Source organism: Halomonas sp. V046 (genome assembly GCF_052645355.1).
In genome coordinates this window covers 171,101-228,132 of sequence record NZ_JBQXYF010000004.1, presented here as the reverse complement: position 1 = coordinate 228,132, position 57,032 = coordinate 171,101, and the positions used below count along the sequence as shown (strand labels likewise).

At 65.7% G+C, this 57,032-nt stretch carries 48 protein-coding genes (2 of these 48 running past the window's edge); 27 read left to right on the top strand and 21 right to left on the bottom strand.

What is annotated here, in order from left to right:
* The 6 genes from ACUN9Y_RS07060 to ACUN9Y_RS07035 form a co-directional block, all read left to right on the top strand.
* Window positions 1-1,054, top strand: partial view of an aminotransferase-like domain-containing protein gene (locus ACUN9Y_RS07060; protein WP_445459977.1) — the 3' portion only. The gene continues 347 nt to the left of window position 1, outside the view; the window shows 1,054 of its 1,401 coding nt (coding positions 348-1,401); its start codon lies beyond the left edge, outside the window; it ends in the stop codon at window positions 1,052-1,054.
* 418 nt (window positions 1,055-1,472) lie between these two features.
* Entirely contained in the window at window positions 1,473-3,038 is a 1,566-nt protein-coding gene (gene hutH / locus ACUN9Y_RS07055; RefSeq protein ID WP_445459976.1) for a histidine ammonia-lyase, read from the top strand.
* A gap of 116 nt (window positions 3,039-3,154) precedes the next feature.
* Window positions 3,155-4,579, top strand: a complete 1,425-nt coding sequence (locus ACUN9Y_RS07050) for a YfcC family protein (protein ID WP_445459975.1) — start codon at window positions 3,155-3,157, stop codon at window positions 4,577-4,579.
* Window positions 4,580-4,718: 139 nt separating this feature from the next.
* Entirely contained in the window at window positions 4,719-5,906 is a 1,188-nt protein-coding gene (gene argE / locus ACUN9Y_RS07045) for an acetylornithine deacetylase (protein ID WP_445459974.1), read from the top strand.
* Between the two features lie 41 nt (window positions 5,907-5,947).
* The gene (locus ACUN9Y_RS07040) at window positions 5,948-6,793 is read left to right on the top strand and encodes a phytanoyl-CoA dioxygenase family protein (protein ID WP_445459973.1); all 846 of its coding nucleotides are present in this window, start codon (window positions 5,948-5,950) and stop codon (window positions 6,791-6,793) included.
* A gap of 595 nt (window positions 6,794-7,388) precedes the next feature.
* The gene (locus tag ACUN9Y_RS07035) at window positions 7,389-7,859 is read left to right on the top strand and encodes a secondary thiamine-phosphate synthase enzyme YjbQ (RefSeq protein WP_445459972.1); all 471 of its coding nucleotides are present in this window, start codon (window positions 7,389-7,391) and stop codon (window positions 7,857-7,859) included.
* 72 nt (window positions 7,860-7,931) lie between these two features.
* On the opposite strand, the gene ACUN9Y_RS07030 is transcribed toward ACUN9Y_RS07035, so the two are convergent.
* Entirely contained in the window at window positions 7,932-8,594 is a 663-nt protein-coding gene (locus ACUN9Y_RS07030; RefSeq protein ID WP_445459971.1) for a DNA-3-methyladenine glycosylase family protein, read from the bottom strand.
* Window positions 8,595-9,127: 533 nt separating this feature from the next.
* Between ACUN9Y_RS07030 and ACUN9Y_RS07025 the strand changes: the two genes are divergently transcribed.
* Window positions 9,128-10,423 (top strand): cation:proton antiporter, encoded by a 1,296-nt coding sequence (locus ACUN9Y_RS07025; protein ID WP_445459970.1) that lies wholly within the window; start codon window positions 9,128-9,130, stop codon window positions 10,421-10,423.
* Between the two features lie 141 nt (window positions 10,424-10,564).
* Here the strand turns inward: ACUN9Y_RS07025 and ACUN9Y_RS07020 are convergent, their stop codons facing one another.
* Entirely contained in the window at window positions 10,565-11,842 is a 1,278-nt protein-coding gene (locus ACUN9Y_RS07020; RefSeq protein ID WP_445459969.1) for a methyltransferase, read from the bottom strand.
* Window positions 11,843-12,061: 219 nt separating this feature from the next.
* On the opposite strand from ACUN9Y_RS07020, the gene ACUN9Y_RS07015 reads away from it, so the two are divergent.
* Window positions 12,062-13,267 (top strand): ChaN family lipoprotein, encoded by a 1,206-nt coding sequence (locus ACUN9Y_RS07015; protein ID WP_445459968.1) that lies wholly within the window; start codon window positions 12,062-12,064, stop codon window positions 13,265-13,267.
* 46 nt (window positions 13,268-13,313) lie between these two features.
* Here ACUN9Y_RS07015 and ACUN9Y_RS07010 read toward each other — a convergent pair whose 3' ends face one another.
* Entirely contained in the window at window positions 13,314-13,892 is a 579-nt protein-coding gene (locus tag ACUN9Y_RS07010; RefSeq protein ID WP_445459967.1) for a DUF523 domain-containing protein, read from the bottom strand.
* Between the two features lie 20 nt (window positions 13,893-13,912).
* Window positions 13,913-14,491 (bottom strand): HdeD family acid-resistance protein, encoded by a 579-nt coding sequence (locus ACUN9Y_RS07005; RefSeq protein WP_445459966.1) that lies wholly within the window; start codon window positions 14,489-14,491, stop codon window positions 13,913-13,915.
* Between the two features lie 747 nt (window positions 14,492-15,238).
* Between ACUN9Y_RS07005 and ACUN9Y_RS07000 the strand changes: the two genes are divergently transcribed.
* Both ACUN9Y_RS07000 and ACUN9Y_RS06995 read left to right on the top strand, forming a co-directional pair.
* Entirely contained in the window at window positions 15,239-15,517 is a 279-nt protein-coding gene (locus ACUN9Y_RS07000) for a peptidylprolyl isomerase (RefSeq protein ID WP_445459965.1), read from the top strand.
* 119 nt (window positions 15,518-15,636) lie between these two features.
* Window positions 15,637-15,987 carry a putative quinol monooxygenase gene (locus ACUN9Y_RS06995; RefSeq protein WP_445459964.1) on the top strand — a complete coding sequence of 117 codons (351 nt, stop codon included), beginning with the start codon at window positions 15,637-15,639 and terminating at the stop codon, window positions 15,985-15,987.
* A gap of 456 nt (window positions 15,988-16,443) precedes the next feature.
* Here the strand turns inward: ACUN9Y_RS06995 and ACUN9Y_RS06990 are convergent, their stop codons facing one another.
* Window positions 16,444-16,680: a hypothetical protein gene (locus ACUN9Y_RS06990; protein WP_445459963.1), complete on the bottom strand. Its 237-nt coding sequence runs from the start codon at window positions 16,678-16,680 to the stop codon at window positions 16,444-16,446.
* A 131-nt stretch (window positions 16,681-16,811) separates the two neighbouring features.
* Here ACUN9Y_RS06990 and ACUN9Y_RS06985 point away from each other — a divergent pair, with 131 nt between their 5' ends.
* From ACUN9Y_RS06985 to ACUN9Y_RS06970, 4 genes are all read left to right on the top strand, one after another.
* Window positions 16,812-17,267, top strand: a complete 456-nt coding sequence (locus ACUN9Y_RS06985; RefSeq protein ID WP_445459962.1) for a hypothetical protein — start codon at window positions 16,812-16,814, stop codon at window positions 17,265-17,267.
* 192 nt (window positions 17,268-17,459) lie between these two features.
* Window positions 17,460-18,470, top strand: coding sequence for an ABC transporter ATP-binding protein (locus ACUN9Y_RS06980; RefSeq protein ID WP_445459961.1), 1,011 nt, complete (start codon window positions 17,460-17,462; stop codon window positions 18,468-18,470).
* On the top strand, window positions 18,467-19,228 hold the full coding sequence (locus ACUN9Y_RS06975) for an ABC transporter permease (RefSeq protein ID WP_445459960.1): 762 nt from the start codon (window positions 18,467-18,469) through the stop codon (window positions 19,226-19,228). The genes ACUN9Y_RS06980 and ACUN9Y_RS06975 overlap by 4 nt, the downstream gene beginning before the upstream one ends.
* Window positions 19,229-19,503: 275 nt before the next feature.
* Window positions 19,504-20,586, top strand: a complete 1,083-nt coding sequence (locus tag ACUN9Y_RS06970; protein ID WP_445459959.1) for a nucleoid-associated protein — start codon at window positions 19,504-19,506, stop codon at window positions 20,584-20,586.
* A gap of 92 nt (window positions 20,587-20,678) precedes the next feature.
* Here ACUN9Y_RS06970 and ACUN9Y_RS06965 read toward each other — a convergent pair whose 3' ends face one another.
* Together ACUN9Y_RS06965 and ACUN9Y_RS06960 are read right to left on the bottom strand one after the other, a co-directional pair.
* Window positions 20,679-21,452, bottom strand: coding sequence for a metallophosphoesterase (locus ACUN9Y_RS06965; protein ID WP_445459958.1), 774 nt, complete (start codon window positions 21,450-21,452; stop codon window positions 20,679-20,681).
* A gap of 37 nt (window positions 21,453-21,489) precedes the next feature.
* Window positions 21,490-22,134 (bottom strand): LysE family translocator, encoded by a 645-nt coding sequence (locus tag ACUN9Y_RS06960; RefSeq protein WP_445459957.1) that lies wholly within the window; start codon window positions 22,132-22,134, stop codon window positions 21,490-21,492.
* Between the two features lie 708 nt (window positions 22,135-22,842).
* On the opposite strand from ACUN9Y_RS06960, the gene ACUN9Y_RS06955 reads away from it, so the two are divergent.
* The 6 genes from ACUN9Y_RS06955 to ACUN9Y_RS06930 all read left to right on the top strand — a co-directional run bounded on the left by ACUN9Y_RS06955 (window position 22,843) and on the right by ACUN9Y_RS06930 (window position 29,037).
* Window positions 22,843-23,730 (top strand): NAD(P)-dependent oxidoreductase, encoded by an 888-nt coding sequence (locus ACUN9Y_RS06955; RefSeq protein ID WP_445459956.1) that lies wholly within the window; start codon window positions 22,843-22,845, stop codon window positions 23,728-23,730.
* A 279-nt stretch (window positions 23,731-24,009) separates the two neighbouring features.
* Window positions 24,010-24,855, top strand: coding sequence for an AAA family ATPase (locus ACUN9Y_RS06950; protein WP_445459955.1), 846 nt, complete (start codon window positions 24,010-24,012; stop codon window positions 24,853-24,855).
* A gap of 3 nt (window positions 24,856-24,858) precedes the next feature.
* Window positions 24,859-26,037, top strand: a complete 1,179-nt coding sequence (locus ACUN9Y_RS06945) for a vWA domain-containing protein (protein ID WP_445459954.1) — start codon at window positions 24,859-24,861, stop codon at window positions 26,035-26,037.
* Window positions 26,038-26,519: 482 nt separating this feature from the next.
* Window positions 26,520-27,260 carry a hypothetical protein gene (locus tag ACUN9Y_RS06940; protein ID WP_445459953.1) on the top strand — a complete coding sequence of 247 codons (741 nt, stop codon included), beginning with the start codon at window positions 26,520-26,522 and terminating at the stop codon, window positions 27,258-27,260.
* Entirely contained in the window at window positions 27,257-28,042 is a 786-nt protein-coding gene (locus ACUN9Y_RS06935; protein WP_445459952.1) for a DUF3307 domain-containing protein, read from the top strand. The genes ACUN9Y_RS06940 and ACUN9Y_RS06935 overlap by 4 nt, the downstream gene beginning before the upstream one ends.
* Window positions 28,039-29,037, top strand: a complete 999-nt coding sequence (locus ACUN9Y_RS06930; RefSeq protein ID WP_445459951.1) for an N-acetylmuramoyl-L-alanine amidase — start codon at window positions 28,039-28,041, stop codon at window positions 29,035-29,037. The genes ACUN9Y_RS06935 and ACUN9Y_RS06930 overlap by 4 nt, the downstream gene beginning before the upstream one ends.
* A gap of 67 nt (window positions 29,038-29,104) precedes the next feature.
* Here ACUN9Y_RS06930 and ACUN9Y_RS06925 read toward each other — a convergent pair whose 3' ends face one another.
* Window positions 29,105-29,689: a helix-turn-helix domain-containing protein gene (locus tag ACUN9Y_RS06925; protein ID WP_445459950.1), complete on the bottom strand. Its 585-nt coding sequence runs from the start codon at window positions 29,687-29,689 to the stop codon at window positions 29,105-29,107.
* 380 nt (window positions 29,690-30,069) lie between these two features.
* Between ACUN9Y_RS06925 and ACUN9Y_RS06920 the strand changes: the two genes are divergently transcribed.
* Window positions 30,070-31,263, top strand: a complete 1,194-nt coding sequence (locus ACUN9Y_RS06920) for a benzoate/H(+) symporter BenE family transporter (RefSeq protein WP_445459949.1) — start codon at window positions 30,070-30,072, stop codon at window positions 31,261-31,263.
* Between the two features lie 179 nt (window positions 31,264-31,442).
* Here ACUN9Y_RS06920 and ACUN9Y_RS06915 read toward each other — a convergent pair whose 3' ends face one another.
* Window positions 31,443-31,886 carry a hypothetical protein gene (locus ACUN9Y_RS06915; RefSeq protein ID WP_445459948.1) on the bottom strand — a complete coding sequence of 148 codons (444 nt, stop codon included), beginning with the start codon at window positions 31,884-31,886 and terminating at the stop codon, window positions 31,443-31,445.
* Window positions 31,887-32,234: 348 nt separating this feature from the next.
* Here ACUN9Y_RS06915 and ACUN9Y_RS06910 point away from each other — a divergent pair, with 348 nt between their 5' ends.
* Window positions 32,235-33,956 carry a proline--tRNA ligase gene (locus ACUN9Y_RS06910; protein ID WP_445459947.1) on the top strand — a complete coding sequence of 574 codons (1,722 nt, stop codon included), beginning with the start codon at window positions 32,235-32,237 and terminating at the stop codon, window positions 33,954-33,956.
* A 241-nt stretch (window positions 33,957-34,197) separates the two neighbouring features.
* Here ACUN9Y_RS06910 and ccoM read toward each other — a convergent pair whose 3' ends face one another.
* From ccoM to rfaH, 3 genes are all read right to left on the bottom strand, one after another.
* Window positions 34,198-34,311, bottom strand: a complete 114-nt coding sequence (gene ccoM / locus ACUN9Y_RS06905) for a cytochrome c oxidase subunit CcoM (protein ID WP_445459946.1) — start codon at window positions 34,309-34,311, stop codon at window positions 34,198-34,200.
* A 158-nt stretch (window positions 34,312-34,469) separates the two neighbouring features.
* Window positions 34,470-34,976: an FKBP-type peptidyl-prolyl cis-trans isomerase gene (locus ACUN9Y_RS06900; protein ID WP_445459945.1), complete on the bottom strand. Its 507-nt coding sequence runs from the start codon at window positions 34,974-34,976 to the stop codon at window positions 34,470-34,472.
* A gap of 78 nt (window positions 34,977-35,054) precedes the next feature.
* A complete protein-coding gene (gene rfaH / locus ACUN9Y_RS06895; RefSeq protein WP_445459944.1) occupies window positions 35,055-35,594 on the bottom strand; it encodes a transcription/translation regulatory transformer protein RfaH in 540 nt (179 codons plus the stop codon).
* A 220-nt stretch (window positions 35,595-35,814) separates the two neighbouring features.
* On the opposite strand from rfaH, the gene ACUN9Y_RS06890 reads away from it, so the two are divergent.
* Window positions 35,815-37,173, top strand: coding sequence for an AmpG family muropeptide MFS transporter (locus ACUN9Y_RS06890; protein WP_445459943.1), 1,359 nt, complete (start codon window positions 35,815-35,817; stop codon window positions 37,171-37,173).
* A gap of 80 nt (window positions 37,174-37,253) precedes the next feature.
* Here ACUN9Y_RS06890 and ACUN9Y_RS06885 read toward each other — a convergent pair whose 3' ends face one another.
* Window positions 37,254-39,086: an SEC-C metal-binding domain-containing protein gene (locus ACUN9Y_RS06885; RefSeq protein WP_445459942.1), complete on the bottom strand. Its 1,833-nt coding sequence runs from the start codon at window positions 39,084-39,086 to the stop codon at window positions 37,254-37,256.
* 43 nt (window positions 39,087-39,129) lie between these two features.
* Window positions 39,130-40,395 (bottom strand): ABC1 kinase family protein, encoded by a 1,266-nt coding sequence (locus ACUN9Y_RS06880; protein ID WP_445459941.1) that lies wholly within the window; start codon window positions 40,393-40,395, stop codon window positions 39,130-39,132.
* A 342-nt stretch (window positions 40,396-40,737) separates the two neighbouring features.
* Here ACUN9Y_RS06880 and ACUN9Y_RS06875 point away from each other — a divergent pair, with 342 nt between their 5' ends.
* The 3 genes from ACUN9Y_RS06875 (at window position 40,738) to ACUN9Y_RS06865 (ending at window position 44,913) form a co-directional block, all read left to right on the top strand.
* Window positions 40,738-42,741 (top strand): DNA topoisomerase III, encoded by a 2,004-nt coding sequence (locus ACUN9Y_RS06875; protein ID WP_445459940.1) that lies wholly within the window; start codon window positions 40,738-40,740, stop codon window positions 42,739-42,741.
* Window positions 42,738-43,679, top strand: a complete 942-nt coding sequence (locus tag ACUN9Y_RS06870; RefSeq protein WP_445459939.1) for a ketopantoate reductase family protein — start codon at window positions 42,738-42,740, stop codon at window positions 43,677-43,679. The genes ACUN9Y_RS06875 and ACUN9Y_RS06870 overlap by 4 nt, the downstream gene beginning before the upstream one ends.
* Before the next feature lie 532 nt (window positions 43,680-44,211).
* Window positions 44,212-44,913, top strand: a complete 702-nt coding sequence (locus ACUN9Y_RS06865; protein ID WP_445459938.1) for a hypothetical protein — start codon at window positions 44,212-44,214, stop codon at window positions 44,911-44,913.
* A 462-nt stretch (window positions 44,914-45,375) separates the two neighbouring features.
* Here ACUN9Y_RS06865 and ppc read toward each other — a convergent pair whose 3' ends face one another.
* From ppc to cysM, 5 genes are read right to left on the bottom strand one after another with little or no spacing between them, the layout of a single operon-like run.
* Window positions 45,376-48,024 (bottom strand): phosphoenolpyruvate carboxylase, encoded by a 2,649-nt coding sequence (ppc, locus tag ACUN9Y_RS06860; protein WP_445459937.1) that lies wholly within the window; start codon window positions 48,022-48,024, stop codon window positions 45,376-45,378.
* A 41-nt stretch (window positions 48,025-48,065) separates the two neighbouring features.
* Window positions 48,066-48,908, bottom strand: coding sequence for a nucleoside triphosphate pyrophosphohydrolase (gene mazG, locus ACUN9Y_RS06855; protein WP_445459936.1), 843 nt, complete (start codon window positions 48,906-48,908; stop codon window positions 48,066-48,068).
* Window positions 48,908-51,187: a GTP diphosphokinase gene (relA, locus tag ACUN9Y_RS06850; protein WP_445459935.1), complete on the bottom strand. Its 2,280-nt coding sequence runs from the start codon at window positions 51,185-51,187 to the stop codon at window positions 48,908-48,910. The genes mazG and relA overlap by 1 nt, the downstream gene beginning before the upstream one ends.
* Window positions 51,180-52,658, bottom strand: coding sequence for a 23S rRNA (uracil(1939)-C(5))-methyltransferase RlmD (rlmD, locus tag ACUN9Y_RS06845; RefSeq protein WP_445459934.1), 1,479 nt, complete (start codon window positions 52,656-52,658; stop codon window positions 51,180-51,182). Before rlmD ends, relA begins: the two co-directional genes overlap by 8 nt.
* A 1-nt stretch (window position 52,659) precedes the next feature.
* Window positions 52,660-53,556 (bottom strand): cysteine synthase CysM, encoded by an 897-nt coding sequence (gene cysM / locus ACUN9Y_RS06840; protein WP_445459933.1) that lies wholly within the window; start codon window positions 53,554-53,556, stop codon window positions 52,660-52,662.
* Between the two features lie 116 nt (window positions 53,557-53,672).
* Between cysM and ACUN9Y_RS06835 the strand changes: the two genes are divergently transcribed.
* Complete coding sequence (locus ACUN9Y_RS06835; RefSeq protein WP_445459932.1) at window positions 53,673-56,489, top strand: ATP-binding protein; 2,817 nt, start codon at window positions 53,673-53,675, stop codon at window positions 56,487-56,489.
* Between the two features lie 50 nt (window positions 56,490-56,539).
* Here ACUN9Y_RS06835 and acpS read toward each other — a convergent pair whose 3' ends face one another.
* Both acpS and pdxJ read right to left on the bottom strand, forming a co-directional pair.
* Window positions 56,540-56,935: a holo-ACP synthase gene (gene acpS, locus ACUN9Y_RS06830; RefSeq protein WP_445459931.1), complete on the bottom strand. Its 396-nt coding sequence runs from the start codon at window positions 56,933-56,935 to the stop codon at window positions 56,540-56,542.
* Window positions 56,936-57,007: 72 nt separating this feature from the next.
* Window positions 57,008-57,032, bottom strand: partial view of a pyridoxine 5'-phosphate synthase gene (pdxJ, locus tag ACUN9Y_RS06825; protein WP_445459930.1) — the 3' end only. The gene runs 809 nt beyond the window's last position; only the last 25 of its 834 coding nucleotides appear in the window; its start codon lies off the right edge, out of view; the stop codon is at window positions 57,008-57,010.

The window sequence follows — 57,032 nt, the reverse complement described above, 5'->3', positions numbered from 1 at the left end:
GGGATTGCGAGAGGCGCTGCGTGAGATCAGCCAGGACCCGGCCGCGCTGCAGATGGCGGTGGACTACCAGGCCGATATCGGCACCGAGGAGCATCGCCGTCGCCTCGGCCGCTGGCTCGAAACACTCGCCCTTCCCCATCACTGTGGCGTGCTGGCCGTCACCCAGGGCGGCCAGCACGGTATCGACCTGGCCCTGCGGGCGCTCACCCGGCCGGGAGACCTGGTTGCCGCCGATGCGCTGACCTACCCCGGCTTTATCGCCGCCGCCCGCCAATCGCATCTGAAGCCGGTCGGTGTGCCCCTGGATGATCACGGTATGGACGTGACCGCGCTGGCGCGCCAATGCCAACGCCAGGCTCCACGACTCGTCTACGTCACCCCGGACCAGAACAACCCCACCGGCGCGAGTCTGTCGCCTGAGCGCCGAGAGCAGTTGGTCGCACTGGCTCGCGAGCACGATTTCTGGCTGATCGAAGATGCCGTGCAGTACCTTCCGCCTTCGGCACGGGGCCCGTCGCTGTGTGCGCTGGCGCCAGAGCGCACCTTGCATATCTTCAGTACCGCCAAGGTCCTGTCCGGGGGTCTTCGGGTGGGAACGCTGCAGGTCCCGGAACCGCTACGTGAGCGCATCGGCGCCGCCATCCGCGCCCAGAGCTGGATGGTGCCGCCGCTGATGGTCGAGGCCGCGTGTCGCTGGATAGCGCATCCTCAGTCCCAGGCGCTGCTCGACTGGCAGACCGAGGAGCTCGCCGAGCGTCAGCGCATGGCACGGCAACGATTGGCCAGCCACGCGCCCCAGGGCCAGCCACTCGGCTCCAACCTCTGGCTGCCCCTGCCGGAGGGGCGCCGTTCCAGTGAGGTCCACGCGCTGTTGGGCCAGCGAGGGATTCGGGTGGCGACGCCCGAGCCTTTCTGCACCGGCAGCGAACCGGCTCCCCAGGCCATTCGTCTGTGCCTCGGATCCGCCGCTGACCACGCGTCGCTGAACCACGCCCTCGACGTGATCGCCGAGGTCCTGGAACACCCCGGGGCATCGCCCTGGGCGATGCTCTAGGCAAGCGCCTGGCACCTTTCCATACCCCGAAGACAGGGCCAGCAAAGGCACTCGGCCCGCGACCCAGGCCATCGGCATGCGGGCGACTCTTGTATATACACAGAGGCCTTCCTGGCCCTAGCGATACATGACGCACTCATCCGTGAGCCTTCGCCGGCCCGACACCGGTGGCTCATCACCGCTCCAGTCTGGCGCTAGCGGTGCGCTGGCAGAACGCTGAATCCTCGGGACTTTCGCGACACGACGGCATTTTTGTTCATACCCCGAGACCGGCGCCGTTCTTGACACGTCGCCGGCGTCCTACGATCCTCAGTTCAGCACCCATTTGTATATACATCTGGCCGCGACCGGCGAATTTCCACGGACCCGGCACCGTCGTTGGCCAGACCACCCCCTCCCGCTGACAAGGATGCTGCCCATGGCCGACCTGCGACTCGACCCCGGAAAACTGACCCTTGCCGATGCCAGGACAATCCTCACCGGCCCGGTATCTCTCCACCTGGCCGAGCAAGCCGACGCCGGCATTCAAGCGAGCGTCGACACGGTCGCTCGGGTCATCGCCGAGGACCGTGTGGTCTACGGCATCAATACCGGGTTCGGCCTGCTGGCTCAGACCCGCATCGATACCGACCAGCTCGACGATTTGCAGCGTTCCCTGGTGCTGTCCCACGCCACCGGGGTCGGTGAGCCGATGGACGATGATCTGGTCCGCCTGATCATGGTGCTGAAGATCAACGCCCTGGCCCGGGGGTTTTCCGGCATCCGGCGCACGCTGCTCGATGCCCTGATCAAACTGGTCAATGCCGGCGTCTACCCGCGCATCCCGCTCAAGGGGTCGGTCGGCGCCTCGGGGGATCTGGCACCCCTGGCTCACATGAGCCTGGTGTTGCTGGGTGAAGGGCAGGCGCGCCACCGGGGACAATGGCTCCCGGCGCGAGAAGCGTTGGACATCGCGGGGCTCTCGCCGATGCCCCTCGCCCCCAAGGAAGGGCTGGCCCTGCTCAACGGCACCCAGGTCTCCACCGCCTTCGCCCTGAAGGGCCTGTTCGAGGCCGAGGATCTCTACGCGTCCGCGACGGTGTCCGGCGCCCTGACGGTCGAGGCGACCCTGGCATCGCGGGTACCCTTCGATGCCCGCATCCACGCGCTGCGCGGTCAGCCTGGACAGATCGATGCCGCCCGGGGATACCGCCACCTGCTCGGCGCGGGTAGCGCCATCAGCGCCTCACACGAGCACTGCGGCAAGGTTCAGGATCCCTACTCGCTGCGCTGCCAGCCCCAGGTCATGGGAGCCGTGCTGACCCAATTGCGTCAGGCTGCAGAGGTGCTAGGGGTGGAGGCCAATGCGGTGTCGGATAATCCGCTGGTGTTCGCCGACGCCGGGGACGTGCTCTCCGGTGGCAACTTCCACGCAGAACCCGTGGCCCTGGCCGCGGACAACCTGGCGCTGGCCATCGCCGAAATCGGAGCCCTGGCCGAGCGCCGCATCGCACTGATGATGGACACCCAGATGTCGCGCCTGCCGCCGTTTCTGGTCGAGCACGGCGGCGTCAACTCCGGCTTCATGATCGCCCAGGTCACTGCCGCGGCGCTGGCCAGCGAAAACAAGGCGTTGGCTCACCCCCACAGCGTCGACAGCCTGCCGACGTCGGCCAACCAGGAAGATCATGTATCGATGGCTCCGGCGGCGGGACGACGCCTGTGGGCCATGGCCGAGAATGTGCGCGGCATCCTCGCCGTGGAGTGGCTTTCGGCCTGCCAGGGCCTCGACCTGAGGCATGGCCTGACCAGCACGCCGCGCCTTGAGCAGGCCCGCGCGGTGCTGCGCCAACGCGTCGCGCCATATGCCGAGGACCGCTACTTTGCGCCGGACATCGAGGCCGCCATCGAGCTGTTGGCGGCCAATGTCCTCACTACGCTGATTCCGGCGGATCTCTTGCCATCTCGACGATCGGCATCGACAGACTCCACGGCGAGGGACTAAACCCAAAGCATGAGGTATTGCCGGTCAAGGCCCTCAGCATCACCACATGACCCAGTCGATATCGTCGTGCCGGCGCCTCCCCGGAGGAGCCCTTTACCCCGCCACCGGGACCAACAATGACCCATACCACCGCCACCCACGAGAGCGCCTCGCCGGCTCCGTCCGACACGCCCCTACCCCACGCCTTCGTTATCCTCTTCTGCCTGGCGATCCTCGCCGCCGTCGTCACCTGGATCGTGCCCAGCGGCACCTACGACCGCGTGGTCAACGACCAGGGACGCACTTTGATCATCGATGGCACCTATCGGGTCATCGATCATCAGGGTATCGGTCTGCTGGGCTTCTTCAATGCCTTCTTCGAGGGCATGCAAAGCGGCGGTGCCATCATCTTCTTTCTGATCATCGTCGGCGGCACCTTCGGCGTGCTGCGCCAGTCTCGTGCGCTCGAGGGGCTGGTCGAGTTCATCTTGAGAAAGCTCGCCGGCCGAGAAATCCTGATCATTCCGCTGATGATGACGTTCTTCGCCCTGTGCTCCGGCACCTACGGCATGATCGAAGGCAGCATCGTCTACATCTTCATACTGCTGCCACTGGCACTACGCATCGGATACGACGCCGTGGTCGCCGCCGCCATCCCCCTGGTCGGGACGGCCATCGGCTATACCGGCTCCTTTCTCAATCCGTTCAACGTTGGCGTTGCCCAGACCATCGCCGAGCTGCCGTTGTTCTCCGGACTCGGCTATCGCCTGCTGTGCTGGGTCCTGTTCGTCTCGCTCAGCGTGGCGTATGTGATGTTCTACGCCAGACGGGTACAACGCCAGCCGAGCCGCAGCGTCGTCTACGACATCGTACCGCCCATGGCCGCGTCCAGCGGCGACACCTTGCCAACCCTGTCACGCCGCCACCTGCTGATACTTGCCGCCTTTGCATTGTCTCTGGTGGTCGTGATCGTCGGCGTCAGCTCGCTGGGCTGGTACCTCAAGGAGATGGCTGGAACCTTCCTATTGCTCGGCATCGTCACCGGGGTCATCGCGGGCCTGAACGCCAATGCCATTGCCGCGGCGTTTTCCAAGGGCTGCAAGGACATGATGGACGGCGCCCTGGCGGTGGGTCTGGCCTTTACCATCGTGGTGATCATCCAGCAGGGACAGATCATCGATACCCTCATTCACTTTCTTGCCGGGTTCATTGGCCCGGGCTCGTCATCTCAGGCCTCTCTTGGCATGTACGCCATGCAGAGCCTGATGAACTTCATCGTCACCTCCGGCAGCGGCCAGGCCGCCCTGACCATGCCGATCATGACGCCGATTGCAGACCTGGCGGGCGTCGACCGGCAGGTCGCCGTGCTGGCCTTCCAGTTCGGGGACGGCATCTCCAACGCCTTCACCCCCACGGCAGGCTGGCTGATGGCGGGCTTGACCATCGCCGGCATTCCCTGGAGCCGCTGGATCCGTTTCATGCTGCCGTTGATCATCGCCTTGTATGCGCTGGGGGCGGCGCTGCTGATGGTCGCCAACCTGATCATATGGCCCGCCGCATGAGCATCACGACAGTTCAGCGTCGCCTCGACGCGGCGATCCCGGGCACACCCGACGCGCGATACGAGAGGGCTGGCCCGCGACCTCGCCGAGCGACCTGTCGTTGCACGCGGCGCTATCAGGTGGCCCAAGGAGTCGTCCAATGACCGTCCCTGACGCCCCTCGATCGCTGCCGTTGATCGAAGACCTGATCGCGATGGATACGACCAGTCATTCGAGCAACCTCGTCTTGATCGACTACATCGTCGAACGCCTGGCGGCGGCCAACATCGCCGCAACGCTGGTTCACAACGAAGCGGGCGACAAGGCCAATCTGATCGCCGAGATCGGACCGCGCGATGGTCCGGCCTTGCTCGTCTCCGGCCATACCGATGTGGTGCCGGCAGACCCGGCTCAGTGGACCATCACCTCGCCCTTCGAGCCGCGTCGACTCGAGGGACGGCTCTACGGCCGCGGCAGTGCCGATATGAAAGCCTTTATCGGCATCGCCCTGGAGCGGTTGATCGCGCTTCACCCAAGGCTCGACAAGGCCGGGATCGTTCTGGCGCTATCCTTTGATGAGGAGCTGGGGTGCCTTGGTGCGCCGCTGATGCTGCCCCATCTAGGCGCACTCGCCCACCGGCTGCGCGGTGCCATCATCGGCGAGCCGACCGGTATGCGCATCGGCAACGCCCATAAAGGCCATATCGCGATGCGCGCGACCGTGCACGGCAGAGGCGGCCATTCGGGCTACCCCGAGCGCGGCGTAAACGCCATCGACGTCGCCGCCGGGGTGATCTCCCGACTACGCCAACTGGGGAACGAAAAGCGCGGCATCGACGCCCCCGACACACGCTTCGATCCGCCCTACTCCACCGTACACACAGGGCTTGTCGCCGGTGGCGATGCGCTGAACAAGATCCCCGATAGCTGCCGCATCGATTTCGAGATGCGCACCTTGCCAGGCCAGGACCCCGAGGAACTGATCAGGCGCTTGAGCGATGACTTTCCCCAAGCACTAGCCGCCGACCTGGTGCCGCTGGCCCGACAGGCCCGGTTAACACTGGAATGCCTGAGCCAGTATCCGCAGCTTGACGAAAACCGTGACTCCTACCTCGCCTGGATCGCCGAGTTGACCGCAGGCGACGCGACGCCCATGCCTTTGGGCTTCGGCTGCGAGGCGGGCCTGTTCGCCCAACTCGGCGTGCCGACCGTGGTCTGTGGACCAGGCAACATTCACCAGGCCCACCTGCCCGATGAATACATTGACATCGACCAGATCCTGCACTGCGAACGCTTCTTCGACCGGCTCGGCGAGCGCCTCGTCCAGGGCCTGCCCGACTTTACCTGAGCCCTTGCACACCACAACTCGTACGTTACAGGAGAACCTTGATGCCCGATCTCACCTCCCCCCATCAAGCTGCATCACCGGCCTTGGACAAGCTGCTGACCGCCGAGCGGATTGCGGACTTTGCCCGCGATGGTGCGGTCTGCGTACGGGGGCTGTTCGGCGCTTCCGAGATCGACGCCCTGAGCACCGGCATCGAGGAAAACCTGCGCTCCCCAAGCCCCCGTGCCAAGGTCGCAAGCCGCCCCGATGACCCGGGCTGGTTCTTCGAGGATTTCTGCAACTGGCAGGACATTCCCGCCTATCGAGACTTCATCTTCCAATCCTGCCTTGGCGAGACAGCCAGACGCCTGATGGGAAGTCGCCAGGTGCGTCTCTATCACGACCATCTCCTGGTCAAGGAACCCGGCACTCAAGCCCGCACCCCATGGCATCAGGACCAGCCCTATTACAATGTCGAAGGCCAGCAGAACATCAGCATGTGGATGCCGGTCGACCCCGTGGCCCGGGAATCGACGCTAGAATTTATCGCCGGCTCACACCGTGGCCCATGGCTGATGCCACGCACCTTCATGGACGACCAGGCCAAGTGGTTTCCCGAAGGCTCATTGGAAAATCTTCCGGACATCGAAGCGCGCCGCGACGACTACAGGATTCTAGGCTGGGCACTAAAACCGGGGGACGCTGTGTTCTTCAACATGCTTACCCTGCACGCTTCAGGAGGAGTCGGCGCGGGTCGCCGGCGAGCCTTTTCCGTGCGCCTGCTCGGCGACGACATGGTCCATGCCCCACGCAGCTGGACGACCTCTCCGCCCTTCCCCGGCCTCGACAAGGAGCTCGCCGCCGGTGTACCGATGGACCACCCCCTGTTTCCCCTTGTGATCGAATAGACGGTACGACACGAATGCCGGGCCCCGGGTGATGGATCACTCGCCTGTAAAAGGGCTCGGGGCGCGTTGTTCGTAAGCGCCAATAAATCGACCCACTTGCCTTAGCGGTATTGAGCCACCGTTTTTGAAGCCGGTTCCAGATCCACATTCCAGCCAAGGGGTTGCCGGTATCGCCCCACTTCAACGTCATGCGGCCGCTTGGTAGCCGGTTGATTTATATCCGACTCGGCTTTTGGTCGGCTTTTTTATAGCTTTTAGGAATCAACGTCGATCGCCGACACAGCCGTGACCGTCGACCTCCACTGTGGTCGCCTTGCCTGCTGCATGGAACGTGGTGACGCCTATGATCTACTCACCCGAGCTTAGATGAGCTGTCAGGTGGTCCAACGAATGGGTCCACTTCGCAAGGCAATGGCCCCCGGCGTGACTTGTTGCCCACGAAAGGACCGTGGCAGTGAATGTTCGCTCACCGATTGGTCACGGCACGACGGGCCCTCTCGCTCATGCAAAGCTGCCCTTGGTGCGCGTGACGCGGTAGGCTTGCCGCCCGGCGCCTCGCCTTCCAACATCCTTCTATCGTGAGACGTGTTCGTTCATGTGGTTTCAGACTTCCCTTCGCCTCGCCCCGCGCTCCCGCGGCTTCCACCTTATTAGCGACGAGATCGAACGCGCTCTGCCGGCCTTGCCCGACATGCGCATCGGCCTGCTGCACGTGTTCATCCAGCACACCTCGGCATCCCTGACCGTCAACGAAAACGCCGACCCCACGGTGCGTGAGGACTTCGAACGTCACTTCAACGTGATGGTGCCGGAAGATGCCCCCTACTACCGCCATACCGACGAAGGCAGCGATGACATGCCGGCACACCTCAAGGCGAGCCTGCTCGGCCCGAGCCTGACCGTGCCGGTCGGCAACGGTCGCCTGTCACTCGGCACCTGGCAGGGCATCTACCTGTGCGAGCACCGCGATCATGGCGGGTCGCGCAATCTGGTGTTGACGCTCAACGGCGAGCGCTCACGCTGGCAACCCGGTCAAGACGTCCCGGATCCCTATCGACGGCGTTGACGCACAGGCCATGAGGTGAGCCTAGAGATGCGGAGCCTCGCCCCCGGTTCATGACATCACCGCTCCCCTTCATCACTTGGCCCGCTCCAGGCGTCGATAATCCGACAACTCGTTACATCGCCACAGGTACCAGGAGGCCACCGAGCGATAGGGTCGGCAGGGCTCACACAGCCGGCGGGTCTCGGTCGGCGTCGGCATGCGCTGCCATGCGAACAGATAGCGAGCGCCATCGCGCACACCGAAGTCGTCCACCGGCAGGATGTCGGCCCGCCCGAGGGTATGGATCAGCAGCATCTCGACGGTCCAGCGCCCGATGCCCTTGAGGGCGGTAAAGCGCTCGATGAGCGCCTCATCGTCCATCGCCACGGCGGCGTCCCGCGTCGGTATCTGGCCCTTCACGGCGGCGTCGGCGATGGCCTTCAGCGTCGCCGCCTTGCGTGCCGAGAAGCCACAACGGCGAAGCTCCTCGTCGGCCAGGGCGGCCAGCTGCGCCGGCGTGGGGAATGTCTGTCCCGGAAAGCGCTCGACCAGGCGTCCAACGATGGCGCTGGCGGCCTTGCCATGGAGTTGCTGAAAGGCCACCGCCCGCGACAGCGCCTCGAAGGGACTACGGTTCTGCTCGGTGGTCAGGCGGCAATCGCCGACGCGATCGATCAAGCGCTTCCAGCGCGGATCGAGCCCCGCCAGATGGGCCTGAGCGGTGGCAAGCAAGGGGGCAATATCGTGCTGAGACATGGTCATTCCTGTGGCGGCGTGGACGCGATAGGGCCAGGCATCGGCGTCAGCTTCTCACGCTCACACCGGCCCTCGCGATAGCGACTGATACATCCGCCCCGCAGTGTTCAAAAAATGCGACACAGCGGCTGCACCCGGCAAACGAGAGGCGTATACTTTGCTGCGCTGCGAAGTAAGCCGCGACCTGACACCTCTGTTTACCCTGTCCAGCGCCGACAATCGCCGACCCTCTTGCGTCGCTGCGTCTGTCGTTCGCACCGTCGGGCCTTTTTCGCCAGGCCGCTGCGCTCGCACTTCGTCCTCGCCTCTCCGCCGCCAACCTGGCGACGGGAGTCATGCTCAGGAATGCACCGCTGCGATGGATACGCCCAGAGCCCTGCCCGCGTTAACGTCGACCGGCTTCACCGGATCGCGACGGGCCGACTGCGCGCGACGTTCCGAGCCTCTGGCCCTTGCGCCATCCCCGAATATTCGCGCCCGGTGCCCCGCCGGGTGGCAACAGAACAACCCATTAAACTCAGAGGCCTCCCCTCATGTCGGTGTACGCCACCCTATGTCTCCTCGCCGCGATGGCGATGGTGATCTCCCTGGTCAACGGCAAGATTGGCAAGCTGCAATCCACCATCGCCATCACGGCCGGGTCGCTGCTGCTGTCGCTGGCCATCGTGATCGCCGGCCACGCCGGCTGGTTTTCCCTCGATGAGACCGCGGCGACCGCCATCAACCAGTTGAATTTCGAGGATTTCCTGCTGAAGGGCATCCTCGGATTTTTGCTGTTTGCCGGCGCGTTGGGCATCAAGCTGCCGCATCTGCGCGATCAGAAATGGGAGATCGCCATCCTGGCCATGGCCAGCACCTTGTTTTCCACCTTTTTCATCGGCGGAGTGCTGTACCTGCTGTGTGGCTGGCTCGGCATTCAGTTCGACCTGATCTACTGCCTGCTGTTCGGCGCTCTGATCTCACCCACCGACCCCATCGCGGTGTTGGCCATCGTCAAGAAGCTCAACGCCCCACGGCGTATTTCGACCCAGATCGAGGGCGAGTCGCTGTTCAATGATGGCTTTGGCCTGGTGATCTTCGTCACCCTGTTCTCGATCGCCTTCGGCGGCGCCCAGCCCACCGTCTTGAGCGTTGGGCACCTGTTCCTGCAGGAGGCAGTGGGCGGGATTCTCTACGGCTACCTGCTCGGGCAACTGTTCCACTACCTGATTCGCCACACCGACGACCACTCCATGGAGCTGATGCTGACGCTGCTGGTGCCGACCTCGGGCTACGTGTTTGCCGAGTTCATCGAGGTCTCGGGGCCACTTGCCATGGTCATCGCCGGCATCATCATCGGCAACCGTACCCGCCGCAAGGGCTTCTCCGAGGAGAGCCAACAGCACCTGGATCACTTCTGGGAGCTGGTCGATGAGTTCCTCAACGGGGTGCTGTTCCTGCTGATCGGCATGGCGATGCTGTCGTTCTCGTTCCACCCGGAGGACTGGGTGCTGATGCTGGCGGCGGTGCCACTGGTGCTGTTGTCTCGCTACCTGAGCGTGCGCTGCGCCTACCTCGGCTTCAATCGCTTTCGACGCTACAACCCCTACTCGGTGAAGATCCTCACCTGGGGCGGGCTGCGCGGAGGCCTGGCCCTGGCCATGGCGATGTCGATCCCCAGCGGCATCATGGTCATTCCCGACAAGAACATCGACGTGCGCGAGATCATCCTGGTGATGACCTATTCGGTGGTGGTGTTCTCGATCCTGGTGCAGGGCTCGAGCATCGTTCCGCTGATTCGTCGCTCCAAGGTGTGGGAGGCCGACCAGCTCAAGCGCGGCAAGCGCTAAACGGCGCCCACTGCAGCAAGCAACGCCCGCGTGCCTCCTGTCTCGCGGTGCAGGCAGCGGATGCCCCCTGGGCGCCCGCGCGGCGGCCCCGGCCTCGATGGCTCGGGGCCGTTGTCGTTGTTGCGCTCGGCCCGGATCGCATCAGGTGGGCGGCGTCGCCTTCAGCACCAGGTTGCGCGGCGTCAGGCGGCGCTCACAGAACTGGACCAGCTCGACCGTAAAGCCGGCTTCCTCGAGCCACAGGGCACGGTCGAGCACCAGCCACAGCTCCAACGGCCGACGAAACAGATGGCGCACCAGCTCCAGCCGGTTGACCCGAGCCAGACGCGACCAACCGGCGGCCTCGTAGGCGTCCCAGTCGTGGGGGGCCTCCGGGCCGTTCGGCGCGCCGAGTGAGAGCGTCAGGCCCTTGCGCTCGGCGGCCCAGCGACAGAACTCGGCGAAACTCGCCGGCATCTTGCCATAGGCAAGGCTCGGCACCGGCAGGTAGTCGTCGATGCCGCGCACGTCACGCTGCAGGTCATCGAAACCGAGCCGCCAGGCGTTGGCGAGCTCACGCTGGCGCTGCTCGGCCGGCGTCGCGGTCACCGTTTCCTGCACGGACATGGCGAGCGCTTCTCGCGTCAGGTGGAACCCCGATTCCTGGCATAGCCGTTGGGCGAGGCCGGAGAGCGGGCGATAGTGGCGGTGCCGGGTACGCTGGTAGCAGCAGGGAGCGAGCGTCAGTCTCACCCCGCGATGCCTGGCAAGCTCCAGCAGGCGGACATGCAGATCGCCACAGGCATGCAACGCCGCCACGGCCGTACCGGCGCCCAGCCATCGCTGTGCCTCATCGGCCATGACATCCTGCTGCGCCATCCTCACCCGTGCCTGTTGGCCGACGGCAAGCTGGCGACCCCGCTCGCACAGCGAGGCCTGCCATTCCAGGCCCACCACGTCGGTGTGGCGCCAGCCTGCCAACAGCCGCGACAGGTGCCCCTTGCCGGCGCACCATTCGATCAGCGGCGGGTGCCGACCTAACCCTACCTGGGGGGCGAACGCCAGGATCTGTTGCCATTTGCGCCCGCCGACATGATCGGCCCAGGTCGCCGGCAGGGGGCCGGGGGAGCGATGATCCTGCGTTACCGATACGAGCTCAGACAGCACCTTCACCGGCAACCAGGTCGCCAGCGGCGAATCCTCGAAGGGGTCGTCCTGCAGCCGCCGGCAGTTGGCGTCGTCCAGCGCCATCAACGCGGCGATCAGGGCTTCACGATCGCATCGGCCAAGGGCTGCCCCAGGCACCGGGTCGTCGGGCACGGGCCATGGCCAGTCACGCTGTGCAAAAGGCGATGGTTTCCAGAGTCCTTGCCACCGCGCAAGCAACTCGGTGAGTCGGGCAAAACGCTCGGCGTGGCCCATGGCAGGGTCGGTGGTCATGGCAAGGAGGTTCGGTTGGGCAAAGCGCCATGGTAGCAGCCGACGACGGGCTCGTCCCGACGGGCCGTGAATGCGCAGCGCGGGGCTGGCCGTGAGCCAGCCCCGCGGCTAGGCTAGGGGACTCTCGGCGTCCATCGATGCCTGGCTTCCCGGCAAGGCCAGGCATCGGCGGCTCGCTTGTCACCTGCCGCTCTCCTCTCGCCACAGGGAATGCCCTCGATGCGTTCTAGCGCCCTCGCCCTGCTGTCATCGCTTGCGTTCGTCACGGGTCCTGCACTCGCCGCTTCCGTCTCCCCCGGCGATTGCGCTGCGCCTGGGCGTTGGGTGGTGGCGGACCAGACGGCGCCGGTACCACCGATGGGTTGGTCGGCGCTTGCCGGGCAAGACGTTGTATTGCTCGGCGAGCAGCACGATAGCGCGGCCCACCATCGCTGGCAGCTCGCCACCCTGGCCGCGCTCCATGCGCTCCGCCCGACGCTGGTGATCGGCCTCGAGATGCTGCCACGCGAGGCCCAGCCGGCGCTGGACGACTGGGTCGCCGGCAAGCTATCGGAGTCGGCGTTCCTACGCCGCAGCGGCTGGTACCGGTATTGGGGCCTGGACGCCGACCTGTATCTGCCGATTCTGCATTTCGCCCGGGAAAGAGCCCTGCCACTGGTGGCACTGAACGTCACCCCAGAGCGTCGCGACCGGCTCGTCGAGGCGTTTCTTGGCCGCGCCTCGGGAGACGACCCTGCCTCAGGCGTCGATGGCGAGTTCGGCGCTATTCCGGCTCCTAGCCAGCCTGGACAGCGCTACCGGGAGCGCCTCGCGACAAGCTTTCGCGAGCATGCGCCCGATGACATCGGCGACGCCGCACTCGACGAGTTTATCGCCGCCCAGCTCGTCTGGGATGTGGCCATGGCCGACGCCCTGGCCCGTCGGCTCGGCGAGGCCTCGGGCAACGGGCAAACCAGGCGCCCCCTGGCCGTGGCGATCATGGGGCGCGGGCATGCGGAATACGGCGACGGCGTCGCCCACCAGTTACAGGCCCTGGGCATACCGCAGGTCGCTACGCTGTTGCCGGTGGAGGCCGAGGAAGCCTGTCGTGCGGACCCGACCCTTGCCACGGCGCTGTTCGTGGTGGCCCCTGAGCCTGGCGAAAAAACCGCACCACCGAGACTCGGCGTGGCGGTAGAAACGACCGCCGAAGGACTCAAGGTGACCCACGTCGCCGCCGCGAGTCCGGCTCAGCAAGCGGGTCTACGGGTCGACGATATCCTGACCCTGGTCGCGGAGCGCTCCTTGACCCAGCCCGCCGAACTCGCGGCCCTGATGGCTCGCGTCCTGCCTGGCTCGCGCTTGCCGCTGGTGATCCTGCGTGATGGCCAGCGCCAGACGCTGGAGGCGGCGTTTCCGCTCGAGCAAGCCCTCGAGTCAGACTAACTCGACTCGGGCCTGGCGCCCGAGCCTCCTGCCGGCTTGTGCACCCCTACGCCCCGCCAGAGACCGCCTCGATCTCGTCGAGCCTGCGGCTGAGGCCGTCGAGTTGATCGGGAGAAAAAACCTCGATGCCGTGGGCTCGCAGCAAGGCCGTGGTGACGCCTTCGCCGGGGCGCCGAGTGCCATCGAAGCGCCCGGCGTAGATCTCGCGGCTGCCGCAGGACGGGCTGGCCTCGGTCAATAGCGCCAGCCGACAGCCGTGGCGCTGCGCGACGCCCAAGGCAAGCTCGGCGCCGAGCACGAAGGCATCGGTGGCGTCGCCGCCGGTGCTCTCGATGATCCTGGCGTTCCCCGCCAGCACCTCGGCACCGCCAACGCCCCGGATCTCGGCGGCTGTTCCGCCCCGGATCTCGGCTGCTGTTCCGCCCCGGATCTCGGCGGGCGGCCGTGGCGTCGGCAAGCCTCCGGCGACTTCAGGACACACCACCACCAGCCTGCCCTGCCGCTGCCAGCGCGCCAGGCGTTCATCCAGCAGCCGCTTGTGCCCGGCGTCGTAGCGCACCGGGTCTCCCATCAGACAGGCACTGACGAGAATTTTCTGTCTCGCCCCCGGTCGATCGGTGGTCATACCGATATCCTCCTCCATGACTACGGCTGCCCGGCGCCCAGACGGCGTACGCGCAGCGACAGCAGCACCAGCACGACACCCAACAGCACCGAATAGACGGCGATCAGCCAGGCCATCGCCAGGGCGCCGGCACCGGGGATCACGATCAGCAGCAGGCCGAAGATCACCGATCCCAGGCCGGCGATGCCGAGCAACCACTCGCCGCGAATCTCCTTGCGCAAGCGAATGGCGGTGAGCAATTGAGCAAGGCCAGTGACGATGGCCCACACCGCGATGAACATCAGCAGCACTAGCGTGGTCACACCCGGCGAGGTGAAGGTGATGATCCCGATGGCGATGCTCGCGAGCCCCCATACCAGAAGCCAGACCCAGTGCTCGTTGTGACGCCGGCCGGCCAGCGCCGTCCAGACACCCAGCACGCCATCCACCAAGGCGTAGGCACCGAACATCAGCACGAGCACAGCGATGGTCAGCGCCGGATGAAACCAGGCCAGGAGACCGAAAGCGATCGCGGCCAGGCCGCGCAACAGCAGCACCCACCAGTGGCGGGCGAGTAGACCAGCGAGCCGGGACAACTCCGGCGAGGTAGCGTTATCCATGAGTATCGTTCCTTGATCGTGGCTGCCACGCGGCAGCGCAATGAATCGGTGCCCTTCGCCCGGTGCCGGCGGCCCCGGCCACGTCATGTCCCGACGCCTGCCGGGCGACCCGAGCCCAACGAAACGCATCAGGCAATTGGAACCACGCAAGAAGAACCAGACGAAAAAGGCGAGCCGGTTGTCTCGCCGACCTCTTCTCGCCTCCCCCAGGCCCCATCCGGCCCGGACCGAACTAGAATAGCCCAGCCTGTGGCGCTGTGCCGAACTGACTGCAGACCCTGCGGCCCCGGTCATCCGCCAGCCGACGGCCTCCCCGCTCCCGATCCTCGGCGCCCCAATGGCGACAGCCTCCGCCCCCTGCACGCCGCGCGGACAGGATTACCATCTGCGCGGTTCCGGCCTCTGGTTCCTGCCTCTGGTTCCTGCCTCTGGTTCCTGCCTCTGGTTCCTGCCTCTGGTTCCTGCCCCTGGTTCCTGCCCCTGGTTCCTGCCCCTGGTTCCTGCCCCTGGTTCCTGCCCCTGGTTCCGGCCTCTGGTTCCGGCCTCTGGTTCCGGCCTCTGGTTCCTGCCTCTGGCTCCTGCCTCTGGTTCCTGCCCCTGGTTCCGGCCTCTGGTTCCTGCCCCTGGTTCCGGCCTCTGGTTCCTGCCCCTGGTTCCTGCCCCTGGTTCCTGCCACGGCATTGGCCATGCCTCGACCATTCAGCACATGATATCCTGCCCGGCCCAACCCCCCATCTGGAGAATCCCATGGCCCAAGCCACCGCCCGCCACATCCTGGTCGACAGCGAAGAGCAGTGTCAGACCCTCAAGGCCGAAATCGAGAACGGCAAGGACTTCGCCGAGGTCGCCCGCCAGCACTCCAACTGCCCCTCCGGTCGCCAGGGCGGCGATCTCGGGAGCTTCGGCCCGGGGCAGATGGTGCGTGAATTCGACGAAGTCGTGTTCTCTGGCGACTTGAACAAGGTTCACGGACCGGTGAAGACCCAATTCGGCTATCATTTGCTGGAAATCACCAGCCGCAGCTGAGCAGGATGACCGCCAGCCGCTTCGGAACGCCGCGTGAATCGCGGCGTTCTGGTATTCGGCCCTTCGGCACTCATTGGCCCAAGAGCCTTGGCCTCGACACCAGGAAAGGAGTCTTTCGGATGTCACAGAAGATCTACTGCACCGCCAGCTTCAAGCCCAAGCCCGGCCGCGAACAGGCGCTGTTCCAGGCCCTCCAGGCGCTGGAACCCAACGCCCACCGCGAAGACGGCTGCCTGTTCTATACCGTCACCCGCAAGATCGACAACCCCTTCGCCGCCGGCGACAGCTACCCGATCGTCTTCCACGAGATCTGGGCCAACCGTGCGGCCTTCGAAGCCCACTGTCAGCGCAACGAGATCCGCGAATTCTTCGCCCACCAGCTGGAAGGCCCGGATGGCGACATCGAAGACGCCAATGTCTGCGTCTACAGCGACGAGCCGGAAGGCTATGACGCCCCGGCCATAGGCTGACCCACAACGCCACCGAGCAATCGATGACGAGCACGCCACTGGGCAGTCGATGACGGGCACACCACCGAGCAGTCGATGACGAGCACGCCACTGGGCAGTCGATGACGGGCACGCCACCGAGCAGTCGATGACGAACACGCCACTGGGCAATCGATGACGAACACGCCACTGGGCAGTCGATGACAATCCGGGGGCGCCTCCGCCCCCGGATCGTCGTTGCCCGTGCGACACCGCCCTGCGTCACCCACGACGGTCCATCGCAGGAGCTTCAGCGTCCACCGGACTGGCCTGAGAGATCGCGGATCGGCTTGCGCGACGATGGCGTCCGCACGCCCGGAAATACGCCGGGCGGCTCTGAGTTGGCCACCTCGCGCGCGCGATGGTCGAATCCACTCCCTCCTGCCTGGCTCTTGCTTGCTGGCTCTTGCTTACTGGTTCTTGCTGCCGGATCCTTCGTCAATGACCGTTAGCGTCGGCCAGGGGGTGCCCCTCTTGGCTCGCCGTGTCGCGTTCGCGGACGGCGCCTCGTGCCTCGGCCTCGCCGGCTGCGACCGTGGCGCTCGAGACGTCCGCTTCCGAGGAGACCCGGACGCTGGCGCCACCGACCTGCGGAGCCACCGCGAAGGCGACAATCAGCGACAGCGCCAGCCCCACCAACCAGGCGCGCCCTAGTTCCCCGCGCGACCCCGCCACGACACCGATTTGCTCACCCTGCGTTCGCGTCGGCGCAGAGGCGTTCCGCCTGCCTGTCACTGGTCCATTCATGCTGTGTCCGTCCCTTGTAAGTTGGTCTCTGCGGAGGTGTCTGGCCGATGGCTTGACCGATGCTGTCATTGGCCCTGGATACACGCCCCACGATTCACGATCGGCTATTCACTACCCGCCATTCACTACCCGCCATTCACTACCTGCTATTCACTACCCGCCATTCACTACCTGCTATTCGCTACCTGCTATTCGCTACCCGCCATTCACTACCCGCTATTCACTACCTGCCATTCACTACCTGCTATTCGCTACCCGCTATTCACTCCCCGCTATTCACTCCCCGCTATTCACTACCCGCCATTCACTACCTGCTATTCGCTACCCGCTATTCACTACCCGCTACCCAGCTGAAGCTCACCTGCTCTGGGGCTACCCGCCCGGTGTCGTCGGATCTTGGTCGCCCCGACGGCGCCCCCCTTACCCGGCCACGATCGCTGCGGCGTAGCATCGAGAGACAATCGCTGCCTCCTTCGATCGGTGTGCACAACCAACACACCGGAGTAGGATGGTGAACCACTCCGTCGATAAGGAAGTCGTCATGCTGTCGTCCTGGTCCTCGCCAGCCCCTTGCCACAGCCCCGGTCACAGCCCCGGTCACAGCCCTGGTCTCAGCCGATACCAAAGCGCGCGTCAGGCCCGGCGCCAATGCCTGTCAAGCGCCCCTCACGCCAAGCACAAAGACATCGTCAATGAGGCACTGCGTCATGTCCCGTGAGCCGACGAGCGGACAAGCGATCCTGCAGATTGACGCCCTGACCAAGACCTACGCGGGCGGCTTCGAGGCGCTCAAGGGCATCGACTTGAGTATCAGGCGTGGCGAGATCTTCGCGCTGCTCGGCCCCAACGGCGCCGGCAAGACCACCCTGATCAGCGTTATCTGTGGCCTGGTGAATCCCTCCGCGGGTCGGGTCAGCGTCGCCGGCCACGATATCCTCGACGACTTTCGCGCCGCTCGCTCGCGGATTGGTCTGGTGCCCCAGGAACTCACCAGCGAAGCCTTCTCCACCGTGTGGGACACGGTAAGCTTCAGCCGCGGCCTGTTCGGCAAGCCGGCTGACCCTGCCCATATCGAAAAGGTGCTGCGCTCGTTGAGCCTGTGGGATAAGCGCAAGAGTCGTCTGATCACGCTGTCCGGCGGCATGAAGCGCCGAGTGTTGATCGCCAAGGCCCTGGCCCACGAGCCCGAGGTGCTGTTTCTCGATGAACCCACCGCCGGCGTCGACGTCGAGCTCAGGCGCGACATGTGGGAGGTGGTCCGCGGCCTCAGGGACAACGGCGTGACCATTATTCTGACGACCCACTACATCGAAGAAGCCGAGGAGATGGCCGACCGCATCGGCGTCATCCGCGCCGGCGAATTGGTGCTGGTGGAAGAGAAGCATGAGCTGATGCGCCAGCTCGGCAGCAAGGAGCTAACCCTGCACTTGCGCCATCCGCTTGACGCCGTCCCCGCGGGTCTCGCCCGCTTCGACTTGCGTTTGAGCGACGACGGCCACGCGCTGGTCTATTCCTATGACGCGGGTTCGCGCGAGACGCCGGACGGCGACGCAGCAACGGACCGTCAGGTCGACGATGACGGCGACAGCGACGATCAGTCCGGTATCGCCGAACTGCTGGCCGAACTGGAAGCCGCCGGCATCCCGTTCAAGGACCTCCACACCCGCCAGAGCTCGCTGGAGGAAATCTTCGTCAGTCTGGTCAGGGAGCGGACATGAACTTCACCTCGGTCAAGACCCTCTATTACGCCGAGATGGCCAGGAGCCTGCGCACCGTGCTGCAGAGCGTGGTCTCTCCGGTCCTGTCGACGTCGCTGTATTTCGTGGTGTTCGGCTCCGCCATCGGCTCACGCATTACCCAGGTCGAGGGCATCGACTACGGCGCCTTTATCGTGCCCGGTCTGATCATGCTGATGCTGTTGACCCAGAGCGTGTCCAACGCCTCGTTCGGGATCTTCTTTCCGCGCTTTTCAGGATCGATCTACGAGATTCTCTCGGCCCCGGTCTCGCCGCTGGAGATCGTCCTGGGCTTCGTCGGTGCCGCCGCCACCAAGTCCATCGTGCTGGGGCTGATCGTGCTCGGTACCGCCAGCCTGTTCGTACCCTTCGAGATCCAGCACCCGGTCATGATGCTGCTGTTTCTGGTGCTGACCGCCCTGACGTTCAGTCTGCTCGGCTTCATCATCGGCATCTGGGCGGATGGCTTCGAGAAATTGCAGCTGGTGCCGCTGTTGATCATTACGCCGCTGACGTTCCTCGGCGGCACCTTCTACTCCATCGACATGCTGCCGCCGCTGTGGCAGACCGTGACGCTGTTCAACCCGGTGGTCTATCTGGTGTCGGGGTTCCGCTGGAGCTTCTATGGCCTGGGGGATGTCAGCGTGGGGGTCAGCCTTGCGGTGATCCTGCTGTTCATGGCGGTGGCGTTGGTGGTGATTCACGCCATCTTCAGAAGCGGCTATCGGTTGAAGCCGTAGCGTCCTGGCGACGCTCGTCACGCTACCCCCCCCGCGACACGCCCTGCCGACATTCGCCAGGGCGTGCCGGAAGCCCCATGTAGCGGCTCCCCGGCACGGCCATCCGCGCCTCGGGCGACCTGACCGGGCCGCCGTGAGCCGCGCCGCCGTGAGCCGCGCCGGCGTTGCTCCATCGTTTGCCTGCCGGCCCCGATAGGGTCTCCCTCATCGGCATCGGCCCCTGAGTGCGCTATCATCGGCGGCCGTTTTTTGCATTCGTCCGCCGCGAGGTCTTCATGCCGATTACCGCCTGCGTCATCCACCGCCTCGACAAGGCCTCGAGCGACAGCCCGGCCCGCTTCGTGCCTGCCGACGGGCTCCACCCGGACAGCGAGGCCCTCGACGGCCTGGTGACCCGTCTGAGTGATGCCTATCACGGCAAGTCCAAGCGCTGGGGTCGGCTGCTCGATCCCGGCGCCACCCCGCCGGCGCCGACGCCTTCCCCCGACGCCGACACGGCCCCCTGGGAAGATGACGATGACACTGGCTCGTCCGCTGCGCCGACGCCGAGTGCCTTTCCCGGCGAGCTCAAACGCTACGTCGACGGCGAGCTCGATCTGCCGACGCTGTCCGCGGCACTCGGCCAGCGCTTGACCGGGTTGATCGACGACCACCTCCCCCTCGGTGGTCACCTGATCTGGGCCGACCTGCGCCAGGGCGATACCCGCACTCTGTTTCTGGCGCTGGTCCACCACCGCGATGGCTTCGTGATCGGCCACGATCACGAAGTCGCCATCAGCGGCCAGATCAACCACAACCAGATGGCGCTGGCGCTGCGCATCAACCTGACCCAGTGGCAAGCCGGCGGTGCCGCCAGCCAGTACCTGTCGATGCTCGCCGATCGCGGTGGCAAGAAGCTCACCGACGACCTCCAGGCGCTGATCGGTGCGATGGAAGGGGTCGATCCCAAGAGCGAGACCCGTACCCTGCTGAAGGCCTTCAGCGACTACGTGGAAAGCGAGGACATGGCCGAAGACGCCTCTCGTGAAAAAACCGACGCCCTGATCGACTACGCCACCGACCAGGCCAGCCGCGGCGAGTCCATGACCCTGGACGAGTTATCGGCGCTGGTCGCCGACGACAACCCCAAGGCCTTCTACGACCATATCCGCAACGCCGACTACGGCCTGTCGCCGGAGATTCCACCGGACAAGCGCACCCTGACCCAGTTTCGCCGCTTCACCGGCCGCGCCGAGGGCGTCTCGATCAGCTTCGACTCGCACCTGCTCGGTAACAGCATCGAGTACGACGAGAGCCAGGACCGGCTGATCATCAAGAAGCTGCCCAACAAGCTCAAGGAACAGCTCAAGGGCGGCTAGGCCCCGACGCGTGCGCCAGCCTCTTGCCAAACGACACTTGCCAAAGGCTCGCCGCAGCCACCGTCACCGTCACCGGGCGACGCTGGCGCGGCCTAGAGCTCCACGACCAGGCCAAGATCGAGCGCCTCCTCGGATCGCTCCCCTGGGTAGCCGCCTGGATTGGCCAGCACCCGGGTGCCGGATACGCTGACGTCGACGGGATCATGGACATGGCCGTGCACCCACAGGGTAATCGGTCCCATCAGTTCATCGAGACGCGAGGCGAAGGCCGGCGACAGGTCGTCGCCCTGGTACTGAAGGGGGATGCACTCGGCCAGCGGCGCATGGTGGCTGACCACCACGGTGGGGCCCGCCCAGGGCTCGGCAAGCGCTTGGCGCAACCAGCCCAGCGCCGAGCGATGCAGGCGCTGGCTCTCCTCGGGGGAAAACACCTCGCCGTCGGGCTGCTCGATGATGGCAAAATCCGGCATCTGCCTGAGCGCCGCCGACAGGGTATCGACGGGAATCTCGTTTTGCTCGCTCGGCTCGCGCTCGTCATAGAGCGCGAAGTCGGTCCACAGTGTGGTGCCGAGAAAGCGCACGCCATGCAGCTCGATAGCGTCGTTGTCGAGCAAATGGATACCCAGCCTCCCGGCCAGCTCACGCATCTCGGTACGCAGCGGCGCCATGCGATGGCGATAGAACTCATGGTTACCCGGCACATAGACCACGCTCTGGTCGGGAAAGCGTCGCGCCGCCCATTCCAGCCCCTTGAGGCCGACATGGATGTCCCCCGCCAGGACGACGATGTCGGCATCGACGTCTGGCACCTCGCGCGCCCCATCGAAGTGCTCCAGATGCAGATCCGACAGTATTCTCAGTTTCATCACCGCACCTCCGCGTCTTCCGGGTCGCCCCGCCGGGCTAACCGCGCCCACTCAACGCCAGGCGTACGCCCAGCGCAACGAAAAGGGCACCAAGCCCACGCTCCAACCAGCCGCCGATGCGCGCATTGCCGCGAAACGCCTTCGCCAGACGTGCCCCGGCCAGCACCAGTGGTGGCTCGATCACCGCCGCGACGGCAATGATCAAGAAGCCATGAAAGGCCAGCTGCAGGCTGACCGCTCCGGCGCCTTCGACCACGAACTGGGGCAGAAAGGCGAGAAAGAAGATCGCCACCTTGGGGTTGAGCAACGAAATCAGAATGCCCTGGCGATACACCTCGCCACGCCGCAGCACCGCAGGCTTGCTGGGCTCACCCGACGCGTCGGAGGTTGAGCGTGCAAACAGTGCCTGGAGCCCCATCCACACCAGGTAGGCGGCCCCTACCCACTTGACGATACTGAAGGCAAGTGCCGAGGTGGCGAGCACCGCGGAGAGGCCAAGGGCTGCCATCAGCACGTGCAGGCCCGCACCGCTCCAGACGCCGAACATCGCCGCAAACCCACCGCGAGGCCCATGCCGAGCGGTCTGGCCGAGCACAAAGGCCATGTCCGGCCCCGGGGACAGATTGAGCAGAACCGCGGCGGACAGAAAGGTCATCCAGTGCACCAGAGAATAGTCGAGCATCGTCGCGCCTGTGATCGGTAGGAAAGGCCTAGAAGCCTCAAGGATCCTCCCAGACTATGAAGCGCGAGCAGTCTCGTCCAGTCCCTCGACACCCACCATGGCGATTCGTACCGAACAGGCAGTTACCCCGGGAGTGGGCAAGACGATTCCCAGGACGATCCCCGATGCCGGCCCCCGGCCATCGCTGGCCCCGCGTGCGCGTGCGCCTGCTGGAGAACCGGCTATTGCAGTGAGCCGAGCCGCCCTGAGCGGGGTGGTAGACAGCCCTGAGCGGGGTGGTAGACAGCCCTGAGCGGGGTGATAGACAGCCCTGAGCGGAGTGGTAAACAGCCCTGAGCGGGGTGATAGACAGCCCTGAGCGGGGTGATAAACAGCCATGAGCGGGGTGATAAACAGCCCTGAGCGGGGTGATAAACAGCCCTGAGCGGGGTGATAAACAGCCCTGAGCGGGGTGATAAACAGCCCTGAGCGGGGTGATAAACAGCCCTGAGCGGGGTGATAAACAGCCATGAGCGGGGTGATAAACAGCCATGAGCGGGGTGATAAACAGCCCTGAGCGGGGTGGTAAACCACCCCCGAGCTGGATCAGAAGCCGCCCAGACCCCCTTGATGGAATCGTTTTCCATGGCACACTCGGGGGAACCTTGTCGGTGCCCTCGCGACGCGTTCTGCGCGCCCGGTGGTCATCCCTTTGCTCAGGAGATTCGCATGGCCCTTCCCCGTCTTGGCTTTATCGGCATCGGCTTGATGGGCGACCCCATCACTCGACGCCTTTCCCAGGCCGGTTTCCCGGTCACGCTCTGGAACCGTTCCGCAGCCAAGGCAGCGACCGTGGCCGCGGCCACCGACGCCCGAGTCGCGGGGTCGATCGGCGAACTCGTCGAGAGCGTCGATGTGATCATGCTATGTCTGGCGAACACCCAGGTGGTGCGCGACGTGGTACTTGGCGACGGCGGCATTGCCGAGCATGCCCGGGCGGGACAGCGCCTGATCGACCTGTCGAGCTCCGACCCCGCCGCCACTCGAGACATCGCCGAGGCGCTGAAGGCCCGCACCGGCGTCGGCTGGGTCGACGCCCCGGTATCCGGCGGCGTCGCCGGCGCCGAGGCGGGCACCCTGGCGATCATGTGCGGCGGCGACACTACCGACGTCGATGCGGCCCGGCCACTGCTCGCGCCGCTGGCCTCTCGCGTGACCCACATGGGGGAGATCGGCGCGGGCCAGGTAACCAAGGTCTGCAATCAGATGCTGGTAGGCTGTGCCGCGGCAGCCATTGCCGAGATGGTGGCCATGGCCGAAGTCAGCGGCGTCGATGCCCACCGATTGTGTGACGCCCTCGCCGGTGGCTTCGCCGACTCGACGCCCTTCCGCATGCTCGTCCCGCGCATGGCGACCCGAGACTTCGAGGCCCCGAGCTGGCACCTGCGCACACTGCTCAAGGACCTGGACACGGCGGTCGCACACAGCCAGAGAATCACCAGCGCCACCCCGATGACCGGACTCGCGGCGCAACTGCTGCGCGCCCACCACGCCCGGGGCCACGGCGAAAAGGACCCGGCCAGCCTGATCACCGCCTACCGCGGGGAAGGTAAATAGCGCCAGGCGAGTAGCGCCAGGCGAGTAGTGTCAGGCCAGCTGCCCCTGCGATCCTTCCGGGTTTAGCGCCGTTGCATGGGCGAGCCTCGGCCGCATGCCATGCTGGCGGGCATCGCCGACAGCCACAAGGCCGTACCCGCCACCATCCCCTGCCAGCCGGCCGTCGCCTGCTTGCGCTCGCGCCGAGTTCGTCGCTCGGCGCTCGGCGCTGGATTTTCCGCCCCCCTTCCGTACACTCGTTTGAACCCGATTTTTTCGCTAGTTCGACACGAGGCCACCATGGCGTTCGATTCTACCTCTACCTATGTCGCCACAGAGGCGCTCAAGCAGGCCGTCAACGCCGCCGTTACGCTGCAGCGGCCGCTGCTGATCAAGGGCGAGCCGGGCACCGGCAAGACGCTGCTCGCCGAAGAGCTCGCCGCGAGCCTGGACACCCGCCTGATCACCTGGCACATCAAGTCGACCACCAAGGCCGCCCAGGGCCTGTATGAGTACGATGCGGTGAGTCGCCTGCGCGACTCCCAGCTAGGCGTCGAGGGCGTCGATAACGTCGCCAACTATCTGCGCCCGGGCAAGCTATGGGAGGCCTTCACCCGCAGCGAACGCGTGGTGCTGTTGATCGACGAGATCGACAAGGCCGACATCGAGTTTCCCAACGACCTGCTGCAGGAACTCGATCGCATGGAGTTCCACGTCTACGAGACCGGCGAGACGATCCGCGCCGAGCATCGGCCTATCGTGGTGATTACCTCCAACAACGAGAAGGAGCTACCGGACGCCTTCCTGCGCCGCTGCTTCTTTCATTACATCGACTTTCCCGACCGTGCCACCATGGAACGCATCGTCGCGGTGCACTTCCCCGACATTGCGCCGCGCCTGGTCGGCCAGGCCCTGGAAGTCTTCTTTGCCCTGCGCGACGCCCCCGGGCTCAAGAAGAAGCCATCGACCTCGGAGCTGGTCGACTGGCTGAAGCTATTGATGGCGGACGAGCTGTCCCAGGAGGCCCTGCATCATCGCGACCCCAGCAAGGCACTCCCGCCGCTGGCGGGTGCCCTGGTCAAGAATGAACAGGACACCCACCTGCTCGAGCGGCTGGCCTTCATGATCCGCCGCCAGGGACGCTGAGCCGTGTTTCTCGATCTGTTCGATCGTCTCAGGCACCACCAGGTGCCGGTGTCGCTGCGCGAGCTTCTCGACCTGCACGCGGCGGTGGAGCAAGGTGTCGTGTTCGCCGATGTGGAAGCCTTCTACACCCTTGCACGTACCGTGCTGGTCAAGGACGAGCGCCACTTCGACCGCTTCGACCGCGCCTTCGCGAGCTGGATATCCGGCGTCGAGAGCCTCGACACCGCCATCGAGGCACTGATTCCCGATGACTGGCTGCGGCGCGAGTTCGAAAAGCAGCTCAGCGAGGGAGAGAAGGCCAAGATTGCATCACTAGGCGGACTCGACAAGCTGCTCGAGACGTTCAAGGAGCGCCTGAAGGAACAGCACGAGCGTCACGCCGGCGGCAACAAGTGGATAGGCACCGGCGGCACCAGCCCGTTCGGGGCCTATGGCTACAACCCGGAAGGCATTCGCATGGGCCAGGACGGCTCGCGACATCGCCGTGCGATCAAGGTGTGGGACGAGCGCCGCTTTCGCGACTACGACGACGGCCAGGCCTTGGGGCCGCGCAATATCAAGATGGCGCTGCGCCGCCTGCGCCGCTTCGCCCGCCAGGGCGCGCTCGAGGAGTTCGACATCGACGCCACCATTCGTGACACGGCACGGGATGCGGGCCTGTTGAACGTGCGCATGCGCGCACCACGACACAATGCGGTCAAGATCCTGTTGTTTCTCGATGTCGGTGGCTCCATGGACGACCACGTGCGCGCCTGCGAAGAGCTGTTTGCCGCGGCCCGCTCGGAGTTTCGGCATCTCGAACACTTCTATTTCCACAACTGCCTCTACGAGGGCGTGTGGCGAAACAATGCCCGGCGCCACCGGGAGCGACTGCCGACCCTGGAGCTGCTGCGTACCTTCGGCAGCGACTATCAAGTGGTCGTGGTCGGCGACGCCGCCATGTCACCCTATGAGATCACCCATGCCGGCGGTTCGGTGGAGCACCTCAACGAAGAGCCTGGCGCCGTGTGGCTCAAGCGCCTGGTCGACCACTATCCCCGCCTGGTGTGGCTCAATCCGAATCCGCCGCGCCATTGGGAGTTCACCCCATCCACCCGGTTGATTCACGAGCTGATTCACGCTCGCATGTACCCGATGACACTCGAAGGCCTGGACGGCGCCATGCGCGAGCTGGCGCGCTGACACCCTGCGCGGGTAAATCCGGCGTGTCGGCGCCCCCGGGCGATGAGTGACCGAAAACGCCTGCGTGCCGTCTCATCGCTAGCCTGTCGCGACACCCTATCGCGATACCCTGTCGCGATACCCTGTCGCCGGGCGGCCATAGCCCTACGAGCCTATAACGTATAAAAATAGCCCAAAAAGGCTATTAAATGAAAAAATAGGCTATTCAGGCTATAATTCTCCTCACTGCCCTCTCACGGTGTCTCGCCACGGCAAGACTTCGCTACGCTAAGGCACTCGGCCCTGTCTCTCGACGATCGTGCCGAGCCATGGCACCGATCTATCGCACCGATCTATCGCACCGATCTATCGCACCGAGCTATCGCACCGAGCTATCGCAACAAGCCATGTCACCGATCTATCACAACAAGCCATGGCAACAAACGATGACAACAAGCGACAGCGCCAAGCGATGTCCCCATCCTGATCCTGGAGTCCCGGCCATGACTGCCCGCCACCGCCAGACGCCTGCCCCAGCCAAGCCGCGCGGCTCGGCCGATGAGCGCCCTGCGTCGGCGTCCGCCATGCTCAGCGTGATCACCGGCGACCTGATCGCCTCGCGACAGACCGATACCGATGCGCTGTACGGCTGCCTTGACGCTGCCCTGGAGACTCTCGCGGCGCGTCATCATGGCGACTTCAGTCGCTTTCGCGGCGACGGCTTTCAGCTCGCACTGGCGGACGCCGCGGGGGGCATGTCCGCGGGTGTGGCGTTACGCGCGGCGCTGATCGCCCACAGCCCACCGGGCCAGCGCTGGGATGCCCGACTCGCCGTGATCACCGGCCTTTCGGTCTGGCGCCCCGGCCGCTCCCTGACCGATGCCGACGATGCCCCCTTCATCGCCTCCGGACGAGCCCTCGATGCCCTGGCCGAGAGCGACCGCCATCTGGTGGCCAGCGACGTCGCCAGCGATGCCCAGGGTCTGCTGATTCGCTTTCTCGATGAGATGATCGATAACTGGTCGACGTCCTCCGCCGAGGTGGTCGGCCTGTGCCTGGCGTTTCCCGGCATCACCCAGGCCGCGCTGGCCGAGCGCCTGGGGATTCGCCAGCCCAGCGTCCACAAGCGCCTCCAGGTCGCCCGCTGGGAGTTGCTCAGCGCTACCCTGGCTCACTTTCATCGCAGCCATGCCAGCGACGTTGCTTCACCTCACCCATCCGCCGACCCGGAGCACTCCCCATGACCGCGCTGGACACGGCCTTGACGCCGGGGCTCCCTCTGGCCTTGCTGCTCGCCCACCTCATCGGCGACTTCCTGCTGCAGCCGAACGCCTGGGTCGACGACCGGCGGCGCCACGGCCGCCGCTCGCGGCGCCTGGTTCACCACGCCCTGATCCACGCCGGCCTCGGCCTGGTGGTACTGACCCTGTTCGCACTGGCGTCCCCCACCGCGACCCTCGTGTCAGCGGTGTTCGCGGCGCTGGCCATCGGTGCCAGTCACTGGCTGATCGATCTGGGCAAGGGACGGTTGGACCACCGCTGGCCGTCGCGGCCCTTGACGATCTTCATCCTCGATCAGGCGCTTCATGGCGCCGTCATCGTGATGATCTGGCTATTCTGGAGCGGCAGTCTCGCGCCGCTGACGCAGGCGGCCACCGCGATCACATCGCCCAAGGCGCTGGGGCTTCTGGTGGCCTATGTGATCGTCACTCGTCCGATGTCGATTGCCATCGCCATGCTCATGGGGCCGCTGTCATCGCAGCTCGATGACCCTGGCACCCTGAGCCAGGCAGGCGCCCGCATCGGCGTGCTCGAACGCCTGCTGGTCCTGACCCTGACGCTCTTCGATCAACTCACCGCGGTGGGCTTCCTGCTGGCCGCCAAGTCGGTGCTGCGCTTTGGCGATCTCAAGGAAAGTCGTGATCGAAAACTCACCGAGTACGTGCTGCTCGGCACCCTGGCTAGCGTCACCAGCACGCTGGTTCTCGGCCTGCTGCTGCGACTCTGGTGGGGGCCGACACTATGAGCGAACGACGACACACGCCTCAAGCGCAGGCCTCGCGGCGACGTCGCCCGAGCCTCTTTCTGGTGGCGGCGACGCTATCGGTGGCACTACTCGGCGGTTGCGAGCTAGGGATCAACCTGGTGAGCGAGGGGTTGGTGCAGTCTGGCCCAGCGCTGGAGGCTCGCGAGGGCTACGTGGTGGATCATCGCTACCCGGCCCGGGGGCACAACAGCCGGGTGCATTTTCTGGTGCTTCACTATACCGACGAGAATCAGCACGACTCGATACGCGCCCTGACCGGGGACCGGGTCTCGAGCCACTACCTGGTGCCACTGCCTTCACGTCGCTTGCAGAACCAGCCGGTGGTGTTCCAGCTGGTCGCGGAGTCACGCCGGGCCTGGCACGCCGGCGCCAGCCACTGGGGCGGTCGCAAGGGGCTCAACGACACCTCGATCGGGATCGAGATCGTCAACCAGGGGCCCGATGTGCCCTGGGTCGGTAGCGAGTTGGCGCCATCCGAGGCAAACATTCGGTGGATGGCCTATCCCGACAGCCAGATCGATGCCTTGACGGTGCTCGCCCGAGACATCATCGAGCGTCACCGTATCGCCCCCGAGAACGTCCTCGCCCATTCCGACATTGCGCCGACCCGCAAGCTCGACCCGGGCCCGGCCTTCCCCTGGCAGCGTCTCCATGAGGCCGGCATCGGCGCCTGGCCGGAGGCCGAGCGAGTCGATGCCTATCGCAGGCGTTTCGACGCCGCCCCGCCGTCGACACCGAGGCTGCAACGGGCCCTGGCGGCCTGGGGCTTCGAGCTGGGCGCCAGCGGCGTCGTGGATGCCGCTACCCAGGCCACGCTGCGGGCTTTCCAGATGCACTTTCGCCCCGGCGACTACCGCGGCCACCCCGATGTCGAGACCGCCGCCATTCTCTGGGCACTGCTGGAACGCTATCGCCCCGAGGCCCTGGAAGCGTTGACGGCTACCACGGGCGATGCATCGCTGGCCGGCGGCTAACCCCGCACACCCCGTCTTGGGCGCCTGGCCGACACCCCTCGGGATGCCCGCACCGGCGACGCCACGGCTACTGGCCTGAGGCTGCCCCTGGCAAGTAGTGAATGACATCGTGAAAACGTAGCCGCCCTGAGCCTGCATTACGCATCACATGGGGGCGGTCGGCGAAGAAGCGCAGCCCCTGGCCGACCTCGAGTCGCTGCCATTCGTCGTCCAGGCCCAGCGCCAGCACCCCTTCGAGCACCACGATATGCTCCACCACCCCGGTGGCGTGGGCGCTGGAGGCGCTCTCGGCGCCCGCCGCCAGATCGATCTCGAACATCTCGAAGCCGAGCAGCGGGTCGTAGGGAAACAGCAGCTTCGCCTGCATACCGGCGCTGTCTTCCCCCCACACCGACTCATGCCCTTCCAGGCGGCGCTCCTTGAGCCCGCGCCCCTCGCCGGCACCGCCATCGAACAGCGTCGAGAAGCTGACGCGAAAGCCGCTGGCGATTTTCCACAGCGTGGCGACCGTCGGACTCGACTCGCCGCGTTCAATCTGACCCAGCATGGCCTTGCTGACGCCGGTCTCTCGCGCCGTCTGCTCGAGGCTCCAGCGGCGCTGACCGCGCAGCTGCTTAAGCGTCGTGGCGATGTGATCGGCAATATCCTGCATGTTCGGTCTCCGTGAAGGCTGGCCTCAGTATACCTACCGCGGCTCAAGGGCGTGCGTTGCCCCCCGCCTGAACGCACCCGGATCGCGACCCAGCGCGCCGACGACCCGCGACCCAGCGCGCCGACGACCCGCGACCCAGCGCGCCGACGACCCGCGACCCAGTACCCCGTGACCCGGCACGCCGACGTCCGCAACGCCCTGGACGCTTGTGCGTTATAGCGTCCGGTGCTAGCGTGGTCGCAGATGGCCGTTATAACGCACAAGGCCGCGCCGACAGCGTCTCAATGCCCGTCTCGACAAGGCGACGCGCACCGTCGGTCCTCATCGCCGCACCCTCGCACCGGGTGACGACGCGTTCCCCTCATCGTCAAGGAGTCGTCATGAGTTTTACGGCCACCACCGCCCGTCCCGGGAGCAACGCCTGGCGCGACACCAGCCCCTCGACGGTCATCGCCGGCCTTGTGGCGGTGCTGATCGGCTACGGCAGTTCCGCCGCCATCATCTTCCAGGCCGCCCAGGCGGCCGGCGCCAACGGCGATCAGATCGGCTCGTGGATGTGGGCGCTCGGCATCGGCATGGGGCTCACTTCACTGGGCCTGTCGTGGTATCACCGCATGCCGCTGCTCACCGCCTGGTCCACGCCGGGGGCGGCCTTGCTGGTGACCCAGCTGCCGGGCGTGCCCTTCGATCAGGCCATCGGCGCCTTCATGGTGTCAGCGGCGCTCCTGACCCTGTGCGGTGTGAGCGGACTCGCCGAGCGGCTGATGCGCCTGGTGCCGGCATCGCTTGCCTCGGCCATGCTCGCCGGCATCCTGTTGTCGTTCGGCCTGGACCTGTTCGGTGCCATGCAGCAGGAGCTCGGACTGCCGTTGGTGCTGGCGGCGAGTTGGCTCATCGCTCGCCGTTTTGCCCCTCGCCTGGCCATCCCGACGGTGTTCGCCACGGGCCTGGCAATGACCCTGGTGCAGGACCGCCTGGACCTGTCGGCCGTGGAGCTTGCCGTGACGACGCCGAGTCTTGTCGTGCCGTCCTTTTCCCCGGCGGTGTGTCTCGGCGTTGGGGTGCCGTTGTTCATCGTGACCATGGCCACGCAGAACCTGCCCGGCGTCGCCATGGTACGCAGTGCCGGCTTCCCTGCACCGGTCTCGTCGGCCATCGGATGGACCGGCGCCGCCTCGCTGCTACTGGCTCCGTTCGGCGCCCATGGCCTCAATCTGGCGGCAATCAGCGCAGCGCCCTGCCTCGGCGACGAGGCCCATGTCGATGCCAAGCGACGCTACACCGCCGGCATTGCCGCGGGAATAGGCTACCTGCTGCTGGGCGCATTCGGCGCCGGCGTGGCGGCGCTATTTACCGCGCTGCCCTCGGTGCTGGTGATGGCGGTGGCCGGGCTGGCGCTGCTCGGCACCCTGGGGGCGGGACTCGCTACCGCCTTCGCCGAGCCTGGCGAGCGCGATGCGGCGCTGGTGACCTTCCTGATGACGGCCTCGCAGATCACCCTCTGGGGCATCGGCTCGGCGTTTTGGGGGTTGCTGGCAGGAATGCTGGTGGCGCGGGTGCTGCGCAAGGCCTGACGCGCAAGTCTCTGTCGCGGAACACAACGAGCGCCGTCGCGACCGCCATAGCGAAGCCTCGCGGCAAGAGCGGGGTTGGCCGGACGGCCCGCGTCACGCCCGCGTCACGCTCGCGTCAGCACGTGACCTTCTCGCTCGTTTTTTTCGCTGCTCGTTTCACCGTTCATTGCGCCGTTCGCTTATCCCGCCGGCTTCATCTCGGCGATCCTCGCCTGATCGTGAACGCCGGACATGCGGACCAGCGCCAACGCCTCGTCGAGGCTCTCGACTTGCTCCACGCGAACCAGCTCGTTGTCGAGGGTCACCGGCTGGCCGGCCTTCTCGCTCAGTAGCTGCTCGAAGGCCGCCACGTCCATGTCGCCCTCCAGCGGCAACGATTCGACGTCGGTCGTCTGGGTGCCAGGCAGGTAGATCGTGCCGTTGGAAAAGTCCACCGCGTAAGCGATCACACCAGGGATGATATAGAACAGCAGGCCCACGCCATTGGCGATGGCGATCACCGGGTCGATCTGGCCATTGATCTGGCCCTTGCGCTCCGGATGAAAGACCGTGCCACACCCGGCGAGTGACGTCAGTGTGGTAGCGAGCACAAGACCGGTAAGCAACCGTGGGGGTCGCAGCATGAACGATTCTCCTGACAGAAAAAAGACGTCCACCGGGGGCCCCGGGGACATGACGAACCACACGACAACGGCGACTCAGCAAACGACGGATGACCTCGCCGTACAACGTCCGGCGGCGGATGTTGTGCTGAGCATGACGAACGCCACGAAATAGTATCATGTGAGGCGTCATCGTCGAAGCCAGATCGCCAACGCTCTACCATCCGGGCAAGGGTTTTGCCGCCAAACAGGCTTCCCCGTACAATGCGGAGTCATCCATGCCGCCGCAGGCGACCCCAGGGTCACACGCCGTCCTCCCCTGGTCGCCCTGACGACACCCCATCTCGCTTCGAAGGAACCTCCGGACCCATGCGCGCCACCGAGCTTCTGATTGCCACCCTCAAGGAAACCCCTGCCGACGCCGAGGTCATCAGCCACCAGCTGATGCTGCGCTCCGGCATGATTCGCCGTCTCACCTCCGGGCTCTACACCTGGCTGCCCCTCGGCCTCAAGACCCTGCGCAAGGTAGAGCGAGTGGTGCGCGAGGAAATGGACCGTGCCGGCGCCCAGGAAGTGCTGATGCCGGCCGTCCAGCCCGCCGACCTGTGGCAGGAGTCCGGGCGCTGGGAACAGTATGGCCCCGAGCTTTTGCGCCTCAAGGACCGCCATGAGCGTGATTACTGCGTCGGCCCGACCCATGAGGAAGTGATCACCGACCTGGTGCGCAAGGAAATTGCCAGCTACAAGCAGCTGCCGATCAACTTCTATCAGATCCAGACCAAGTTCCGCGACGAGATCCGCCCGCGTTTCGGGGTGATGCGCTCGCGGGAGTTCATCATGAAGGATGCCTACTCGTTCCACATCGACGAGGCGTCGCTGCAACAGACCTACCAGAAGATGTATGACGCCTATTCGCGCATCTTCACCCGACTCGGTCTCGATTTCCGCCCGGTGATCGCCGACAACGGCTCGATCGGCGGCACCGGCTCCCATGAGTTCCACGTGCTGGCCGACTCCGGCGAAGATGACATCATCTTCTCCACCGAGTCCGACTATGCCGCCAACATGGAGAAGGCCGAGGCGCTGCCGGCGCCGCTGGGCTCGGATGCCCGTTGCGAGGCCCCGAATGAGGCATTGCGCCTGGTCGATACGCCCCACGCCAAGACCATCGCCACCCTCGTGGAGCAGCATGGCCTGCCGATCGAAAAGACCCTCAAGACGTTGATGGTTCAGGGCGAAGATGGCGGCCTGGTGGCTCTGCTGGTCCGCGGCGATCATGAGCTCAACGAGGTCAAGGCGGAGCACCTGCCGGAGGTGGCGGTGCCCCTCGTCATGGCGACAGAGGAACAGATTCGTGCCGCCGTCGGCGCGGGCCCCGGCTCACTGGGACCTGTGGGCCTTGAGATGCCGATCATCATCGACCGCAGCGTGGCCTTGATGAGCGACTTCGGTGCCGGCGCCAACGTCGATGGCAAGCACTATTTTGGCATCAACTGGGAACGCGACGCCGCGCTGCCCAAGGTCGCCGACATCCGCAACGTCGTCGCCGGCGATCCCTCACCGGACGGCAAGGGTGTCCTCGCCATCAAGCGCGGTATCGAAGTCGGTCACGTCTTCCAGCTGGGTCGCAAGTACAGCGAGGCCTTGAACGCCAGCGTGCTGGGTGAAGAAGGTCGCGAAGTGCACCCGTGGATGGGCTGCTACGGCATCGGCGTGACCCGTGTGGTGGCGGCGGCCATCGAGCAGAACCACGACGCCAACGGCATCACCTGGCCCGACGCCATCGCGCCGTTCCACATCGCCATCGTGCCGATGAACGCCCACAAGTCTCAGCGCGTTCGCGAGGAGTCGGATCGTCTCCACGACGCCCTGACAGAAGCCGGCTTCGACGTTCTGCTCGACGATCGTGATCTGCGACCGGGCGTGCGCTTCGCCGACCAGGAGCTGATGGGCATTCCTCACCGCCTGGTCGTCGGCGATCGCAGCCTCGACAAGGGGGAGCTCGAGTACAAGGGCCGTCGCGACGACGAGGCCACCATGGTGCCGGCCGACGCCATCCTCGACTTCCTCCGGGGCAAGATCACCGCCTGACCGCGCCAGTCGACTCCTGGGCCGTCCATCACCGGCCCGGGATCGCACCAGCACGAGAGTGCCGACGTGCCCGCCTGCGCCCGCCTTCGCTCGCCGAAGGCGGGCGTCTTTACGCACGAGCCGCGGCCCGCGGCCCCTGACACGCGCCTGACCGGCAACGCCAGACAAAAAAAAACCGACCCAGATGGGTCGGTTGAAAAAAAGGGGGATGACTCCCCCTCCCCTGACGAAGGTGTGACGGCTAGGACTTCTTTCTTCTGGCGTCGCGCACCACGAAGACGATCCAACCGGCCATGAAGGCCATCGTCAAACCAAGAGCACCTAACCCGAAGACAACCGCATTATCCAGATACATGGCTAGGTCCCCCTTGACGATGTCGATGTGATCATCCTAACGATTCACCGCCAGCAGTGTGCTGACCTGGGTCAAGGGAAGGCGCGAGGCATCGACGCATCGTCAACGCTTCGCCGGGGAGCTTCGTGCCGGCGTGATCCGCGGTGCCAGGCGACGCGTCACAGCACCTTGCGGTCTTCGACCGTCGACGCCGCGGTGCCCGGCGGCAGGGGATTGCCCTTGGCAAGCTCGGCGCGGGTGGCGTCTCGCACCGACAACACCTCGATGCGATAGGATAGGCGCTCGCCGGCCAACGGATGATTGGTGTCGATCACCACGCTGTCGCCTCTTACCTCGACCACGGTGACGATCTGCGGCCCGGCGTCTCCGGGGGTCTGAAAGCGCATTCCCGGGGTCAGGTTATCCACCGGAAAGGATTGGCGCCCGACCTCCCTGACCAAGGACTCATCGCGGGGCCCATAGGCGTCGGCAGGCGCCAGGGTAACGCTCAGTTCGGCCCCCGGCGACTGGCCATCGAGCGCCCGCTCGAGGCCAGCCATCAGGTTGTCGTGGCCGTGCAGGTATTCCAGCGGCTGGTCACGCTGGCGCGAGTCATCGAGCACCTCGCCGTGCTCATTGGTAAGCCGATAATGCAGGCTCGCGACCCGCTGCGGGGCAATCTTCATGTCTGGCTCCATCGATGAAAGGTGACTGACCGAGTCGGCGCGGTCAGCGCGGACCGCCGACCGCGGACACGCCTGGCATCAGTCTTCGCGCTTCAGGCGCGAGACCGGCATCTCCAGGCGCTGCTGGCGATGCAACATGTTGAGCAGCACGATCGCCCGCTCCTCGCCCTTGTGGCTCTCGAACACTGCCTTCAGATCCTTGAACGGGCCTTCGGTGATCTCCACGGACTCGCCGGCGCGAAAGTAGAGTTGACCAGGGGCATCGGGCTCGCTGGTGCCATGGCGACGCAACAGCTCGATCAACTCATCGCTGACAGGCACCGGCATGGCGAGACCGAAGGTAACAATCTTGAGCACGCCCCGGGTCGACCGGATCGGACGCCAATTGCTTTCGACCTGGTCGAGGCGCAGAAACAGATAGTAGGGGAACAGCGGCTCCTGGACCCACTCAAGCTTGCCGCGTCGCTTCTTCTGGACTTCAAGCACCGGGTGAAACAAGTCGTAGCCCTGATTGCCCAGATGCTCGGCGGCGCGGAAAGACTCTCCGCCCTTGCACTGGATGACGTACCAGCGTGGCGTCGCATCGGAGGCATTGGTAACGATGTCGGTGTGGCTCATGGGACTCCTGTCGGGCCGAAAACACGCAACGGCGGCGAATGTGCAACCGGCCACCTGCCATGATGACAGGAGGGCTCCCGACGCCGCCAACTGGCATCGCCGACCCGGCTCTGCAACAATTCGCCGGCGGGTGCCGCCGGCACCCGCCTGCTGATCGACTATTTTACCATTGCGATGGCGCCATGTGCGCCGTCGCTGTCCGGCAAGGAGTCCGCCCGACATGCCCACGCCCCCCGCCCGGCGCTCCTGGAGTGATGCCCTCGGCATCTACCTGCGCGCCCCTGTTGTGACCATGCTGTTCCTGGGCTTCTCCGCGGGGCTACCGTTTCTGCTGGTGTTCTCTACCCTGACCACCTGGCTGCGCACCGCCGGCGTTGAAGTCGCCGCCATCGGCTTCTTCTCGTGGATCGGTTTGTTGTACTCGATCAAGTTTTTCTGGGCACCGGTGGTGGATGGCATCGCCCTGCCGGGCCTGACGCGGCTACTCGGCCAGCGGCGCAGCTGGATGCTGGTAGGCCAGGCCTTGATCATGGCCGGCCTATTCGGCATGGCGAGCCTTGATCCGGCGAGCCAGCTGCCGCTGGTCGCGATCTTCGCCCTGACCGTGGCCTTCGGCTCGGCCACCCAGGACATCGCCATCGATGCCTTTCGTATCGAATCCGCCGCGGATGACGTCCAGGCGGCGATGGCATCGACCTACATCATCGGCTATCGAGGTGGTCTGATCATGGCCGGGGCAGGCGCGCTCTACCTCGCCTCGGCGACCTCCTGGCACCTGGCCTACATCGCCATGGGCGCGATGATGGCGATCGGCATGCTGACGGTCCTGGTACGCCCGGAACCGGCACGGCGTTCCCTCGCTGCGCGCCTGGCCCACGAACCACGCGTCCGCGCCTTCCTGCGCGCCAGCCGCCAGCGCCCGGCCTGGCAGCGCCGCCTGGGCGCCTGGCTCATCGGTTCGGTGGTGTGTCCCTTCCTCGACTTCTTCACCCGCCACGGCGTCAAGGCACTGTGGCTGCTGGTGTTCGTCGGCATCTACCGCATCAGCGATCTGGCCATGGCGTCCATGGCCTATCCCCTGTACGTGGACCTGGGGTTTTCCCTCGAGACCATCGCCACCGTCACCAAGGTGTTTGGCGTGATCATGAGTCTGGTCGGTGGACTTCTGGGCGGGGTGCTGGTGGTACGCTACGGTATCGGTCGCATTCTGGTGGTGGGTGCGACGGCCACCGTGCTGACCAACCTGATGTTCGCGCTGCTGGCCGCGAGCGGGGCCGAGAAATCGATGCTGGTGATGACCATTGTCGGCGACAACCTGAGCAATGGCCTGGCCAGCGCCGTGTTCATCGCCTTTCTGTCAAGCCTGACCTCGCGGGCCTACACCGCCACCCAGTACGCGCTGTTCTCATCGCTGATGACGCTGCCGGGGAAATTCCTCTCGGGCTTCGGCGGTCTGCTGGTAGACGCCCAGGGCTACCCGAGCTTTTTCGTGCTGGCCTCCCTGCTCGGTGTGCCCGCGGTGCTGATGGCGATCTGGATTTCTCGCAGCAAGAGTCTGCTCCCGGCTGCGGCGTCTTGACCCGCCGCTAGGCGCCTTCATGGGCGAGGACGACGGCGAGGCCGCGTTGTCACCGGCACGGCCCGCCCTGGCGCCGCCCTTCAGCTACCGCCGCGCAACCAGTCCAAGGCACCGGGGGTAGCCCGCCACTGGTCACGCATCAAGGTGCGGTACTGCCACGCCTCCGCGCGACTGCCGGGGGCGGCCAGGGTCCCGGACAGGTTTGGCCCCGGCTGGCGTGGGTTATCGGCACACAATAGCGCCGCGGCGTGGCCGTTATGATGCTTGGCGTGGGTGAGGGCCTTTTCGGCCTCGTCCACGTCGCCAAGGCGGTACAACGCCAGTACCTGGCCCATGTACATGCCGAGCTGCGGCGCGTCCTCCCCGGTCTCAGGCCCCAGCTCAAACGCTCGGCGACTGATCGCCAGTGCCTCTTCATCGCGCCCTTCTCGCAGCAACTGGTCCAGCACCAGCTCACGCAGGCCCAGGCTATCCTGCTCATCCAACGCCAGCAGCACCTCGGCAAGCTCGCGGGAATGCTGACGCGAACCGCGCTCCATGCCCACCACCAGGGCCAGGCCGGCGCGCAGCAGCTGGGCATTGTCACCGCTCTCCCACTGGAAGGGGCCATCGCCGGCGTTACGAATCTGCTCGAGCCAACGCTCCAGGCGTTCGGCCAGGGGTTCGAACAGGCTGGGCGCCATCCACGGCAGGCTACCGAAACGACTGGTCAGCGCCAGGGCCACGGACTGCAGTACCGCGGGAGAGTCGAGCTGCTCGGGGTTAGCGCACAAGGCCGGCAGCCACTCGCCGGCATTGAGCCAGGGGTCGCCCTGAAACCCCATCGGGGCGTCCACATCGACATCGACCTGAAACCCCTCCTGGAAGGCAGCGTAGAGCGTGTCCTCCCGGGCCGACGAGCGATACACCAGTTCGCCGTCCTCGGCGACCACCTTGAGCTTTGGCGCCACCGGCAGTTCGGCCAGCAGCATCTGCAGGCCCACCAGGGGTTCACCGAGGTCCTCTTCGGCGCTGAGCAGCTGATCGGCCAAGGTAGCCCCGGGGTTGTCGGCGAGATCGGCCAAAAACTGCAGCTGATCGGGATCCAGGTCGCCCTGGCGCGTCAGTCGCCGTAACCAGAACCGAGACCGCTCGACCGCTTCTTCCTCATGACCTTCGTGGAGCAGCAGCATCGCCTCGATATAGGCCAGCGTCGGCGAGTCCGGCAACGCTTGCTGGGCGCGCACGAAGGCGTCGCGGGCGCCATCCAGATCATCGTTGTCCAGATGCATCAAGCACAGCCGTTCGAGGGCGACACCGCGCAGGAACAGCGGCCCGCGTTCGAGCACTTCATCGAGCAGTGCTTCACGCTTGCGATGGAATCCGCGCTCCTGAAACAGATCGACCAGGATTTCGAAGGCGGGCTCGGCCTGCTCCGGCAACCGCGACCAGTCGGCGGTCTCGAACAACGACTCGAGGATCTGCTGAGCGCGCCCGCGCTGACCGGATTCGGCAGCGATCAGGCCGGCTTCGAGTAGCGCCTGAGCCGGGGCCCGCCCGCTGGCCAGGGCGGCCTTGAGCGTGTCGCCTTTCCATTCGCGCAGCGACAGCATCCACATCAGGTGTGGCGGAATATGGCCGGGCATCTGCACCGCCCCACAGCACTGCTTGGTCTTGCGACCGGAGTCGCACCAACAGGGCTCGTTGCGGCCCGGCCGCGCCAGCGCCTCACACTCGAAGTCGAGACGCGCCAACGGGGTCTGAGACCATAGCTCGGGGGCCAGTGCCTGTGCTAGCGCCATGTCCCCACCGACCTGGCCGGGGCCGTCCTCGCGAGCCCAACGGATCAGCGACGGATAGCGCTCGTCTTGTCGAACCGCGACCAAGGCGCCCGAGGCAAAGCCCAGCAGCTGATCTACCCATACTGCCAGCATCGCCATCTCCCTAATTAAAAACGGCACAGTCTACCAGTGGTATTCACGAGTGGGCAGTACCCACGTCCTCGTAACGCCGTCGCAGTAGCGGCCGAGTCCTCGAATTCATATCCAGGCGCGCCCCTAGACGCACCAGATTCCAGTAGTGCCCATTGAGGGTGCGAGACAACAGCAGAATCCCCGCCGGCGGCTGCAGCCGATCCAGCGCCGCCCAGACCCGTGGGCTCAGCTCCCTGAGGCGACGATGGACACGCACGTCGCCAAAATCCTGCTCGCCTGGCGCGAACAATGGCGCCGCCGCCGCCGCGGCCTCCGCATACAGGGCCAGGGGCGCACCCTGGCCCTGGCGTCCGCCAAGGGCGGCCAGCGCCGCGTCCATGGCCATGGGATCCTCGGCCAGGGTCGCCTCGAGCAACCGCAGCAGCGCGTCCAGTTGCCCCGGCTGCACCGCGATCACTGCCCCCAGATCGTAAACGACCAGCCGCCCGTGGTCATCGACGGCGAAGTTGCCGGCATGGGGATCGGCATGGACCTCCCCGTGGCAGAACAGCTCCTCGGTGAGCCAGTCCGCCAGGCTCGCCGCCACGCGTTGGCGCAACACATCATCACCGCCCTGCAGGTCACGCAGGGGTGTCGCGGGCACGTATGCCATCGCCAGCACCCGGGGACCGCACAGCGCCGGCAGGGGCTCTGGCACGACGATATCATCGCGTGCGGCGTAGCGTCGCCGGTAGCGCGCCAAGGCCTGTGCCTCGGCCTGATAGTCGAGCTCATGACGCAGGCTTTGCGACAGCTCCTCGAACAGGGCATCGAGCCGTGCACTCGGCACCTTGAACCAGCGCCCCAGACGCAGCAAGCGGTGGACCTGTACCAGATCCTGCTCCAACACATCGGCGAGCCCTGGATACTGCACCTTGAGCACCACCGCTTGTCCGCTCAGGGTCACGGCCCGATGCACCTGCCCCATGGACGCGCTGGCGAAGGGCCGCGTCTCGATATCGGCGAAGACCGCGTCAAGCTCGCCGTACTGCGCTACCAGGGTCGGGCGGATTCCCTCCCAGGGCATGGGCGCGGCCTGGCGCTGCAACCGAGCCAGCTCTTCGCCGAGCTCCGCCGGCAGCAGGTCATCCCACTGGGCGGCCACTTGGGCCAGCTTCATGGCCGGCCCCTTGAGCTCGGACAGCCCGTCGAACAGCGCTGCGCCGAGTGCTCGCCAGTCGGCCTCAGCGCCAAGGCGGGTACGCAGCATGGCGCCGCCGGTGCGCATGCCCAGGCCCATCAGTCGCCGCGTCCTGCCTGTCTGTCGCATCGTCCGTCTCCTGTCTGGGGAGTCGCTGCGTCTACCGTTTTCCACCCGTCGCGGGCCGTTGCATCGTCTCGGTGCGGCTAGGGAGTCACTACGTCTCCCCTCGCCCACCCGGCGCGGTCGCCTCGGGCTGCTGTATCGTCCCGGCGCTGCTTCCCTGGCGAGGGGCTTTCCTCCGGGGTGCGGCTGGCGGCTCTGGCCCTTGCGTCAGAGGCCGACACCAACCGGTCATTTCAGCACATAAAACTGATATAAAACTTATACATTTATCATTACATGGTACACCTGGCATCGCCGTCCACATACTGGAAGAATATCCAGAATGCTTCTCTCTGCCGGTGGCCTATGCGTTTGATAATTGCCGAAAAACCCAGCCTTGCTCGGGCCATTGCCGAGGCACTGCCCGCACCTGCACACAAAAAGGACGGCTACCTGGTTGCCGGCGACACTCAGGTGACCTGGTGCCTGGGACACCTGCTCGAACAAGCGCCCCCGGACGCCTATGATCCCGCCTACAAGCCATGGCGTCGGGATCACCTGCCGATCGTGCCGACCCGCTGGAAGCTCAGTCCCCGGCCCAAGGCCCGCGGCCAACTGGCCGTCATCCGCGCCCGGCTCAAACAGGCCGACCATGTCGTACATGCCGGTGACCCCGATCGCGAAGGCCAGCTGCTGGTCCAGGAGGTCATCGAGTACCTCGGCTTCAAGGGCCCGGTGTCCCGCCTGCTGATCAGCGACCTGAACCTGCCGGCCGTGCGCCGTTCGCTGTCCCGCCTGGAAGACAATCGCCATTACGCTCCCCTGTATCAAGCCGCCCAAACGCGCTCCCGGGCGGACTGGCTGTATGGCATCAACCTGACGCGAGCGTGGACGCTCATCGGCCGTCAGGCCGGTCACGACGGCGTGCTGTCGGTCGGCCGCGTGCAGACCCCGGTGCTCGGCCTGGTGGTGCGACGCGACGAGGATATCCGCCACTTCGTGCCCTACCCCTTCTACGTGCTGTGGGCCGAGCTCCGGGTCCAGGCAGGCAACCTGAGGGCGTGGTGGGTGCCCGGGGAGTCGCAGCGTCTCGATGACAAGGGCCGCTTGCTGGACCGCGCGCCCGCCGAGACGCTCCAGCAACGCTTGCTCGGCAGCGAAGGCCATGTGAGCAGCGTCGACTCCCGTGATCGTCGCCAGCCTGCTCCTCTGCCTTACTCGCTTTCGGCGCTCCAAGTCGATGCGGCACGGCGTCACGGCCTTTCGGCCAAGGCCGTCCTGGACATCTGCCAGCGTCTGTACGAGCGCCATCAGCTGATCACCTATCCACGCTCCGACTGTCGCTACCTGCCCCAGGAGCACCTCAGCCTTGCCCCCGGTCAACTTCGCCAGGCCCTGGCCGGCGACCCGGTGATGGCCGGCTGGCTGACCCACGCCGATTTTTCCCTGCGCTCGCGGGCCTGGAACGACAAGCAGGTGGGCGCTCACCATGCCCTGGCCCCCACCGGCAAAGTCTTCGATGCCGCCCGCCTGTCCGGCCAGGAAGCCGACGTCTATCGACTGATCGCACGCAATGTAATGGCACAGTTCTACCCTCCCCTGGTCACCCGCGAGGTCAAGGCGGAGTTCGTCATCCTCGACGAGCGCTTTCGGGCCGCCGGCCAACAGGTGCTCAGCCCGGGCTGGAAGCCATTGTTCACCACCCGGGACGAAGCGCCGCCACTGCCGGCGCTGCAAGAAGGCGAGACCTGCCGGGTCGAGGCCGCCGAGGTGGAGGACCGCGAGACGCGCCCACCCGAGCCGTTCAACGACGCCAGCCTGATCAAGGCGATGATGAACATCGCCCGCTACGTCGACGACCCCGAGGTGCGCAAGACCCTGCGCGACACCGACGGGCTCGGTACCGAAGCGACCCGAGCCGGCATCATCGAAACCCTGATCGAGCGCGGTTACCTGGTCAGGCAGAGCAAGGCACTGCGCGCAACGCGCCTCGGCGTGGCACTCATCCACTCGCTGCCCGAGGCGGTCGGCCGCCCCGAACGCACCGCCCTGTGGGAGCAGCGTCTGGATGCGATCGCCAACCAGGGCGATCCTGCGCCCTTCCTCGAGGCCTTGGTCCGCGACCTTCACGGCCTGGTCGGTGCCGCGGACAGCCAGCGGCTCACCCAGGCCATGGCCAATGCCCAGGGCGAAGACGCTGCCCCCGCTCGGACCCGCGGCAAGGGTCGCAGCGGCAACCGTGGAAAAGCGGCCAGCACTACGCGACGCCGGCGCGGCGGCGCGTCCAGCGGTTCATCCGGGAGTTCATCCGGGAGTTCATCAAAGCGCAGCCGCGCGGCGCGCAAGCCCTCCAAGGGAGAGAACCGATGATCCCACGGCGAAGCCTCGTCGTCGGCCCGGGCGCCATCGGCCGGTGGCTGGCAATGTCGCTATCGATGGCAAGTGCTCGCCACGAGGAACAGGCCCACGCACCCAACGTGCGCCTGTTGGGACGTCGCTTGCTGCCGAACGACCAGACGCTGACCTCGCCCAACGGCACGCTGCACCACCGGACGATCGACACGTTCACGGACATGCGCAGGGCGGCCCAGGACATCGACTGGGTTCATTTCACCACCAAGGCCTACGCCACCCAGGCGGTATTCGACGCCCTGGCGCCGCACCTGGCCGCCGACACCCCCGTGGTGCTGTGGCAGAACGGTTTGCGTGTTCAGCAGCCGATCACGGCGGTGTGGTCAGGCCCCGTCCTGTGCGCGTCCACCACCGAAGGCGCCTATGTCGTCAGCGACACGCAGGTGGTGCACGCAGGCCACGGCGAAACCCTGATCGGACACCTGCACGGCCGTCACCAGGACACTGCACGAGCGCTCGCCGGGCATCTCGCTGACGCGGGACTCGCCTGCGCAGCGGTCGACGATATCGGCAACCGTCTTTGGCACAAGCTGGTGGTCAACGCGGCGATCAATCCGCTGGTGGCACGCTACCAGATACGCAATGGCCAGCTCCGCGACCGCCCCTTTCGCCCCATGCTCGACGCCACCGTCGACGAGTTGGCCGAGCTGATGACCGCACTCGAGATCCCCCCGCCTCGCACCGGCAATGGCGACGACCCGCGGCGTCCCTGGCATGCGCTGGTGTGGCGCGTGATCGACGGTACCGCCAACAACCGTGCCTCGATGCTTCAGGACCGCCAGGCCAACCGACCCACCGAGCACGATGCGATCCTCGGCCCTCTGCTCGATGCCGCCGCGGAGCACGCCATCGCCACGCCTTGTCTGTCTCGACGATGGCAGGAGCTGAATGCCTGAAATGGCGCAGTCGCAAATAGCGCATATCGAACACCGTTGCTAAATTGACTTATGTCCTTTTCTCAGTATCGCGGGCCCTGGCGCACGTTTCTTTCTGGCACAGTGGGGCAGCACGGCTAAGAAAGGGCTGAGAAAGGGCTAAGACCGGGCTGAGAAAGGGGCCGAGAAAGGGGCCGAGAAAGGGGCTGAGAAAGGGCCGACCTCCGAATGCCCGATGGAATCGAACTGAACCCCGAACGACATCGCCAAGAAAGGTTTCGCCCCGGGGACGGGCTTGATGAGAAGGCCTGAGAAGGCCTGAGAAGTGCCTGAGAAGTGCTTTAACCTAGGGCATGAAGGCAGCAGCGGTTCGATGATTCGCCCGTTCGACGAAAGACCCGCTCGATGCAAGACCCGTTCGATGCAAGACCCGTTCGATGCAAGACCCGTTCGATAGAAGACCGGCCCGAGGAAAGACCTGCTCGACAAAAGACGCCGTCGGCGATAGACGTCGACGGTTCGCCCCTCTGGCTATGCGTCCAAGGATGCCACCATGACCTTACCCAAGGTCCTACGTTTTGCCTTTGGCACCGCTTCGTGCCGTTCTGCCGCCGTGACGCTCGACGCGGGTAGCGTGGCGCGTGCCTGTAGCAGAGCCACGGCGCTGACGCTGTGCCTGATGATGGCGTGGCCCGCGCTCGCCAGTGATGCGGCGCTGGACGATGGCAGAAAACGCCAGGACGGCGCGGATACCGAGGTGGTCTCGCCGGCCTTTTCCGGCATGTCACGGGAAATCTTGCGCATGGACAATGGCGTGCTGGTGCAGGGGGATGACGTCCACACTCCCGATGGCTACACCTCGGGCTTCCGCTTGACCGCCGGTTTCTCTCCCGAAGAAACCCCGACACTCGATGTCGGCGCAGAGCTGCGCTATCGCGAAAGCGACGACGTGCCGTCCTCGAGTGGCGGCATCAACCACGTACAGGACTTCACCAGCCTGGGCGGCAGCCTGGTGGCGGGCCTGCGGGTGGGGCGTTTCGGTATCTACGGCAAGACCGGCATGGCCCAGTGGGCGAGTGACCCGGTCACCGGTCGCAGCGTCGCCACGCCGACCCATGGCACCACCCGGGTACAGGGCTTCGGGGCACGCTGGCTGACGTCTAGCTGGATCGGCCAGGTCGAATTCGAGGAAGTGAATGACCGCGAGCTCGAGCATCTGAACATGATCACCGCCTCCTTCCATCTGCCGTTCTAGCCGCGGCGGCATCAGCGCGGCATCAGGCCAGCCATCGAGGCGGCATCAGGCCAACCATCGAGGTGGTTTCAGGCTAGCCATCGAGGCGGCGTCAGGCCAGCCATCGAGGTGGTAGGCCAGCCAACGGAGCGGTTTCAGGCTAGCCAACGGAGCGGCTTCAGGCCAGCGGGGCGCTCTGCGTGGGACAGCCCGGTGCAACACGCCCTTTCTCTCCTGCACGGCGACTCGGCTGCCCTCGCAGGCGAACGCGACGTCCCTCGCTCATCGCGAGTTCACCTCGGTGGCCTGTGCCACCTGACGCGGCCTCCACACACGGTTGCGCCCGGCCTTGGCCCGGGCCCGCCGGGCCTTGGCCGGGCGCAACCGTGTGTGGAAGGGGTCGTGGAGGGCGACGTGGGGGGCGCTGTGGAGGGCGACGTGCACGCGACCGGTGATGCGCCGCCCTCTCCGGTACCCACCGAGTCAGCCGGTGTTGCGCAACCCAGCGGCAATGCCCGCCATGGTGACCATCAAGGCCCGGGAGAGATCCGCGCTAATGGCGCCATCGGCGTCGCGGTTACGCTGCAACAGCTCCGCCTGCAACCCATGCAGCGGATCGATGTACGGGTTACGCACTTCGATGGCCTGGCGGATCAGCGGCGTGTTCTCGAGCAGTTCGTCCTCATCGAGAATGGTCAGCAGCGCCTTGTGCAGGACACGGAAGCGCTCACGCAGGCGCTCGCCGAGCGCCTCGAGGCTCGGCTCATCGACCAGCCGGTGCTCGTAGTAGGTGGCGATGTCGATGTCGGCCTTGGCCAGCAGCATCTCGAGCATGTCGAGGTAGGTGCCGAAGAACGGCCAGCTGTCGCGCATTTCCTGGATGACTTCCAGGCCTCCCGGCTCGGCCATACGGGTCGAGAACGCCTCACCGGTGCCAAGCCAGGCCGGCAGCATCAGGCGAATCTGGGTCCAGGCGAAGATCCATGGAATCGCGCGCAGCGTCTCGACGCCGCCATCCTGACGTCGCTTGGTCGGCCGCGAACCCAGCGGCAGACGCCCAAGGGCACCTTCCGGCGTCACCGAACGGAAGTACGGCACGAAGTCGGGATCCTGGCGTACCACGCCGACGTAGGCGCCGTGGGCGATTTCGGCCAGGCGGTCCATCTCGTCGCGCCATTCGGGCTTGGGCTTGGGCGGCGGCAGCAGCGAGGCTTCGAGCACCGCACAGGCGTAGATCTCCATCGAGCGCAAGGCGATGTCGGGCTGACCGAACTTGAAGCGAATCATCTCGCCTTGCTCGGTGACGCGCAGGCTGCCGTTCACCGACCCCGGGGGCTGGGACAGGATGGCGGCGTGAGACGGGCCGCCGCCGCGGCCAACGGTGCCGCCCCGACCATGAAACAGGGTCAGGTTGACGCCTTGACGCTCACACACATCCACCAGCGCCTCCTGGGCACGATACTGGGCCCAGGCCGCCGCCAGCTGCCCGGCATCCTTGGCCGAGTCGGAGTAACCGATCATCACTTCCTGACGATCTCCCGCCAGCTGGCGATAGCCCGGCAGGTCCAGCAGGCGGCCGATCACATCGCCGGCGCGATTCAGGTCGTCCAGCGTCTCGAACAATGGTGCGATGGGCATGCCGGTGCGCCCGCCGACTTCTTTCATCAGCAGGGCCACGGTCAGCACATCCGACGGCTGTGCGGCCATGGAAATGATGTAGGTCCCCAGCGCTTCGCCATGCTCGCCAGCCACCACGCTGAAGGTTTCCAGCGTCTCGCGGGTCTCCGCCGAACACTCCCAGCGGCGCGGAATCAGCGGGCGCGCCGACTCGAGTTCGGCGAGCAGGAACGCCTGGCGCTGCTCTTCGCTCCAGTCGCGATAGTTGCCAAGCTTCAGATCGTGGGTCAGCTCTTCCATGACCTGGGCATGGCGCCCGGCTTCCTGACGCAGATCCAGCTTGGTCAGCGTGACCCCGAAGACGGCAATGCGCCGCAGCGTATCGAGCAAGGCGCCGTTGGCGATGGTATCCAGCCCGACATCACACAGTGAGCGATAGCAGGCCAACAAGGGGGCATACAGCTGGTCGCGGGTCTCGATGATCGGCCCGCCCTCGAAGCTCTTGCCGTCGAGTTCGGCCTTGGCCCAGTCACGGGTGGCTTCGACACGAACGACAAGGCGCTTGAGCAGCTCCCGGTAGGGCTCCGAGACATTGCCGACTTCGGCGCGCAGGGCACTGTTGGTGCTCCACATCGATAGCTCGATCTTGAGCTGTTCCAAGTCGCGCAGGTAGAGGTCCGCCGCCATCCAGCGCCCCAGCAGCAGTACTTCCCGGGTCACCCGAGCGGTAACGTTAGGGTTGCCGTCTCGGTCACCGCCCATCCAGGACGCGAAACGAATCGGCGCGGCGTCCAGTGGCAGGCGCTCGCCGGCGGTATCGAGCAGCAGGTTGTCGAGATCGCGATGGAAGTCGGGGACCGCCTGCCACAGAGAGTTCTCGATCACCGCGAAGCCCCACTTGGCCTCGTCCACTGGCGTCGGCCGGTCGTGACGAATCTCGTCGGTATGCCAGGCCTGACTGATCAGCTCCTCGAGGCGCCCCTTGGCACGCGCGCCACGCTCGGGGTAGTCCGCCGACGATTCGATGGCGGTGAGGCAGTCATCGATGGCATCGTACTTCTGGATCAGGGTGCGCCGGATGACCTCGGTCGGGTGCGCGGTCAGCACCAGCTCGACGCGCATATTCGCCAGTGTCTCGACCAGCTTACGTGGAGCGTGCCCCTCATTGCGCGCCCGTTCCAGCAGCTCACCGAGCACCGGTTGCATGCCGGGCTTGTAATCTTCGACGCGACGAAAGCGGGCGCGGTAATGCTGCTCGGCAATGTTGGCGAGGTTGAGAAACTGATTGAAGGCCCGCGTGACCGGCAACAGATCCTTCTCGGGCAGTCGACGCAGATAATCGATCAGCTCGCGTTGACCGGCTTCTTCACCGGAGCGACCGCTCTTCGCCAGGCCACGAATGGTCTCGATGCGCGCGACGAAGTCTGGCCCCAGGTCGTCGGCAATGGTGCGCCCCAGGCTGTCACCGAGGATGCGCACGTTGTCGCGCAGCGATTCGTGCAGGTCGTGGCTCATTGCGGAACTCCCTCATCAATATCGGTTAATAGCGAATAGTCTCAAACGCTGGATTCTTGCTGTTTGGCCGCCTGCCAATGGCGCTCCATGGACGCCAGATCGGCCTCTTCGATCGCCGTCCCCTCGGCTTCGAGCCCCGCCTCGACGTGACGAAAGCGACGCTCGAAACGCTGGTTGGTGCCGCGCAGGCAGCGCTCAGGGTCGACGCCCAGGGTGCGCGCCAGATTGACCGTGGCAAACAACAGGTCACCGACCTCATCGGCGGCGTGGGCGAGATCGCCCTCGGCCAGAGCCTCATCGATCTCGTCGAGCTCTTCACGCAGCTTGGCCATCACGCCGCGGGTGTCCGGCCAGTCGAAACCGACCCGAGCGGCGCGCTTGGACAGCTTGTTGGCGCGTGTCAGCGCCGGCAGCGCGCGCGGCACATCGTCCAATGCCGAGGCCTTGGCCTCGTCGCCCCGGGCCTGGCGCTCATTGGCCTTCAGCGACTCCCAGCGCGAATGCACCTGGCGGGTCTCGACCTCGGCGGCGCTGATGCCCACGCGGCGCGACCCCAGGGTCCCATCGGGAAACACGTGGGGATGACGTCGTACCATCTTGTCGGTGAGCACATGCACCACATCGTCGAAGCCGAAACGCCCCTGTTCGGCGCCGAACTGGCTGTAGTACACCACCTGAAACAGCAGATCGCCGAGCTCACCGGGCAGCTCGTCGAACGCCCGTCGCTCGATGGCGTCGGCGACCTCGTAAGCCTCCTCGAGGGTATGCGGCACGATGCTGTCCCAGTCCTGCTTGACGTCCCAGGGACAGCCGAACTCCGGATCGCGCAGCACCTCCATCAGGGTCAACAGCTCATCGAGCGTGTAGCGTGGCTGGTCTCCCATCAGGCGTGCCCTCCCTTGCCCCGGGGCTTGCCCTGAACACCGCTGCGCAGTCGGCTGACCTCGATCACATTGGGTAACTGCTGGATGCGCGAGAACAGCCGCCCCAAGGTCTCCAGGCCATCCACCTCCGCGGTAATGGTCAGCCGTGCAATGCCGTCGTCGGTGTTGGTCAGGGTGTTGACCGAAAGCACATTGACCTTGTCCTGACCGAGCACCGCGGTGACATCCCGCAACAGCCCCGAGCGATCCCAGGCTTCGATCTCGAAGTCCACCGGGTACTGAGTCCGCGCGCGCTCGCCCCACTCCACCTCGATGACTCGCTGGGGCTCATCCAGGCGCAACTGCAGAATGTTCGGGCAATCCTGCCGGTGCACGGTGACGCCGCGACCTTGGGTAATGAAGCCCACGATGGCCTCACCCGGCATCGGGTGACAGCAATTGGCCATGCTGGTCTTGAGGTTGCCGACGCCGAGTACCGTGATCCCGCTTTCATCGTCCTTGCTGGGCGCCTTGCGCGGCTTGGCCAGCAGCCGGTCGAGGCGTTCCTGGTCGTCGCTCTCGCCGAACAGCTGCTGGGCCTGGTGCAGCACCTGGCCGATTCGCAAGTCGCCTGCCCCGAGGGCGGCGTACATGTCATCGGCGCTGGTGTAGTTGACCTTGTTGGCCAACTGGACCAGGTCCATGTCTTCGACGTCCAGACGCTTCATCTCGCGTTCGAACAATGAGCGCCCTTCTTCCAGATTGCGATCCCGCGCCTGGTGCTTGAACCACGATTGAATCTTGGCCCGGGCCCGGGAGGTGCGCACGAACCCCAGGGTAGGGTTGAGCCAGTCGCGACTCGGCGCGCCCTTGCTGGCGGTAAGGATCTCGACCTGCTGGCCGGTCTTGAGCTTGTAGGTCAGGGGCACAATGCGACCGTTGACCTTGGCGCCGCGACAACGGTGGCCGACCTCGGTGTGCACGCGGTACGCGAAGTCGATGGGCGTCGCCACCCGAGGCAGATCAATGACGTGGCCATCGGGGGTGAAGACATAGATCCGATCCGGCGCCACGTCGCTGGTCAAGCCTTCGCGCAGATCACCGAAGTCGCCCACCTCCTCGTGCCATTCGAGCACCTGGCGCAGCCAGGCGATCTTCTCTTCGTAACTGTCGCTCTTGGCACTGGTGTCATGGCCCTTGTAGCGCCAATGGGCGCACACCCCGAGCTCCGCCTCGTCGTGCATGGTAAAGGTCCGGATCTGGATCTCCAGGACCTTGTTTTCCGGGCCGATGACCGCGGTGTGCAGCGACTGGTAGCCATTCTTCTTGGGATTGGCGATGTAGTCATCGAACTCATCCGGGACGTGGTGCCAGCGCGAGTGCACGATGCCAAGCATGGTGTAGCAGTCGCTGACATCCGGCACCAGGATACGCACCGCACGGATGTCGTGAACCTGGGAGAAGTCGATACGCTTGCGCTTCATCTTGCGCCAGATCGAATAGATGTGCTTGGCCCGCCCATCGACCAGAAACCGCTCGATGCCTTGAGCCACCATCAACGCCTTCAGGGTCTCCACCACGTCGTTGATGAAGCGGTCTCGGTCCAAGCGTTTCTCGGCCAGCTGCTTGGCGATGGCCTTGTATTCGTCTTCGTGCAGGTAGCGGAAGGACAGATCCTCGAGCTCCCACTTGAGGTGGCCGACACCGAGGCGATGGGCCAGAGGCGCGTAGATGTCGAACACTTCCTGGGCGACCTGCAGGCGTTTTTCGCGGGGGGCATCGCGAACCTGACGCAGGGCACAGGTCCGCTCGCTGATCTTGATCAACGCCACCCGCACATCATCGATCATGTTGACCAGCATCTTGCGCAGGTTGTCTTGCTGATCCTGCTGCTGCAGCCCCTGGGTATTCGCATGCGGGGTGCTGATCGCGGCCATCTGCAGGACGCCGTCGATCAGGCTCGCGACCTCCGCGCCGAAGCGCTTGGCGACCTGCTCCAGGCGCAGCAATTTTTCGCGCACGGCGCGATACAGTACCGCGGCTTCAATGGCGGTCTGGTCCAGGCGCAACTCACCGAGAATATCGGCCATCTCCAGGCCCATGCGGAAGCTGGAGCCATCCTTGAGCCAGGCCTTGTGCGGCAGCGCCGAATCAAGCTCCAGCGCCTCGGCCAGGCGGCAGGCCTCGGCGAGCTGTTCGGGATCCGCCAGCTTGACGTCCTCTTGCAGGCGCGCGACCCAAAGATCGATATCGACACGCCCGTGATCCGTCAGCGGTTGCTCCTCACGCACTTTAACCATCGCTGGCGACTCCTTGGCGCGGTGACTGCGGTTCGCGGTATTCGAACAGCAGCATGGATTCGAGGTGGGAGGTGTGCACGAACATGTCGGCCATGGCGGCACACGTTAGTCGATAGCCTCCCTGCAACAAATATGCCGCATCGCGAGCCAGGGTCGCCGGATCACAGGCAATGTACAAGACCCTGGCAACCGGTCGCTGGGCTAATTCGCGGCAGATCGCCTCGGCCCCCTCCCGCGGCGGGTCCAGCACCACGACATCGGCGCGCCCTTGCTCGAGCAGCCGCCGCACCTGGGTGTCATCGTGCAGATTGGCCTGGCGCGCCTCCAGCGACGGCGGGCCGCCCACCTGATCGGCGTTATGGCGTAGCTTCTCGACCATGGCGGGCTGCCCCTCTACCGCGACGACGTCATAGCCCGCCGCCGCCAGCGGCACACTGAAGTTACCGATACCGGCGAACAGATCCAACAGCCGTTGCCGCTCACTGGCGTCACCCAGCCAGTCGAGGGCCGTCTGCACCATGCGCCGGTTGACGCCATCGTTGGCCTGGAGAAAATCCCCCGGGGCCAGCGCCAGCCTGAGCTCGCCTCGGGGTCCAGGAACGTTCACCGTCAAGGCGGCAGGCCCCCCTTGCGGCTCGACCCACTCGAATATCGACGCCGGACGCCCCTGCCACATAGCGAGAAAGACGCCGTTCCGCTGCGCCCAATCACGCCATCGCGCGAGGTCGCCCGGGTGGGGACGCAACTGCCTGATGACCACCGTGCTGCCTTGCTCGGTCTCGAGCAACTCGAGGTGACCGACCTGACGCGGCGCCTCCAGGCTTGCCACGAGTTGGTGCAAGCCCGGCAGCAACGTCGCCAGCGCTGGCACCAGAACGGTGCAGCTGGACACCGACACCAACCGATGACTGCGTCGGGCACGAAACCCTAGCTGGACCCGCCCTTCACCGTCGAGTCGCACCCCCAACCGCGCGCGACGACGATAGGCCTGCGCCTCGGTCGCGATGATCTCGATGCTCGGTATCTCGTCGCCGTGACGGCCGAGCAACTCGCCGAGCACGGCGGCCTTGTGCTCACGCTGGGCCTGACGCCCCAGGTGCTGCAGGTCGCAGCCGCCACAGCGGTCGATGTACGGACACGGGGGACGGACCCTCAGCGGCGACGCCGTGATCATCGATCGCAGGTGTGCCTCGTCGTAGCGCTTGCGGGTGCGATGGACCGCTACCTGGACCACTTCGCCCGGCAAGGCCCCTTCGACGAAGACGGTCTTGCCTTGTGGCGTATGCGCAATGCCACGACCATCATGGGCCAGGCTCTCGATACGCAGCTCAGCCGGCGTGGCTGGCGTCGGGTCGGTGGCGTAGGCACCGCCGGACTCTCGCCCTGACGACGCCTTGGCAGGCGATTGTCGAGTGAGTCCGGAGGTCCCTGACCGGGCCCTGGGGGGACGGCGTTTTCCAAGTCCTGACACGTTAAAGCTCCGGAGCCAGTAGCCCGGTAGAGAGATAGCGATCACCGCGGTCGCAGACGATGAACACGATGACAGCGTTTTCGACCGTCTCGGCGATACGCAAGGCGCCGGCCAGGGCCCCACCGGAAGAGACGCCGGCCAGAATGCCCTCTTCCCGGGCCAGGCGGCGCATGTGCTGCTCGGCCTCGAACTGCCCGATATCGAGCACCTTGTCGACCCGAGTCGGCTCGAAAATGGACGGTAGATAGGCGGCGGGCCAGCGGCGAATACCGGCAATGCTCGCGCCATCTTCGGGTTGCAGGCCGACGATCTCGATATCCTCGCGCTGCTCCTTCAGGTAGCGTGAGACGCCCATGATGGTACCGGTGGTGCCCATGGAACTGACGAAGTGCGTGATGGTGCCGCCGGTCTGCTGCCATAGCTCGGGGCCGGTGGTGCGGTAGTGGCCTAGCGGGTTGTCGGGGTTGGAAAACTGATCCAGTGCCTTGCCCTCGCCACGCGCGATCATCTGATCGGCCAGATCCCGCGCCTCTTCCATGCCGCCTTTCTTGCTCACCTCGACCAGCTCGGCACCGTAGGCGGCCATGGCCTGCTTGCGCTCGCTCGAGGCGCTCTCGGGCATGATCAAGATCATGCGATAGCCCTTCATCGCCGCTACCATGGCTAGAGCGATGCCGGTATTGCCCGAGGTGGCCTCGATCAGGGTATCGCCAGGCGCGATGTCACCGCGCAACTCGGCCTCGTTGAACATCGACAATGCCGGCCTGTCCTTGACCGAGCCAGCAGGATTGTTGCCCTCCAGCTTGGCGAGCAAGGTGTTGCCGCGCCCAGCGCTGATCCGTGTCAGGCGGACCAGGGGCGTGTGGCCCACCACCTCTTCGAGGGTCGGGAATTCCATGCATCCTTCCTTGTGGAGTCGTCTTTGACGCATTATATCGAGGGGCATCGCCACTGGACAGGCGTTACACCACGCGATGCCCCAGCCCCCCACCACCTGCACGGAACGCAGCGCCGATGTCTTTGAAATCTCGCCTGATGCTGACGTTGCTGGTCCTGCCACTGGTGATTCTTACCCTGGTGATGGGATTTTCCCTGAACAAGGGTACGCAACAGCGCCAGGACGCCATGCAACAGCAGCTGGAGATCGCCACCCGCCTGGTCGCGCCGCGCCTGGGCCAAGCCCTGGCCATGGCCGAGCCCGAGGCACTGCAGGCCGCTGCCAACCAGCTGATGGACATTCCCTCGGTGCGGGCACTGCGCATCCGCCAGGGCGGTGAAACCGTGATGGAGCTGGGTCGCCTCAAGGGTGAGGCGCTGGCGCTCACCGAGACGTCGACGGCGAGCCTCTCGCAGCACTATCGTCAGTGGGTGCTGCGTCAGCCCCTGGCGCCGGCCGACGCCTTGCTGACCCTGGATGTCGACGCCTCGCTACTGCTGCTGGCGACCTACAGCGACCTCGCCCGAGGCGGCCTGATCCTGCTGGTCAGCGGCTTGCTGCTGTTTCTGGTGGCCTTTTCACTGGGCCGGCGCATCGTGCAACCGGTGGATGACATGGGCCACGTTCTCGACCAGCTCAGCGCCGGGCGCACGCCAACCCACCTGGCGCTCGATCAGCCCCAGGAGCTGGCCGACCTGGCCCGACGGGTCAATACCCTGGCCGACCACATGGCCGAGGCCAAGGAGGATCTGCACCATCAGATTGAGCACGCCACCCAGGAACTCCAGGAGTCCATGGAGACCATCGAGGTCCAGAACATCGAACTGGACATCGCCCATCGCCAGGCGGTGGAGGCCAATCGCATCAAGTCGGAGTTCCTGGCCAACATGAGCCACGAGATTCGCACTCCGCTCAATGGCATCGTCGGCTTCTGTCGGCTGCTCGGCCGCTCCGCACTGGACCCACGCCAGCGCGAGTGGCTCGATCAGGTTCAGCGCGCCTGTGACAACCTGCTGTCGCTGGTCAACGACGTGCTCGATTTCTCCAAGCTGGAAGCCGGACGCTTGATTCTCGAACATGTCCCGGTGGACATTCAGGGCCTGGTCGACGAGGTTCTGGGCCTGCAGGCACCGCTCGCCCAGCAGAAGGGACTGCAGCTCTTGAACCTCGTCTACGACGATGTGCCCGCCGAGTTGGTCGGCGACCCGATGCGCATACGTCAGGTGCTGACCAATCTGGTCAACAACGCGATCAAGTTCACCGAGCACGGCGAGGTCATCGTGCGGGTCATGGTCGAAGAGGCGCACAACGACCGGGTCTCGCTGCGCTTGAGCGTCAGTGACACCGGCATCGGCCTCAGTGAAAGCCAGCAGCGACGTCTGTTTCAGGCCTTTCGTCAGGCCGCGGCCAGCCATTCAAGGCGCTTTGGGGGAACCGGGCTCGGACTCGCCATCTCGCGTCAGCTGGTCGAACAGATGGGCGGAACCGTGGGCGTCGACAGCACGCCGGAACATGGTTCGACGTTCTATTTCACCCTGTCGCTGGCCGGCAACCCCCATGTCGAGCGCGAACCAGAGCTGGATCTGGATGGCCTCGCCCTGCACATCGAGGAGCCTCACGGCCCGACCCGCCGGGCGCTGATTCATCTGGTCACCCGCTGGCGCGCCAGGGTCGTCGACACCCCGAGCGAGGCCACGCTGGTGCTTGAAGCCATCAACCAGGAGGACATCGAAGGCGAGCGCCTCGGCCAGTTGCGCCAGCGCCTGGAACAGCGTACTCGCCCCACCCTGCTGCTGCTCAACGCCGGCCTCCCCGACATGGCGGCCCTGGCGCTACCACAGCGAGCAGGCATCCTCGCCAAGCCGCTGTCGCGCCAGGGCCTGGGGGCCGCGCTGTCACGCTATCTCGACTGGCACGGCGACACCCTTGCCAGCCATGCGTCGCCGCCGTCGCTGATCACCTCCAACCCGCCACAGCCTGCCCAGTGGCCCGCCCCACGCCCCGAACTCCCCGAGCTCTCGCCCCGCCGCGTCCGCCTGCTGGTCGTCGACGACAGCGAGACCAACCGGCTGTTGCTCAAGGAATTGATCCAAGGGCCGGGACGCGAGGTGACGCTGGTTGCCAGTGGCGAAGAGGCCCTGGCGCTCGCCCAGCAGAGGGTATTCGATCTGGTGCTGATGGATATTCGCATGCACGGCATGGACGGCATCGAGACGACCCAGGCCCTGAGACGGCTCGGCCACGAGTGGCGGGACCGCCCGATCATCGCGGTGACCGCTCATGTGCTCGACTCTCAGCGCCGGGAACTCAAGGATAGCGGCATGGATGACGTGTTGATCAAGCCCCTCGACCCGATCAAGCTGGCCGAGCTGCTGCACACCTGGCTAGGTATCCGGCTCGAGGCCCCCCTCGCCGAGCAGCGACCGGCGGCCCGCGACGATACTCGCAGCAGGCCAGCAGAGACAGACTCGCCGAATGCTCAGGAGGAACTGGCGACGGTCGACATGGCGCTGGGGGCTCGGCTGGCAGGCGGGCGCGAAGCGCTGGCCCATCAGTTGATCGAAACCTTGGTGGCGTCGCTTGACGAGACGCAAGCCGACCTCAATGCGGCGCTCGCCAATGACGATGAGGAAGCCGTGCTCGATGCGGTACACGCCCTGAATGGCGCCTGTCGGTATTGCGGCGTACCCCGCCTGGGGCTGCTGGCGGAAACCCTCGAGACCCGCCTACGCTCTCGCGGCCTGGCCTCGGTGGTGCCGATGCTGACCGATCTGTTCACCGCGATGGACGACCTGCGGGCCTGGCCCCGGCCCGCCACCGACAATGCCGCCGGCGTCTCCGACAGCGCCTCTGACAGCGCCTCTGACAGCGCCTCTGACCAAGCCTCCGACTGAGCCTCCGACCAAGCCCTCGCGGGGGACCGCGGTGCGAGCTTCGAGCATCGCTAGAGCGAGCCACCGGCGCGACCTTCGAGAACCACGAAGGCCACGGCCAGATCCTGCTCGTCGCTGAGACTCAGGTGAATGCCGGAGACCCCGGCGACATTCGCCAACTCCCTGGCCTTGCCCGACAGCACCAGCGAGGGACGGCCGAGTGCATCATTGACCACTTCGATGTCCGTCCAGCGCATGCCCCGACGCAGGCCTGTACCCAGCGCCTTGACGAAGGCTTCCTTGGCGGCGAAGCGCTTGGCCAGGTAGGCCGCCGGGCGCGGTGCCTGACCCAGCCGCTCAAGCTCCCGCGGCCCCAGCAGGCGCTCGGCAAACCGCGCACCGCGCCGCCCAAGGGCCGCCTCCAGGCGATGAATATGGGCAATATCCGTGCCGATGCCGAGAATCATGCTCCCGGGCCTCGTCCCGCCGGGCCCTTTCTCACTGGGCCTTGTCCCGCTGGGTGAAGGCCAGCCAGGGCGTTAATGCCGCTGGCCATGGTCGGTG

What these genes read in the sequence shown, in the direction of transcription:
- hutH (WP_445459976.1), top strand. Translation starts at nt 1,473, where the DNA reads ATGGCCGACCTGCGACTCGACCCCGGAAAACTGACCCTTGCCGATGCC.
- ACUN9Y_RS07050 (WP_445459975.1), top strand. Translation starts at nt 3,155, where the DNA reads ATGACCCATACCACCGCCACCCACGAGAGCGCCTCGCCGGCTCCGTCC.
- argE (WP_445459974.1), top strand. Translation starts at nt 4,719, where the DNA reads ATGACCGTCCCTGACGCCCCTCGATCGCTGCCGTTGATCGAAGACCTG.
- ACUN9Y_RS07040 (WP_445459973.1), top strand. Translation starts at nt 5,948, where the DNA reads ATGCCCGATCTCACCTCCCCCCATCAAGCTGCATCACCGGCCTTGGAC.
- ACUN9Y_RS07035 (WP_445459972.1), top strand. Translation starts at nt 7,389, where the DNA reads ATGTGGTTTCAGACTTCCCTTCGCCTCGCCCCGCGCTCCCGCGGCTTC.
- ACUN9Y_RS07030 (WP_445459971.1), bottom strand. Translation starts at nt 8,594, where the DNA reads ATGTCTCAGCACGATATTGCCCCCTTGCTTGCCACCGCTCAGGCCCAT.
- ACUN9Y_RS07025 (WP_445459970.1), top strand. Translation starts at nt 9,128, where the DNA reads ATGTCGGTGTACGCCACCCTATGTCTCCTCGCCGCGATGGCGATGGTG.
- ACUN9Y_RS07020 (WP_445459969.1), bottom strand. Translation starts at nt 11,842, where the DNA reads ATGACCACCGACCCTGCCATGGGCCACGCCGAGCGTTTTGCCCGACTC.
- ACUN9Y_RS07015 (WP_445459968.1), top strand. Translation starts at nt 12,062, where the DNA reads ATGCGTTCTAGCGCCCTCGCCCTGCTGTCATCGCTTGCGTTCGTCACG.
- ACUN9Y_RS07010 (WP_445459967.1), bottom strand. Translation starts at nt 13,892, where the DNA reads ATGACCACCGATCGACCGGGGGCGAGACAGAAAATTCTCGTCAGTGCC.
- ACUN9Y_RS07005 (WP_445459966.1), bottom strand. Translation starts at nt 14,491, where the DNA reads ATGGATAACGCTACCTCGCCGGAGTTGTCCCGGCTCGCTGGTCTACTC.
- ACUN9Y_RS07000 (WP_445459965.1), top strand. Translation starts at nt 15,239, where the DNA reads ATGGCCCAAGCCACCGCCCGCCACATCCTGGTCGACAGCGAAGAGCAG.
- ACUN9Y_RS06995 (WP_445459964.1), top strand. Translation starts at nt 15,637, where the DNA reads ATGTCACAGAAGATCTACTGCACCGCCAGCTTCAAGCCCAAGCCCGGC.
- ACUN9Y_RS06985 (WP_445459962.1), top strand. Translation starts at nt 16,812, where the DNA reads ATGCTGTCATTGGCCCTGGATACACGCCCCACGATTCACGATCGGCTA.
- ACUN9Y_RS06980 (WP_445459961.1), top strand. Translation starts at nt 17,460, where the DNA reads ATGTCCCGTGAGCCGACGAGCGGACAAGCGATCCTGCAGATTGACGCC.
- ACUN9Y_RS06975 (WP_445459960.1), top strand. Translation starts at nt 18,467, where the DNA reads ATGAACTTCACCTCGGTCAAGACCCTCTATTACGCCGAGATGGCCAGG.
- ACUN9Y_RS06970 (WP_445459959.1), top strand. Translation starts at nt 19,504, where the DNA reads ATGCCGATTACCGCCTGCGTCATCCACCGCCTCGACAAGGCCTCGAGC.
- ACUN9Y_RS06965 (WP_445459958.1), bottom strand. Translation starts at nt 21,452, where the DNA reads ATGAAACTGAGAATACTGTCGGATCTGCATCTGGAGCACTTCGATGGG.
- ACUN9Y_RS06960 (WP_445459957.1), bottom strand. Translation starts at nt 22,134, where the DNA reads ATGCTCGACTATTCTCTGGTGCACTGGATGACCTTTCTGTCCGCCGCG.
- ACUN9Y_RS06955 (WP_445459956.1), top strand. Translation starts at nt 22,843, where the DNA reads ATGGCCCTTCCCCGTCTTGGCTTTATCGGCATCGGCTTGATGGGCGAC.
- ACUN9Y_RS06950 (WP_445459955.1), top strand. Translation starts at nt 24,010, where the DNA reads ATGGCGTTCGATTCTACCTCTACCTATGTCGCCACAGAGGCGCTCAAG.
- ACUN9Y_RS06940 (WP_445459953.1), top strand. Translation starts at nt 26,520, where the DNA reads ATGACTGCCCGCCACCGCCAGACGCCTGCCCCAGCCAAGCCGCGCGGC.
- ACUN9Y_RS06935 (WP_445459952.1), top strand. Translation starts at nt 27,257, where the DNA reads ATGACCGCGCTGGACACGGCCTTGACGCCGGGGCTCCCTCTGGCCTTG.
- ACUN9Y_RS06930 (WP_445459951.1), top strand. Translation starts at nt 28,039, where the DNA reads ATGAGCGAACGACGACACACGCCTCAAGCGCAGGCCTCGCGGCGACGT.
- ACUN9Y_RS06925 (WP_445459950.1), bottom strand. Translation starts at nt 29,689, where the DNA reads ATGCAGGATATTGCCGATCACATCGCCACGACGCTTAAGCAGCTGCGC.
- ACUN9Y_RS06920 (WP_445459949.1), top strand. Translation starts at nt 30,070, where the DNA reads ATGAGTTTTACGGCCACCACCGCCCGTCCCGGGAGCAACGCCTGGCGC.
- ACUN9Y_RS06915 (WP_445459948.1), bottom strand. Translation starts at nt 31,886, where the DNA reads ATGCTGCGACCCCCACGGTTGCTTACCGGTCTTGTGCTCGCTACCACA.
- ACUN9Y_RS06910 (WP_445459947.1), top strand. Translation starts at nt 32,235, where the DNA reads ATGCGCGCCACCGAGCTTCTGATTGCCACCCTCAAGGAAACCCCTGCC.
- ccoM (WP_445459946.1), bottom strand. Translation starts at nt 34,311, where the DNA reads ATGTATCTGGATAATGCGGTTGTCTTCGGGTTAGGTGCTCTTGGTTTG.
- ACUN9Y_RS06900 (WP_445459945.1), bottom strand. Translation starts at nt 34,976, where the DNA reads ATGAAGATTGCCCCGCAGCGGGTCGCGAGCCTGCATTATCGGCTTACC.
- rfaH (WP_445459944.1), bottom strand. Translation starts at nt 35,594, where the DNA reads ATGAGCCACACCGACATCGTTACCAATGCCTCCGATGCGACGCCACGC.
- ACUN9Y_RS06890 (WP_445459943.1), top strand. Translation starts at nt 35,815, where the DNA reads ATGCCCACGCCCCCCGCCCGGCGCTCCTGGAGTGATGCCCTCGGCATC.
- ACUN9Y_RS06885 (WP_445459942.1), bottom strand. Translation starts at nt 39,086, where the DNA reads ATGCTGGCAGTATGGGTAGATCAGCTGCTGGGCTTTGCCTCGGGCGCC.
- ACUN9Y_RS06880 (WP_445459941.1), bottom strand. Translation starts at nt 40,395, where the DNA reads ATGCGACAGACAGGCAGGACGCGGCGACTGATGGGCCTGGGCATGCGC.
- ACUN9Y_RS06875 (WP_445459940.1), top strand. Translation starts at nt 40,738, where the DNA reads ATGCGTTTGATAATTGCCGAAAAACCCAGCCTTGCTCGGGCCATTGCC.
- ACUN9Y_RS06870 (WP_445459939.1), top strand. Translation starts at nt 42,738, where the DNA reads ATGATCCCACGGCGAAGCCTCGTCGTCGGCCCGGGCGCCATCGGCCGG.
- ACUN9Y_RS06865 (WP_445459938.1), top strand. Translation starts at nt 44,212, where the DNA reads ATGACCTTACCCAAGGTCCTACGTTTTGCCTTTGGCACCGCTTCGTGC.
- ppc (WP_445459937.1), bottom strand. Translation starts at nt 48,024, where the DNA reads ATGAGCCACGACCTGCACGAATCGCTGCGCGACAACGTGCGCATCCTC.
- mazG (WP_445459936.1), bottom strand. Translation starts at nt 48,908, where the DNA reads ATGGGAGACCAGCCACGCTACACGCTCGATGAGCTGTTGACCCTGATG.
- relA (WP_445459935.1), bottom strand. Translation starts at nt 51,187, where the DNA reads ATGGTTAAAGTGCGTGAGGAGCAACCGCTGACGGATCACGGGCGTGTC.
- cysM (WP_445459933.1), bottom strand. Translation starts at nt 53,556, where the DNA reads ATGGAATTCCCGACCCTCGAAGAGGTGGTGGGCCACACGCCCCTGGTC.
- ACUN9Y_RS06835 (WP_445459932.1), top strand. Translation starts at nt 53,673, where the DNA reads ATGTCTTTGAAATCTCGCCTGATGCTGACGTTGCTGGTCCTGCCACTG.
- acpS (WP_445459931.1), bottom strand. Translation starts at nt 56,935, where the DNA reads ATGATTCTCGGCATCGGCACGGATATTGCCCATATTCATCGCCTGGAG.